Origin of the sequence: Christensenella tenuis (genome assembly GCF_014287795.1) — a bacterium.
Taxonomy (GTDB): domain Bacteria; phylum Bacillota; class Clostridia; order Christensenellales; family Christensenellaceae; genus Christensenella; species Christensenella tenuis.
In genome coordinates this window covers 1-57,671 of the sequence record NZ_JACOON010000004.1, presented here as the reverse complement: position 1 = coordinate 57,671, position 57,671 = coordinate 1, and the positions used below count along the sequence as shown (strand labels likewise).

Genomic DNA, 57,671 nt, shown 5'->3' with positions numbered 1-57,671 from the left:
CGGTGCGCTTTTGCCTGAAATGCACCGGGTGAAAGGAGGAGAGCAGAAATGAAAACGGTAAGCGTACCGCAAAGAAAAGAACCGGGCCGGATTGTGATTAATCAATTTAAAGGGGCAGATTTTTCGACTTACAGCGGCAATGTGAATATTCAAAGGTCGCCCGATATGCTGAACATGATATCCGATCAGAACGGGCAGCCTGTGAAACGGTTTGGGTACGAAAAGATTGCACAGTACGACGAACGGATCAATGGATTATTCGAACTTGCGACAGCAGAAAAACGATATCAATTTGTACATGCTGGTAAAAAATTTATTTTGCGTGGCAATACACGGGAAGAAGATACCGTACTTTCGGAAGAGATGAATGATGAACGGTCAACAGCATTCCAGATGAGCGTTCCAGTTCAGAAGAACGGGACAATCGAGATGGTTTCCAAGCTGTGGATATTGGACGGGAAAAGTTATTACTGGTGCGACGGAACGACGCTGGAAAAAACGTTAAACAGTGCGGACACTTATATTCCCACGACGGTCATTTCCCGTAATCCGGGAGCCAAAGACCAGGGAGGGGAAGCCTATGAGCCAGCGAATAGGTTAAACAAATGGAGAAAAAATTCGTTTTTGGTAACGCAAGAAAAAACAGAGGAAAAGACTTTTGTATTGGATTTTTCACCGCTGGACACGGACGCGGTGAAAGCGGAAATCCTCGATGCGAACGGAAATTGGGTTGTGAAAAAAGAAGGAACGGATTTCACAGTGGATCGGGCAACGGGGACGATTACCTTTAAGACCGCGCCGGGAAAATCGCCTGAAGAAGGGGCGGACAATGTGCGGATTACGGCGGCAAAAACCGTGAAGGGATATGCGGATCATATCGGGTTATGCACAGTGCAGACGTTGTTTGGACTATCCAGCTATGACCAGGCGTTTTTGACGGGAAATAAAGAGAATGTAAATTACCACTATTATTCGCAGCCATCCGATCCGACCTATTTTCCGGACATCAATTATGCGGTGATCGGACAGGACAACACGGCGATTATGGGCTACCGAAAATCGGGCGAATACCTCGTGATCATCAAGGAAAATAATTACCAGGACGCAACGGCGTTCCTGATGAGCGGCGAAATGAGGGAAGTAAACGAAGAGCAGAAAATTGTCTATTCGGTACGGCAGGGTATCGCGGGCGTTGGGGCAGTTAGTAAATATTGTTTTTGCGATTTGCGCGACGACCATTTGTTCCTTTCGTCGGACGGCGTATTTGCGATTACGACAAATGCGGTGACGGCGGAAAAATATGCGCAGACAAGAAGTGCGCTCATTGACCGTAAATTAAAGAGATATGACCTGAAAAACGCGGTTGGCATAGTGCACAACGGATATTTATATATTGCGGCTGACGGCGTTTGTTTTGTGGCCGATGCGGCGCAGAAGCATTATGACGGCAAGGGCGCGGAGCAATACCAGTACGAATGGTATTACTGGGACAGCATGCCTGTGCGCGTATGGGGAATGGAGAACGGAGAAGAAGAACTTTTGTTTGGCACAGCCGGCGGCGCGGTGATGCGTATGCTCCGTGAGAAGAAATCGGCAAGTTACATGGATGACGGCAAAGCAATCCGGGCCTATTGGACAACGCCAACGATTGACTTTTCCTATGGAGATTTATACAAAACGCTGCGGCACCTTTTCGTGAGGCTACAGCCCTATGCGCGTTCGTCGGTTAAGGCGTATATCCGTATTGACGGGACGTGGCAATTGCTGGATACGCGGAATGTGGATATCATGTCTTTTTTCGATATGGATTTCAAGCGCTTTTCTTTTAACACGAATGCGGATAACTTAACGGCCGCGATGACCGTAAAGGCGAAGAAGGTTATTACGACACAATTCCGCTTCGAGAATGGAGCCGAAAAAGAGGGGTTTGGCTTACAGGAAATGATTGCGCATTTCAATACCAAGAACAGGATTAAATGAACGGAGGAAATCAATATGGCATCACTAAACGAATATTATAATCAATTTTTAAATGACTTAGCTGCAAAATATCAAGGGCAGATCGACGTGGAGACAGAGAATTACAATGCGAGCAAAAATGACCTGAAAAATACATTTGATATGAATAAGGAATTGCTTGGAAAGTCTCGGGAACAGGCGATGCGCAGCGCATATATCAGCCAACAGAAAGCAATGCGGGATGTGCCTGCGGCGTTGGCCTCCCAGGGAATTAAAGGCGGCCTGACAGAAAGCACGTATGGGAATTTGCTGAAAACCTACCAGAACGCAAGGGGAAATGCAACGTCGAGCTATAATGAGCAGATTGGAAAACTTGGACAAGACTACCAGAGCAATTTGACAAACCTGAATAATTCCTATCGGACGAATATCAATAACATCAACGCGGCAAAAGAAACGGACGCATGGGGACGCGCAAATGACAGTTGGAGTGCATACCTACAGGAAGAAGCGGAGCGCCGTGCGGCGGAACAATGGGAGCTGGAAAAACAGGAACGTGAACGGGCGGCAAGCAGTGGAGGCGGTTCGGGCAGAAGCGGAAGAAGCATAAAGGGCAAAAAGAGCGAAGATAGCTTAGAGGAACTGCGAGAGCAAGACAAAAAATTAGCTAGCACTGGGGGATATTATGCATCGCAACCCCAAGTAGTAGATAAGAAAAGAATTCCAACAGGGCAAATCGCCTATATATGGTCGGATGGAAAAGTAACATATTCAGCAAAGCGATAAACAAAAGAAAGGACAAATAATATGTCACTAAACGATTACAAGATTACGGAACTGGATTACAAGGACAAAGATGTAGCCAGCCTGCCGGACGAGCCAAGTGAAGAGGGAATCAGCGCCGCCGACCTGAAGGCGGCATTTGACAGGCTGACAAAAGAAGTGGTTGTACCCAAATATAATGCATTTGTGGAGACATCGGCAGGCGCGGATGGTGCGGGAAACATCGGCGCGGCGGAAATAGAGAGCGGTGCGGGAACGACGGTCCAGAGCAATTTGGAATATTTGCTTGGGAAATTGAACGTGCATCTTGCGGCACCCATACACCTTGCCTATTCGAGTGAAATTCCGATGCCTGCCCAGCCGGAGGGTGGAATATGGGTGCAGGAAATGACAGAAACGCCGCAAAGCGGAGCGGCGGTTATTAAGAACGCGACTGTATCACAGGGAGAGATTTCCAACAGGGAAAACCTGTGGCTGGATACCTAAGGAGAAACAAATGGCAAAAGAAAAATTTGTAATGAAAAACTGGAACGGAACCTCGTGGGACACGCTATACCCGAGGACAGACGGTGAATCGGTCTATCTGGACGGATATGTGAAACCGCCGCAGAATGGAACGATTGTGCCGTCGGATACGGTAAATGCCGCGGTAGGAAAGCTGGAAAAGGGACTGGACGACAAGCAAAACATGCTTGGATATACGCCGGAGAATGCGGCGAACAAAGGGAAAGCAAACGGATATGCCGGGCTTGACGCCACGGGGAAAATCCCTTCAGGACTGCTGCCGCAAACGAATGGATTGAACTATAAAGGAACTATGGACGCCGCCGCAGGCTATCCGGGAAATCCGGCTGCAGGAGATTTCTACATTATAACCGCAGCCGGAACCATTTCGGAAATTGAATATAACACGGGAGACTGGGCCGTATACAACGGCGAAGCTGCGGGATGGGCGAAGATTGACAACACAGATGAAGTAGCGAGCGTAAATGCGATGACGGGCGCGGTGGAACTTACTGGCGCGAACCTGACCATGGCGGGTTACACAAAACCCGTTTCGGGCGGTGCAGTCGCCGCGGCGGACACGGTGAATGCCGCGGTAGGAAAACTGGAAAAAGGTCTTGAAGGCAAGCAGGCGGCGGGAAATTATGTCGTTTCCAACGGATCGGTGACGGCGGGAACTAAGACAAAAATTACATATGACGCCAAGGGATTGATTACCGGAGGAGAAGACGCGACAGCGGCTGATATCAAAATGACCGGATATGTGAAAGCCGCAACAGCAGCAGATGTAGCGGCAGCGGATACGGCACTGGAAGCCATTGGAAAAGTTGAAAAAAAGACGGACGGAAAGGTGGACGGAAATGCGGCGGTTCTGGGAGGAACCAAAACAAAAATTACGTATGACGCCAAAGGACTGGTAACGGCGGGGACAGACGCGACGGCAGGGGATTTTAAGATCGGGACCTACTCAAGGGGAACGGGTGATGTATCTTCGACAGACACAGTATCAGCGGCGATCGGCAAGCTGGAAACTAAATCGGATGCGAAAGCAAAAATTATAATTTCTTCGGCAGAACCCCCGGGGGCGGCAGTTGGGGATTTTTGGTACCAGACAGTATAGGAGGAGAATATGGCAAAAAAAGTAAGAATTAATGTAAAAACAACGGGCGGTTATGACATCCTGCATCCGGAAACAGAGGCAGGGCAGGTTGCTATGACGGGCTATGCCAAGCCGGTTTCGGGCGGCGCGGTTTCGGCATCGGACACAGTGAGCGCGGCGATTGGAAAACTGGAAAGAGGCCTTGACAGCGCGGGACATGGGGATATGAACAAAGTCACTTACGATACGGAAGACCGTGGATATGTGGACCGGGCCGTACTGGCAGATAACGCAGAGAAGCTGGGGGGAGAATCGCCGGAATATTACCGTGATGCGGAAACACTGGGCGGGCATTCCGCGAGCTATTTTGCTCAAGACAAATACGCCCGGTGGGAAGGCAGTAACGCGGCAAACCCAGCATCAGGGATAACGACAGATGACTCAAATATTATATGGAGGGATGGGGACACAATACACATCAACCTGGTTTTGCGCGGGACGCTTAATAACGGATGGGCACTTGCGACACTGCCCGCGGCCTGCCCAAAGCCTAATATAACGCGTAATTTTGCCGCGATATGCAGGAAGTCCTCAAATGCTGCGGCATACTACGCGGAGGCAGTAATCAATACGGCAGGAACAATATCCCTGAGAGCGGAATCGGGGGATGCAGGCGTCTATTCTGCGGCCATGATTTATGCCTCCTATCCGGTTAGATAAGGAGGAATGATGGTATGACACCACAGGGAATAGACTTCGCGCTGTCCGTGCTCCTTGCCGTTACCACGATGGTGATTGGGTTCCTGGGCGGGCGGCTGCGTGCAAAGGTGAAACAGGACACAAAGGAAAGCGAAGCCATGAAAAACGGGATGCGCTGCCTGCTGCGGGAGAGGATCATCGAGATATGCGACAGGTGCCTTGACCGCGGCTTTGTGCATATCTACAACCTCGAGTCGCTCGACGACCTGTTTGGGCAATACAGGGCCCTTGGCGGAAACGGTATGGCGGCGAAGTTAATTGACGATGTGAAGAAATTGCAGGTGAAATAGAGGCGGAAAGGAGGAGAATATGAAGATCAATTGGAAGGTACGGGCAAGAAGCACGCAGTTTTGGATGGGACTTGCGGGTGTAATCCTATCGCCTGTGTTTGCATATTATGGGCTTTCCTATACGGATATAACCACATGGGAGAGTATTGGCAAGTTTTTCGCTAACCCGTTCCTGATTGGCACGGCGGCGATGGCGGCGTTATCGTTTATCGGGGTATTGACGGATCCAACGACGAATGGGATTTCAGACAGTGAACAGGCAATGGAATATGCAAAGCCAAAAAAATCTTAAAAATGAATAGAAAAGGATCCGGCTATGCGGAAAAAATGGAAAAGAAAAAGAGCCGCGAAAAACGCCGGGAAATTTTCTTTTGGGGAGGGAAAAGATATGATGTTGAACGATATCGGGGAATATTTACAGGAAAAAGACGTAGGCACTCTGGGAACAGACTTGTTTATCGGATATTTTCCGGAGACTCCCGATCATTGTATCGTTCTCCTGGAGACCGAAGGAGAGGCTGAAAACTGTGCGGCCGGGACAGAAACACCTGGCCTGCAGGTTGCGGCCAGATTTACGGATGATTATGGTTTTGCGCGAGGCAAGCTGAAAGAAGCCCACGATGCGTTGAAAGTAATCGGAAACGAGGAGAGCGGCGGACTGGCGTCGGGGATTGTGCTGAATGGACGGCAATATTTTTATGTGCAGCCTGTATTCAGCGGAGTGATGCAATTGGAAGACGACAGTATGGGAAGAAAACGAATTGCAAAAAATTATTTAATTACCAAGGAGGAAGAATGAAATGACAGAGATGAGGAGACCTGTACCAAAAATCGGCGTAGACATGCTTTATGTGGCGAAAGTTGTGAAAGATGATGAGGAAGGCGTAGAATACGGAGCACCTGTACGGCTTCCTGGCCTTAACAACATTGGGTATGATCCGGCGACACTTTCAGGAACGTACAGCGCGGACGACGGCACTTATGCGAGCAATACGGCGGACGGCGCAACGACAGTGACTATTAAGGTTGCGGACTTGCTTTCCGAGCATTATGCGCTGCTGCTGGGGATTGACCAGACAGACAAAGGCGTTTTGGAGGAGGGCGTAAACGACAATCCGCCGGAGATGGCGGTTGGCTGGCGCTCCCAGAAATCCGACGGGACCTACCGCTTTGTATGGGTGCTGAAGGGCAAGTTTGCCAAGAGCGCGGAGACCTATGCGACAAAAGGCGGCGAAGGAATCACTTATAACGACAAAGAGCTCACCTTCTCGGCATTGAACCGTGTATCTGACGGGAAAAAACGCCGGCAGCTTGACAGCAATGATCCCAAACTGCCGGAGGGCGTAACGTTGGCAACGCTTTCCGATGCGGCGGAGGGTTGGTTCTCCGATCCGGATTTTGAGCCGGCAGAATCTGTACAGGGCTGACGAAATGACAACTAAATAAAGCAAAAGAAAATGCGCCCGTTTGAGTATTGCTTGAGCGGGCGTATCCATTTTGAAAACAATGCCGGATACGGCTGAACTATAGATTAAATAAACTATAAAAAGGAGATTTATTATGAAGGAAATCAGAATTAATGCAGACGGAAGAGAATATACCAAGAAAAATGTGTGCATCGGGGATTGGCTTGCACTGGTGGAATTTACGGAGAAATATAAAGAAAAGAATATTTTATTGGATAAAGAAGCCGGGCTTGCGGCAATGAACGTGCTGGCAGGATACCTCAAGATGCCGGAAAGCAAGCTGCGCGAGGGATGCGATCTTGCGGAAGTAATGAGGGCGTGGCGTGACCTCAATGCAAATGTGGTAGAGGCGTTTACCGGGGTGGAAGCGGGAAAAAACGCCGAAGGGCGGGGCAAACGAACCGCCAAATAATCAATGATATTTATTTTATGGCAAATACGATGTTTGAACGGTTCGGTTTGCCGGTGCACGAATTTATGAATCAGCGGCTGGACTGGTTCTTGCGGATGCGGAATGCGACGGAAGCAGAGAAGGTATGGTTTATTGACGAGGTGGGATGAAGGAGGGGTGATACTATACAGAAATTACCCCTCCGTTTGGAGAGGCAATATACGCTGGACAAAGAAGGGGTTAATATAAAAGAGGAAATGCTGGATGAACCCTTCATTAAACTTTCCGGATAGATCGTAATCAATTATGGAGGCACAATATAACCCTGTATGGAAAAAATGGATGGATTTAAAGAACGCCAGAAACGGTTCTTTGACGTCTGAAAGGGTCAAAAATGGCGCAAAGGCTATGGCGTTGAAGGAGGAGAAGCGGGATGATATAATGGCGGTAAGAAATACAAAGAGGGGGATTCGGCATGAAAAGGGTTCTGTGTTTGGTGGCTGCGGTATTGATAATGGCGGGAGTGTTTGCGGGGTGCGGAGACAGCGGCAGCAATGGAAGTGGAGTGTTACAGACTGATGAGTATGGAGTGTATGAAGACGGGAAGTGCATCGCCATGGCAGAGGAATTAGATACCCCATTCTTTTTTGAGAATGAAATGCAGTATGATTATAAAGGACGCGAACTTAGTACAAAGCGAGGCATAAAGATTGGAAGCACGGTGCGCGAGCTGGTAGACGCTTACAAAGAGTGTATATTTTGGCATCCGGCAAATGATGGAGGCGACTTCATTTCGGCATCTGAATATATTGATAGTTTGGCGGAATATAAGGAAGCGGAAGCCGACGCTCTTGTCTTTTTTACGTATGATGTCAACGGGAAGCTGTACAGCCACCAGGATTTCCGGGCTTTGGCAGATGAGAACGGGGGACGAGATGCAATGTACGAAAGTGGAGACTACATTGTTAAACATTATAAAATTGATTTTCTTATAGAAGACAATATAATCGAAAGTATTATGATAGGGTATAATCCGGATTCATTGGTGCCATGGAAGAAGTGAGAAAGTTTAGAAAAATAGATTTAAAGGGCTGTTTGTGAAAGCAAACGGCCTTTTTTGTGAAGATTTTTAGAAAGGAAAAATAGATAAATAGAAAATGTAACAGTAAAAGCGGATATTACCAATTTAAAAACAGCCATGAAAGAAGCTGAAAAAATTAGTAAACAGACCCAAAAAGTTATACAAAGCGGATGGGAGCAAGCCGCAGATAGAGTAGAAAAATCATTTTCGCAAATAGCCGATGAAAGCAACCGAATGAACGTCCCGTTGTCTGCGATTAACAGAAACTACCGGGAGGCGGTTCTTTGACGTCTGAAAGGGTTAAAAATGGCGCAAAGGCTATGGCGTTGAAAGGGGGAAAGCGGGATGATATAATGGCGGTAAGAAATACAAAGAGGGGGATTCGGCATGAAAAGGGTTCTGTATTCGGTGGCCGCGGTATTGATAATGGCGGGAGTGTTTACGGGGTGCGGAGACAGCGGCAGCAATGGAAGTGGAGTGTTACAGACTGATGAGTATGGAGTGTATGAAGACGGGAAGTGCATCGCCATGGCAGAGGAATTAGATACCCCATTCTTTTTTGAGATTGAAATGCAGTATGATTATAAAGGACGCGAACTTAGTACAAAGCGAGGCATAAAGATTGGAAGCACGGTACGTGAACTTGCGGATGCCTATAAGGATTGCGAGTTTCAGGTTGCGGTAGGAAGTGAGTTAGTCACGATGACCGCGGGTGAGTTCATAGAAAATTTGTCGGAGTATAAAGATACGGTTACGCTCATTACAACCTATGTTGATGAAGAAGGAAATTTATATACATGGACAAAGTGGAAAGAATGGTCGGAGCCGCAGGGGGGTATAGAAGAAATGTACCAAAACAAAAAACATAAAATTGGCAACTATACTATAAATTTTATATTGGAAAATGGTATTGTGGAAGAAATTCAAATCACCTATACTCCGGATATGCTGGAATTGATCTTTGGATAACGGCGTTAAAATAAGTACAAAAGGGCTGTTTGTGAAAGCAAACGGCCTTTTTTGTGAAGATTTTTAGAAAGGAAAAATAGATAAATAGAAAATGTAACAGTAAAAGCGGATATTACCAATTTAAAAACAGCCATGAAAGAAGCTGAAAAAATTAGTAAACAGACCCAAAAAGTTATACAAAGCGGATGGGAGCAAGCCGCAGATAGAGTAGCAAAATTATTAATTATACAGATATCGACCGTTGTTGTCAAGATTTTCATAGGAAATACTTGCCGTCGCAGTTGTATCTTTTTTGTGAATAGGGGCGACAGCACTTTTTACTATCGCCCCTTGTCTGCCCATTAGCGGGGACGAACGCACTTGTCAACGGCGGGCGTAGCCCGTTCATCTTGACCGTTGACTTGGGCGGTCGGCTCTGCTATTTCAAAATTTGTGCCAGCATGGCACGAAATATATCTCAAAGAATTCTGCTCAACTTGGGCAGAATTTTCAGCATCAACTCCCCGACAACTTGGCGTGAAGTTTGAAACGGACTTCCGACCAAGTTGGTCGGAAGTGAAAAAGTTAACTTCTGTCCAACGTGGACAGAAGTCCGAAATCCAACTTCGACACAACCTGTGTCGAAGTCAAAATCACTTCTATGCAATCTGCGTAGAAATTCGAAGAAACAATTTGTATATCATGGGTGTACACAGGTAAACAGTAAGCCCCTGCTGGAAATTATTAACCAGCAGGGACTTGTTATTTATTTTAGCTTTCTAAGCGGTGCACACAACACTTCATAAGCATATTTATATACTTCATTTGCTGACTCATCCGGAGATATATCACCATGTGCAAGGCAACAGCGTAGCATATACAGTATTATTACTATAGCTTCACTAATCTTTCCGGCGCTACTTACAAAGTTATATGCTCCGATTTGTTTTGTAGGCTGCCCTGATGCAAGAACGCTGGTAATGCGATATGGGGTCAGTTCTCTATAGCATTCCTCACATTTTGATTTTTGTGTAGACGTCAAATGCATAAAATCAGATTGCTCTCTAAGCACCTCTATATCATAACCTTCCTGCTCAAAGCTCAAAGCTGAATACTGAAGCGCCTGTTGATTTTACCGTAACTACGGTTTTTGTTTTCCCACGTCCTCTTGAGCATTCATAATGGTGTTGATAGTAATCTTTTCGCGTGAGTGTGTTTGCATTTTTGACCGCCACTTCTGCAAATGAAACCGACTGTCGAACACCTATGTATTCCTGTGTAGTAATTGCCGCATGAAGAAGTGCCCCATGCAATTTTGCAATATTTTCACGATATGCACTTCCATCTGCATCTTCTGCATTAATAAGATTCATCATATAAGTCTTAAATCTGTTTGTTTGTCCTGCGATATATTCAATACAATCCTTGTCGCTTCCAGAAGGGACCTCACCGCTAAAGTTATACCATGCATTGAAGGCAATCCAGGCTTTCATAAATGCAGAAAAATAGTCAACCTTTATGTCGATTGCATCTATCCAGTCTTTATATCCCGGCATTCTGGATCACCTCACTTTGCGTATATTACTTCTTTATCCATAATTTCCAACGCATTTTGCTCTAACTTGTAGGCTTCATAGCGTTTTTGGTTAGCCTCAAGCGCAAGGGTATTGATTTTCTGTTGAATCTCAGAATTTTTAAGCAAGGGCACGGGTAGATTATAGATATGCGTATCATCAATATGCGAGATAACAGATCCATAAGCACATCGTTCAATAAGTTTTGCGCCATAGTCTGACAACAAATAAATGTAAAGGTATCCTGCCATTTCTTCATTTGTTGGAGCGATGCGCAACACATCTTCACTTGCAACCCAATTTTCCCAATGCTTAGGAACAAGCACGGTCTTTCCTATTGTACCGCTTCTTGTAATTAGAATAAGGTTTTCTTTGAGTTCAAGTTCCTCTTTCATCCGTTTGTCGTGCTTAGAAATGGATAAATACTTTGTATTTGTGGGATCAAGCTCGAATAACTGTTTTCCACCAAAAAATACTCGTCCATATCCCTCATCAACATACACTCGCTTAAATCGACCGGGCAAAAAGACGCTCTTACTAATTCTCTTATCACCAACAATCGTTACTTCTGCCGCATACTTTTCTAAGTGCTTTACGATTGCATCAACAATCGGAACATGGTAAGATGCTTCCAAGCGATAGTCCATTTCGCTTAATTTCACATTAAATGTTTCTACCGGTGCATTCTTCTTAAAGCAATCAACTTCAAAGTCCTCAATTGCTGGTAGTCTCAGTTCTTCAATTAGCAATTTGGTTGCTTGATCAATTAAGGCATTCGACTCATCACGAAGATTATACGAGCGGGTAATCAAATTGCCAATTTTCAGCTTGAGTGCATCCGGGGCATCTGGAATTGGAACGGTCGCAAGATGTTCAGGCTCAATATGAGTAATTACCGCACCATAGCTATTTGTCAGTAAAATTTTATTTCCGACTCTACTTTTTAAGTATGCATATACATATCCTGCATCACCCGGCCTATTACAGTTTATGCGCAAAAGGTCATGGCTGAAGATCATGTTATCCATCGTATTCGAAACAAAAGATACTTTTCCGATTGTGCCAGAGCATGTCATAAGGACTTGTCCCTTGGTTACTCGTAATGCATCAATATTTGTGTCGGTTAGTGCGGAAATATATCCATCTGGAGAAGGCTTTATATCCATAATGCTGGACGGCTGATAGATTGGATAATCGGATTTTTCAACCCAAATTCGCTTGAATCGTGCTCCAGTATAAGATGTTGTCATTCCATCTGCACCACCAAGTGCAGTAAGCGGATATTTACCATTTGCAATGACCTCCCGAGCCTGCTTTGCTTCAACATCATACACGCTTGCTTCTAAGCGTTTTCCTCGCTCGATGACCTCTGAAAGTGATACAGTACACCATTTAATCGGTGCCTCGTCAATCACCACCTCTGAATCGGGATTTGCCGTAATTTGATACGCCAAATTATCATTTACCATGCTAATCCCTCCTTAGTTTTCCACTCTGCAAAGATGGCAGGTACATCCGGAGTTTGATCATCCTCGACCTTTTTCTTTTGCTCATGAGATACCGTGCGATCGCCTTCGCCGGTTTCACCAAGCACAAGGACGCTATTAGTGTCAGGAACAAGAATCTCATTTCCTTCTTTGTCACGTTTGAATGTAGGATTGTCACGCTTGTCGTGGCCAACCTTTTCTACCATGGCCATAAAGATGTTATAATCAGCCATCGTACCGCTTTTTTCCTCGGCATCTTTCTGTTCCTGCGTTTTCTTCTGCAAGAACAGTACGGAAGTTTGAGTGCCGTTTCTCGGCTGGAAAGTATCTACGTGAAGGTCTACGCTGGCGATAATTCTATGGTTTTTAATAAGCCACTCTCGGATGTAACCAAGACCTGGTGCGCCCAAAATATTATCAGGCAGAACAATACCCATACGCCCGCCTGGAACAAGCAGCTGAGTGCAACGCTCTACAAATAAAATTTCTGGAGGAACGGATGCCTGCAGACGCTCAGTCATTGCCCAAGTGTTGGTTTTCTTATCGTTTTCCCAAACATGCGCCAGTTCAAATTGTTCCAGGATAGCCTTGTCTTTGATCGGGATTTTGCTGCCAAAAGGCGGGTTGGTTACAATCACATTGAAGAACTCAATCGTTTTGTGATTACGGATAGCAGATTTATCGATGCCTAACGCTTCAGCCAAGTTAGAACGGAAATCATCTGTCCATTCATGTGGTGGCAACAGGGAGTTAGACTGCAAAATATTGCCGCTACCGTCATTGTTCATGACCATGTTCATCTTCGTTGCCTTGACGAGATCAGGATTGATATCAAAGCCAAAGTAATTGGATTTAGCCATTTCAGAAATCCGGTCTCTGAAAGTATTGATTGCCTCATTACTCCAGTTGGCTTTGGGCATTCCAAGTTCCTCTTCAAACTGTCTCTCAAGTTTTTCAATGACATGAGTCATAGCATTCACAAGGAAGCCGCCGGTGCCACAGGAGCTATCCAGAACCTTTTCATCAACACCAGGGTTGATCATTTCTACAACCATCTTCATGACATTTCTTGGGGTGAAGAACTCGCCTCTATCACCACGAAGGTTGGCTCCAACGATTTCCTCGTATGCCTTGCCCTTGATATCGATGTTTGTATTGAGCAGACTATACTTTTGAAGCTCACTGACGATATAGGCCAAGCTGCGAGGAGACAACTTGATTTCATCATTAGCATCAAAAATTAGCCTGTATTTTTTCTTATTCTTAACCTGATCGAAGATTTTAGAGATACGCTTTTTAACGGTGAGCTGACCGTCAGGATTGGAACGTTCTTCTGACGTTGCATAGAACTCAAGCGGCTTAGGAATGTTTCTCTCGTCCTCGATTTTGCAGAAAATAACCTTGAGCAATTCAAAAAACGCAGGTTGTTTTTGCAAGCCATCATTCACATAAATGTGGTTATGACAGGTTTTGAATGTGAACAGCAGATTATCGTCATAGGCATTTTTGAGTGTCGTACGCTTAGGCCGGTTAATATCTTCAAGATTGCCATCTGCAGAGGGAATATCATTATAATCCATAAACTCTATCTGGCCTTTTTCATTTTTGACCTTACGATAGACTTCTTTCTGACGGCCATTTGTCCACATTCCCCATTCGCAATTAAGGCAAGCGGACATGTATGCTTTTAACTGTTCCACACCTTCTTTAGCATTGCGTGCCTCGACAGCTTCTTTTTTACATTCAATAATAATTTTAATGTTTTCTTGCGTCTGCTCTGTGCAATCCTTATCAAAGATGACAATATCTGCACGAGGCTTTCTTGATCCCATCTGAAGAGTATACTCGATTCGTATCTGCTTAAGCAGATACTTATGCTCGTTCACGAGGCGCTTTTCAATGGTTTGACGCACATATTCCTCTGGGGTGTCGTTACGGAATTTTCCGTCAACATAGTCACAAATTTTTCCTTCTGGGATTACAATTACCTTTGTATCAGCCATTTTTAGCTCCTCCATTTTTGCTCTTAGATTTTTTCTGCTGCTCTTTTTCTCGCTTTAACAGATAATCCTCCGCAGCTTTATTGAAAAAATCTGCAAAGCTACTTCTATCGTATGCCAGTGCTGCTTTTAGGTCGGTATGCAGTTCTTCTGGCATTCTGAACTGCACTTGTTTAGTTCGGTCGCTCAAAACTGCACCTCCTTCTTGCAGCATAAATAATATCATTATATCTTGATATAATGATATCATATTTAGCTAAAAAAGCCAATAGAATCGAGGAAAATGTGAACAAAAAAATCCACTTCATACACTTTTGAAGCGGTATAAAGTAAATTTTCCTAACTTATCAACTGTTAAACGGTATATTTTCCATGACTTCCAACATCATTCTTGATCCGAGCTTAAAGCTGCTCTGAAACAGTAAGTAATCGGTGATGGACTGATATTCTCGCACACAGTCTGAGTATTTATCAAACAGTTCTTTTTGCTCGTCTGTTATGGTGGCTTTGAGCTTCTCTTCATTCCTGCATATCAGCTCCAACAGCTTCTTGTATTCTTTGCAAGCAGATGTATCATACTCAGTTGGCTCGATATTGCCATACCAAAATTCTTCAAGGATTCTCATACCACATCCTCCTCGTAGATTATTTCAGCAAGGACAATCTCCTCAGCACGATTACGGATGCAATTCATAGCACCTACCCAAGCCATTGGGTCAGCCGCTTTCATGTCCTCTATCACGCCCTCGGCTACTTTCATTTACTCGATGAAAAACTCCATACGTTCCTGTGCCTGCTCATTCAAATCAGCCAAATATGTCCAAAGCTCTCCACTCAAACATAAAGCATTGAACCGGACAGGGTGATGCTCTCTCAAATACTCCCTGTGCATCCGTCCAAAGCGACCAATAGGCCTGTTATCTTCCGGCAAACGAATATCGGGGATGTAATAATCACCACAACGAATATAGTTCAATCCTTGCATCATATGTGCCTCCAAATCGTAAATTTTATAGCATTTTCGAAATAAAAATAAGCTATACCTGGTCATAAACCAAGTATAGCTTACTTTCGTTTTAGCCAACCCCGTCTGACAGATGCCGTAAATGGTTAATTTTTAGGTTTAACCTTTTTACGAACACCCGTCTAAAGAGCGCGGTTTTCTTTTTATGACCGGGTGGAAATTTCGCTCGACGGAAAACTTTTCAGCAGCTATATCGCAGCTGTGCGGATAAAAAAGAACAGTGGGCTTACGGAATACGAATGCGGAGAACTGCGCACCACGTATCCGTTTAAAAAACAAATTTAGAAAAGGAGAAAAAAGAAGATGATCAGACCAATTACATTTGACGAACAGATTGCAAGAGCCAAGGACGATGGAGGCGTTTACCGGAACATTTATCCACACGACGGGATTCTCTGGGGATGTGCGGTAACGACGACGAGCACACAAATAGAGATTGCATCGGGATTGTTTACCCTATGCGGCCGTATGATCTGGGTAGACGGGAAGACGGATTTCCCGTTGCAGGAACCGATCCAGAACGGATATGCGCAGCTTAAAGCGAAAATTGACCTCAATAACGCGAACACACAGGAGGAATGCGCGCAATTTGCAACAGAAGTTGTGTATTCCACGACAACATCTTTCCCGGAACTGCTACAGGAGGATATCAACAATACTGGAAAAAAGTATGAGCAGGAGCTGGCGGTTGTAAAAATTGAAAATGGAAACATTACAGGAATTACACGAAAACTTGCGGACGCCGGAATCGATGCGGAAAAACTGGGCGGACAATTGCCGGAATATTATGCAGGCCTGATAACGGCTGCACAGGCTAAAGCTGATGCGGCAATGCCGAAAAGTGGAGGAACGTTTACGGGGGCAGTGACTGCTCCTGCCCTTATATCGAAGGGACAGGTGAATGCCGTAATTGTAAATGTCAGCGACATAAACGGCTTGCAATTTACAAACAATGGAGACGGCTGGAGTCAAATATTATCTTATAAGACATTGGCCTTGCGTAACCGCGGCGCAACGGGAACAAAGATAAATATAGATGCAGCGAACTGTGCTGCGCCGTCCTCCATTCGATATAAAGAGAATATACAAGATGTAACCGAAGAAGATGCGGTAAAACCGTTGCATTTGCGCCCGATTATCCATGATTGGAAAACGGGAAGCGGCTATGAGGACCGGGGTAATGCAAAATCATTTATTGCAGAAGAAGCGGCGGAGATAGATGAACGCTATATTTACAGGACAGCTCACATTACCCTGCCGGAAATAAGCCATATGGACGAAGAAACGGGAAAATATATTATAGATCGTCCAGCCGAATATGAAATGCGTATTGAAGGGTTGAATCAAAATGCAATTTTATGCGATACTGTAGCGCTTTGCCAGAGACAGCAGAAACAGATTGATGCACTGGAAGGACGAATTCTGGAACTGGAGAAAGCCGCTGCAATTTTAAACAAATAAGGGTTTTGCAGAAACAAAAGAAATAGTCAAAGATAAAAATGCGGGAACCAGCAAAAAAATGATCCCATATGGAAAGCTGCGCCAGTATTGGCATAGTTTTTTTATAACAGGACAGGTCAAAAGTTTTTTGACCTGTCCTGTTATTTTTTGTCCAATTTATATTTTTCATGAAAAAGGGTTGACAAATAAAAACAGAGCGGCTATGATAGCCATAAGGAAAATGTATACGCATACAATAGGTGTGGAAGATTGAATCAAAGAGATATCGCTAAATTAGCGGGTGTATCTTCTGCCACGGTTTCAAGGGTCATTAACAAAGACAAAAAAGTCTCTCCGAAAACAGCGAAAAAGGTATTGCAGGTTATCAAGGAAAATGGTTATGTACAAAATGCCATGGCGCGCAATTTGCGTATGGCAAATACCAAAACCATAGGCTATCTGGTACCCGATATTAAGAATCCTTTCTTCATCGCAATGCTTTCCGGGTTTCAGGAAATGTGCTTTAAGCAGGGTTATGACATTATCTTTGAAAATACGGCGGATGATCCGGAAAAAGAGAAGAAGGCGCTCGATACTCTGCTGCGTTACCGTGTAGCAGGATTATTAGCGGTATTTGTCGATTCGGACAACGAATATATCGATGTATTCGGGAACATGGGTATTCCGGTCGTTATGATCGACAGGAAGTCGAAAGCTGTACAGAAAAACGATTACCTGATGATCGATAATATAGGCGGGGTCGGCCAGATCGTAGATTATCTTGTATCTCTCGGACACACGGATATTGCGATGATTTATGGCCCGCAGGAGTTGACACCCGGTGAGGAACGCCTGGAAGGGTTCCACAGGGCGATGAAAAAAAATGGAATTCCAATCAAAGAAGAGTATCTGATGCCTGGGCTTTTTACGGAAGAAGGCGGATACCATGCAGTACAAAAACTTTTACAATTAAAGAACCGGCCAACGGCGATGATCGGCGGGAACAACCTGACAACAATGGGCGCTTATAAAGCGCTTGTCGATTATAAGATCAATATCCCGGATGAAGTATCGCTTGCGGGCTTTGATGATTTCCCCTTCGCGGCACATTTGCAGCCGCCGGTTACGGTTATCAAAAGGCCAAACACAAACATGGGCCGGGTTGCTGCCGAGCTTTTGCTGGAACGCATCAGCAAGGGCGAAGAAGGCAAAGACATTCAACCAAGGAGTATCGTGATGCCAACGCAGTTGTGTATCAGGAAGTCCTGCACCCAAATGAAAAGCTTGAAAACAAAATAAGAAATTTTTATTTACCAAAAAATGTATTCGTATACATTCAAAAATGTATACGAATACATACGAATGATAACGAAAAATAAGTTTTGCGAAGGCGGAACGCTTTTGCAAAGAAAAGGCCATATCCCCCAATCTATATGGCCAAAATATATCTATATAAAATGGAGGAAAAAAAGATGAAAAAAATGTTGGCAATCCTGGTAGTTGCAGTTATGCTGCTGAGCGTAGCGCTCGTTGGCTGCGGACAAGAAGGCGGAACGGCATCTGAATCTCCTGCGGCGGAATCATCTGCCGCAACGGAAGCATCTACGGCCCCGGCTGACGGTACTTCCGCGGCTCCTGCCGACGAAGGCGGCGTAAAGGACGTTGCGGTTCTGATCAAAGCAACAGACTCTGATTTCTGGCAATATGTGCTGGTAGGCGCAACAAACTATGCGGCTGAAAACCCAGACAAAGTAAAGGTTACGACGGACGGACCTCCGAATGAATCGGATATTGACCAGCAGGTTTCCATCTTGGAACAGATTATTTCCAGGGAACCTGACGCAATCGTGATCGCTTCCACGAGTTCCGACGCTACGGTTCCGGCGATTGAAGACGCCGTTGCCAAAGGAATCCCGGTGATTACGGTAGACAACAAAGTGAATACGGATAAAGTAGCGACACTCCTTGCAACAGACAACCTGAAGGGCGGCGCGACGGCGGCTGATACGCTCGTTGAAAAGCTTAAGGCAGAAGGCAAAGAGCTGAAGGGCAAAGTTGGCGTCATCAGCAATATGGCGGGCGTCCAGGTCCTGACAGACAGAGACCAGGGTTTCATCGACAGGATGAAAGAAATTGCTCCTGATATTGAACTGATTGAAACCGTATACGTGGACGGCGATATGACAAAGGCAATGGATGCTGCTGCCGACCAGATCTCGGCAAACGACGATCTTCTTGGCTTCTTTGCCGACAACAATACGGTCGGTTCCGGGGCGGCGCGTGCCATCACGGAAGCAGGCAAAGAAAATGATCTCGTACTGGTTGCATTCGACTCCGATCCGGAGGAAATCAAAGGCCTTGGCACTGGCGCGGTTGACGCGCTGATCCTGCAGGATCCCTACGGCATGGGCTACAAGGGCGTTGAAGATGCCCTGAAAGCAATCGCCGGAGAGACGCTCGAATCCTATGTGGATACCGGTGTTACGGTTGTAACGAAGGACAACATGGACGATGAAGAGATCAAAGGGCTGCTTGATCCGATGACAAAGAAAATAGGCTAAGTACAACTCTCTGATAACTCGGCATTCCGGGGGAGGGGATTCCCTCCCCCCGGCTGAATGCCGCAAAATGAATGAAAGGGATGGATTAGTCTATGGAAAACGTACTGGTAAAAATGGAAAAAATCACGAAAATTTTTCCGGGCGTGAAAGCTCTCGAAGACGTTGATTTTGATGTGAGGGCAGGCGAGGTCCATGCGCTGATGGGGGAAAACGGCGCGGGAAAATCTACGCTGATCAAGGCGCTCATGGGCGTCCACGAACCTTCATCGGGGAAAATTTTCGTAGAGGGACAGGAAGTACAGATTAAAAATCCGCAGCAGGCGAAGAAACTGGGCCTTGGGGCCGTTTATCAGGATATCACGCTTGCACCGCACCTTTCCGTAGCAGAAAATTTTTTCTTGGGGGAACTTCCCAAAAAGGCGGGCTTGGTGGATTGGAAAAAAATCAATTCCGAAACATCAAAAACGCTGACGGAACTGGATATTAAGGTGGATCCTAAAAGGCGGATTAAAGACCTTCCAATTGCCCAGCAGGAAATGGTCACGATTGCAAAAATTGTACATGAAAAAGCCAAAATAATCGTGTTTGACGAACCGACGGCGCTTCTTGCAAACGAGGAAGTGGAAGTCCTGTTTACGCTCATTGGTAAGCTTCGCGACCACGGGTGCGGCATTATTTACATCTCCCACCGGATTGAAGAAATTTTCGAACTCGGTGACAGGGTAACCGTTTTGAAAGACGGGATGCTGGTTGAAACGGTAAACGTTGCGGATACCAATAAGGATGACCTTGTACGCATGATGGTTGGCCGCGATGTGGGCGATATGTATTCCATTGAGCATTTCGAACCCGGTGAAACGGTACTCGAAGTAAAGGGGCTTACCCGCAAAGGCGCATATGAGGATATCAGCCTTGAAGTGCGGCGCGGCGAGATCCTCGGCATGTTCGGGCTGGTCGGCTCAGGACGTACGGAAATCATGCGCGGCGTATTTGGCGCAGACCCGTTTGACGCGGGCGAAATAAAGGTGCTGGGAAAGAAGGTCCATAACAAATCGCCGAAGCAGGGAATCGACAGCGGCGTCGCGCTGCTGCCGGAAGACAGAAAGACACAAGGGCTGTCAATGGGGCTTTCCGTTGAAGTCAATACCAATCTGGCCTCCTATTCAAAAATATCGAAAGCCGGAGTGATCAACGTTAACAGAGAGAAAGAACGGGCCGAGTATTACAGAGAGCAAATCCGCATCAAAACGCCGTCCATCAAGCAGAAGGTGCAGAACCTTTCGGGCGGCAACCAGCAGAAAGTCGTTATTGCAAAATGGCTGTGCGCAGACAGCGAATTATTTATCTTTGACGAATGCACGGTGGGCGTCGATGTTGGCGCAAAGGTAGAAATCTACCGTTTGTTTGAACAACTTCTTAAGCAGGGAAAAGCGATTGTGCTGATCTCGTCCTACCTCCCCGAAGTCATGGGGCTTGCAGACCGGCTGATGGTCATCTCGGAAGGGAAACAGATGGCGACGATTGACCGTGACGAGTTCATGGTGGATGGCAGACTGGACGAAGAGCGCATTCTGCGCCTTGCATCCGGCATGGTATAAGAAAAAGGAGTAGGGATTATGAATAAAGAAACAGCGATCAATCCTATTGAAAAGAAAAAACGCGCATTGCCGGGGGAAATGATGATCCTTATCATTCTCATTGCGATGTTTATCGTCCTGTCAATCGCGTCGAATAAATTTATGACATGGGACAACATGACAAACCTGATGAAGCAGACCTCTATCAACGGCGTCGTTGCAATCGGTATGACATTTGTTATTATCTCAAGCGGCATTGACCTTTCAGTTGGCGCAATCGTCGGTTTTTCCGGCATCCTTGCCTCCATGCTGATGGTAGGCGGATGGGGAATTGCACCGTCGGTGCTGGTAGCGATTGCAGCCAGCGCGGGCGTTGGCGTTGCCAATGGCGTACTTGTGCATGACGGCAAGGTTCCGCCGTTTATTGCGACGCTTGGCACAATGACCATTGTACGCGGCGTAATTATGCTGATTACCGACGCGCGAATGATTTCCGGCATGCCGGATGATTTCATTAATTTCGCTACTTCGACAATCCTGGGGATCCCGGCGCTGGCAATCATCTGGATCGTTGCCATTATTATTGCAATACTGATCCTGAAGTTTACAGTATTTGGCAGGAATGTATATTCGATCGGCAGCAATGAAGAGGCAACGCGCCTTTCAGGTGTCAACATCCGCCTCAATATCTATGGAATCTATCTTGTGAGCGCACTGTGTTCGGCGGTTGCGGGTATCATGCTTGCTTCCCGTGTTGGGAATGGCCTGCCGAAAGGCGGCGACGGATATGAACTCGATGCAATCGCGGCTTCTGTTGTCGGCGGCGCGAGCCTGTCCGGCGGCGAGGGCAGCATCGTGGGTACAGTAATCGGCGCCCTGATCATGCAGACGCTAAGAAACGGCGGCAACTTGCTGGGCGTAAACTCGTTTATCCTGGAAATTTGCATCGGATCCCTGATTATTGTTGCGGTACTCATCGACAAAGCGAAGAAGAAGTAGTATAAATATAGACGAAGCAGTAATATATAATGTAAGAAAAAGAATGAGGGTATCGATATGCCAAAGTATTTAATCGCGCATGACCTGGGAACATCCGGCAATAAAGCAACGCTGTTTACCGCGGACGGGGAATATGTGAAAAGTAAGGTCGCCAGTTATGACACGAAATTTTTCAATGCAAACTGGGCGGAACAAAACCCGGATGATTGGTGGGAAGCGGTCTGCCTGTCCACGAGGGAATTGATGCAGGGAATCGACGCCGGAAGCGTTGCAGCGGTTTCATTTTCCGGGCAAATGATGGGATGCCTCTGCATAGACAAAAACGGAATGCCCCTGCGGGACCACATTATATGGGCAGACATGCGTGCCGTGGCGGAAGAGGAATTCGTACGCGCGCATATCGATACCCCAAAATTCTATCGTATTACAGGCCATCGGCCAAGCGCATCCTATACGCTTGCAAAACTGCTGTGGATTAAGAACAACGAACCGGATATATACAAAAAGATATACAAAGTGCTCAATGCAAAAGATTATATTGTCTATAAGATGACAGGACGTTTCTTCACGGATTACTCGGATGCGACGGGAACGAATGCGTTTGACCTCAATACGTTCCTATGGTCTGAGGAAATACTGGACGGCGTTGGCGTTGACGGCGATTTGCTTCCGGAAGCGGTTCCTTCCACACATGTTGCAGGGGAATTGCAGCGGCAGGCCGCGGAGGAATGCGGGCTTATTCCCGGGATTCCCGTTGTAATCGGCGCGGGAGACGGGACAGCGGCCACGGTGGGCGCGGGTTCGGTTGCGGAGGGCGTGACTTATAATTGCCTTGGTTCCTCTTCGTGGATTGCAACCACTACAAGAAAACCGGTGTTTGACGAACAGATGCGCACATTCAACTGGGCGCATGCGGTACCCGGAATGGTGGTTCCGTGCGGGACAATGCAGGCGGCGGGGAACTCCTACGCCTGGATGAAAAAGGAACTGTGCGGCGGGGAGCTCCTGCGTGCAAAGCAGGAGGGCGTGAGCGCATACGATCTTATCAACGGGGAGATTGCAGCTTCACCGGCAGGCGCGAACGGACTTTATTACTTGCCTTACCTGATCGGTGAACGGTCCCCGAGGTGGAACCCAAATGCCAAGGGCGCTTTTATAGGCCTTACGATGGAACATACGCATGCGGATATGCTCAGGAGTGTAGTGGAGGGAATCGGCATGAACCTTAAGCTGATTCTCGATATTATGCGTGCGCATATTCACATCGAGACTATCATTGCGCTCGGCGGCCTGGCTAAATCTGATGTGTGCCTGCAAATTTTTGCCGACATTTTTGGAATTGATGTCAAACCGCTCAATCACCTTGAAGAAGCCTCGTCTATTGGCGCGGCGGTATGCGCGGGTGTTGGCGTCGGCGCGTTGCGGGATTTCAGCGAGGTAGAAAAATTCGTATATCCGGTCGGCATGTTTGAACCGGACAGGAAGAATTGTAAACGGTATGAAAAAATGATCGGAATTTTCAATCATTCCTATGATGCGCTTTGCGGAGTATACGGCGAAATCGCCGCAATGGCCAATCAGTGAAGCTGGAATAAAGGGTAGAGATTATGAAAAAGAAGATTGTGATGTTTGGAAGCTACGTCGCTGACCTGACAGGCACGGCGGACCATCTTCCCCGCGCGGGGGAAACTGTGTTTGGGGAACGGTTCAAGATCGGACCGGGCGGAAAAGGCAGCAATCAGGCGGTGGCCGCACACCGGGCCGGAGCGGATATCGTCCTGGCGACAAAGCTGGGAAAAGACGTTTTCGGCGACCTGGCGCGTGATTTTTACGCACAGGAGCGAATCGCGGCGGAGTACGTCCTGACGGACGACGAAAAAGGGACGGGAATTGCCCTCATTTGCGTGGATGAGGTATCTAAACAAAATCAGATTTTAGTTGTTCCCGGTGCATGCATGAATTTTACGGATGCGGATATTGAAACGCTGCGGCCCGCAATTGAGGCGGCAGATATCCTTCTTGTGCAGTTCGAAGTCAATATGGACGCGCTGGAGAAAGCGGTGGATATTGCACGGGCAGCAGGCGTTACCATTGTGCTCAATCCAGCGCCGGCACGAAAGGTATCGCGTGAATTTATTTGCAAGGCGGATGTAGTGACGCCGAATGAAGTAGAAGCGGCGGCGCTTACGGGCATTCCCGTAGAAAATGCTTCGGATGCCCAAAAGGCGGCGGATATATTCCATAGCTGGGGAATTCCCAAGGTTGTAATTACACTGGGCAAGCAAGGCGTATTTGCCAGCGCGGCGGACGAACACCGCATGGTTCCCGCCCGCATTGTGGAAGCGGTGGACACCACTGGCGCCGGGGATGCGTTCAACGGCGGATTTGTAACGGCGCTTTCCGAAGGAAAGGATCTTTTTGAAGCGGTGGAATTCGGTAACGCGCTGGCGTCACTCGCAGTGCAGAAATTTGGAACGGCCCCATCTATGCCGATGCGCGGGGAAATCGATAAAATATTATGAAAGAGGAAATAAATTATGAGAAAACCACTGGCCTCCTATATTGACCACACAATTTTAAAACCGGATGCAACGGAAGAACAGGTGCGGAAGCTTTGTGCGGAAGCGCTCAAATATCATTTTGCCAGCGTTTGTGTGAACCCTACAAACGTCCCGCTTTGTGCGGAGCTTTTGAAAGGCTCCGATGTGATGGTTTGCTGCGTGGTGGGGTTCCCGCTGGGGGCTGCTGTTCCGGAGGTAAAGGCATATGAAACGGAGCGCGCTGTAGAGCTGGGCGCGCAGGAAGTGGATATGGTCATCAATATCGGACGGGCAAAAGACCACCAATGGGACGCCGTAAAAAAGGATATTGCGGCAGTTGTAGAAGCGGCAAAGGGCAGGGCGCATGTCAAAGTTATTATTGAGGCCTGCCTGTTGACGGATGAGGAAAAAGCCAGAGCCTGCGAAATGGCAAAAGAGGCAGGTGCTGATTTTGTAAAAACGTCGACCGGGTTTTCCACGGGCGGCGCTACCCCGGAAGACGTTGCGCTGATGCGCAAAACGGTCGGGCCGGATATGGGGGTGAAAGCCGCGGGTGGAATCCGGGATTATGAAGCGGCCATGAAGGTAATCGATGCCGGCGCGGACCGTATCGGAACAAGCAATGGGATTGCAATCGTGGAAGGAGAAAAAGGATGATTAAAAGGGATGCGCAGATTGGCAGGGAGCCCGAATATAATCCATGCGGCGGGGAAGGGACGTTTACCCTTACGAATCTTGTAAAAGACCAGGAGCTTTCCACGATCACCAAGATGGTAATTGTAGACGCGCCGGTGGCTTCCTGCGCAAAATATCACCAACACAGGGGAGACAATGAATTATACTATATCATGAGCGGAAAAGCCGAATATACGGACAACGACGGCTCCACGGTAATTTTGGAACCGGGAGACGTATCGATTACGTATGACGGCGAGTGGCATGGCATAAAACAGTATGGGAACGATCCGCTGAAGTTCCTTGCATTGATTATCAGGTAAACAGGGAAAGGGTTTTGTTTCCTCCTACAAATAACAAAACGTGCTGTGAAGGCGGCGGGGAATTTTTTCCCCGCCGCCTTCTTTATGTTTTCAACCGGCGGTCAAGAAAAGCACGCGCCGCTTTATTGCGTTCCACCCTGTTTCGCCTGACATTTTGCTGGCCAGCGGCAAGGCGGGGTGGGAATGGACGCGGGTGAAATCATCAGGAAAAAGAGGTGGGAACTCGGCTGGATGCAGGCGGAACTTGCGCAGAGAATGAATGTTCCCTGTAAGGCAGCCCCAAAGTGGGGAAACGGGCGCCCACGCCGGATGCGTTTATAGGCGGCAAAAGCGGGGATAAAAAGGCGAAGCCGCTTATGTTGCGCCGCGCGCTTCAAAAGGTATATAATATACGGGTATGACCTGAGGGGGGAAAGGAAGTGTTGGCCGGATGCTTGAGGTATTATTAAAAGCGCTGGGGCTTATTTGCATCATTGTACTTGGCTATACGCTGAAAAAAATTGGTTTTTTCAAACCCAAGGATTATATACTGATCTCAAAAATCGCTCTTAATATTACGCTGCCCGGCGCAGTCATCACCAGCTTTTCCAAATTCAGCCCTGATTTTTCCCTCCTGTGGGTGGTGGCGATCGGCCTTGCGTGCAATCTGATTATGGCGGGCGTCGGCTATCTGGTCGCACGGAAACGGGATAATTGCACAAAAGCCTTTTATATGATTAATTTTACAGGATATAATATCGGCTGCTTTGCCCTTCCTTTTATACAAAATTTCCTTGGCGCATATGGCGTGGTTGTCACATGCATGTTTGATGTGGGAAATTCCATTATGTGTACGGGCGGCTCGTATGCATTGGCGCAGGGTGTGGTCGGTACGGAAAAAGGGGGGCTTAAACGGGCGCTGAAGGCGCTTGCTACGTCCGTGCCGCTGCTTGTGTATATCCTGATGTTTGCTATCGTCATGGCGGGGCTGAAGCTCCCGGAGTTTGTCGTCAATGTTGCTTCCACAGTCGGAGGGGCGAACGCTTTTGTCGCAATGCTGATGATAGGAATGATGTTTGAGCTTACCTTGGATAAGCAATATCTGAAAGATGCGGTCAAGACGCTTGCTTGGCGCTATGGAATGGCGGCGGTGTTTGCCTGCCTGCTTTATTTTTGCACACCCTTTCCTCTCGAGGTTAGGCAGGTTCTTGCGATTTTGGTGTGTGGGCCGATCGCATCCATGGCGCCTGTGTTTACAGAACGCTGCAAGGGAAACGTGGCTCTTGCGGGCATGATCAACTCTTTTGCGATTGTCATCAGCACCGTATTGATGACGGTGTTGATTATGGCGATGCATATCACGGGATAGATTGCGCTTTTTCGAGGGTAATGGTATAATTTTTTGATAAATCATTGATGGAGGAAAGGCATGAAAAAAATAAAAACAATACTGATTTTGTCCCTTGCCGCGGCAATGCTTTTTATGGCAGGCTGCGTATCGAGTACGGCGCAGAGCATTAAGGTCGGGGAAGACGAGATTCCCTCCCTATATTCAATTATCGGTGAAAAGAAGATCACAGGAACAGAAACAAATACGGAAAATGATATAAAGAGTACGACCGTAACCTATGAACCGGGAAGTATTACGGAACGGGAAGCGGTGGATTATATGCTCGAGTTAATTGCAAGCCATGGATTCTCAATCCAGCAAGATGCAATTGAGCAGGAAAATGGCAAATATTACCAGTTAACGAAAGATTCAGAGACGGATGGCAAGTATATTGTCGTTTCCCTCTATGTGGAAGAAGAGGGCAGCACCGTCATCAAATATATGGTGGGCGGCGTAGATATCCTGTAACAGAAAAGAAAAGACTGGCTCCAAAAGCCAATCTTTTCTTTTCTGTTTTCGATAGAGGATCAGCCTTCTTGAAACAATCTGTCTCTGCCGTTTGATCCGCTGTCACCAAAATCGAGGGAGTCCCTATCTTGGTTTTTATCCTGCCGGGGCCCGGAATCCTCCTGGCCTTCCCCTGTGTCCGGTGCGGTTCCGCCGTCCTGCTGGTCATCGGAAAAATCCAAACCGTCTTTGCTGCGGGATTCATCCTGGCTGCCGCTTTCTTCGCCGCGGTCATTTGCATCAGCCTGGGGCTGCCGTCCGTCCCAATCGTGCCCGCGGGAGATACCGGAGCGGTCCAGCACCTTGGCCGAGATATCCCGTCCGGTCTGGACAACGGCATTTGCGGTGATTCCACCCGCAAAACCAATTGCAAAAATTGCAACTGCAGAAATAATGACCGTGGAAACCTTTTTGCCGCTCCATACCTTTTTGTCCGGCTGCTGTGGGCTGCCGGAACTGCATTCCGGCTGTTGGCTTTCTTGCGCCGGGGCTGCAGAGCCCTGTACGGGCTCGTTACTTTTGAAATTTTCGTCCATCAAAACAAATCTCCCTTTACAGTATAGTTACCGCGCTTCTGCGCGTTTTCTTACGTTTCAGTTTATGGCCGTTTTATGATCAAACCATAACAAAACCGTAAAAAAAGTGTGTCCGGCGGATTAAAATTCCGCGGAGAAACTTCGGCACTTGTGGTACCGGCTGCAATGCCAACATAGCGCAGAACCGTTTTCCGCAAGATGCGGCAGGCCTTGCGGGCATGCCCGAAGTATGGATTTTGAACTGCCGGAAACAGCCTTTAGGAAAGCCGTTGCCATTCGTCGAAAATCTGGATGGAAAAGCCGCATATCATAAGGCTTTTGGGTTATAAGGAAGTATTATCTTCCAATTAGGCGGTATAGCCCCATTCAAGGGCTATACCGTCTTTTCCTGTTTATTGGCTTCTTTCCGTTCTGCCGCTATCTTTTCTATCAATTTTTTCTACTCTGCTTTGTATTCTACGGATAGCTTCAAAAACCGTTCATGATCTCGTTTCCTTTCCCGTCCTCTCGTAGTTTCTTGAAGTTGGAACTGAATAGCAAGCATAGGAATGGGGTATTCTTTCCGTAAAATTGCTCTCTTTTGTCTACCGATAATGGGAATTTTTTGTTTATTGGGAAGTGCCCCAAACCCGCTGATTTTCCTCTCACTATCTACAACATCATGCGGGACAATTGCACCGAAGATTTGAAAAGGATTTTCAAAAAAGTTTGAGTTTTTCCATTTTACTCCCTATTATGGAAAAGGCTTCAAAATACCAAATAACATCTGTATTTTTCAAGATGTATAATGGTAGCTAAACGGGCGAAATAGTAGATTTGTTCACAGCAGTATGGTAATATATTTGCTATAAAGTTTGAATTAAGATTTATATCATGTTTTAATAAAGAGAGAGGAAATCTGTTATGTCATATCAGACAGCATTAACAATCGCCGATGTCATACAAGAAATAGACAGCAAAAAATATTTATTGCCCTCTATCCAATAAGAATTTGTATGGGGAACAGACCAAATTGAAATGTTATTTGATAGTCTTATGCGTGGCTATCCCATCAATTCATTTTTATTTTGGAAAGTACCAAAAGATAAAACAAATGAGTTCAAGTTCTATGAATTTTTAAGAGAATATCATCAAAAGGATGGACGGCATAATTCCAAAGCAGATACAAAAGGCTCAGGAGATATTATGGCGGTACTTGACGGACAACAAAGATTAACTTCTTTATATATTGCTTTAAAAGGTACATACGCATATAAAATTTCTTATAAAAGGCGTGACAATCCTGCTGCTTATCCAAAAAGAAAATTGTATCTAAATCTACTTTGTCCTGCTGATGATGTTGATTTGAAATATGATTTTCAATTTCTCACAGATGCGGAAGCAGAAGAAAATGATGAGCGTTGTTTTTGGTTTCCTGTTGGAGATATTTTGGATATGAAAGAACCATATGAGGTTATGGAATATTTGACAGACCATGATTTGAATATTGTTCAAAAACCAGAAGATAAGGAAAAGGTAAAGTTTGCCAACCGTACACTTACTAAATTGTTCAATGTAATTCATGTAACTCATACTATTAGTTATTACTTAGAAAATAGTGTCGAATTAGATAAAGTCCTTAATATTTTCATTCGTGTAAATAGCGGAGGTACTACTTTAAGCTATTCGGATTTATTACTATCGTTTGCAACTGCGCAGTGGGAAAAGCGTGATGCAAGAGAAGAAATCAATCAATTTGTTGATGAAATCAATGACATCGGAAATGGCTTTAATATATCAAAAGACCTTGTTTTGAAAGCGTGTTTAGTACTATGTGATTTTTCTGATATATCGTTCAAAGTTGATAACTTTAATAAAACAAATATGTTAGTCATTGAAGATAGATGGGAAAATATTACAAATGCAATCAGGGCAGCGGTTCACTTAATCGCCTCTTTTGGATTTAGTATGGAAAATCTTACATCAAATAATGTGATTATTCCTATTGCCTATTATTTGCAGACAATTGGTATTCCTACCAATTATTCCGTATCAAAAACCTATGCAGTTGACAGGATTTTGGTGAAAAAATGGCTTGTAGCCACTTTGCTGAAAAGGGTATTTAGTTTTGCACCTGATGGTGCTTTGAAACCAATAAGAGAGATTATTAAATCCAATCCGAATAGTTTTCCGTTGGATAAAATTGCTCAACACTTTCGTGGCGGAAATCGCAATCTTGTATTTAATAATGATGAAATTGATGATTTGCTTTATACTAAGTATGGGCAAGGTAATTTGTTGGTTATTATGTCAATACTATATCCGTGGGCAGACCTAAAGAATAATTTTCATATAGACCATATCTACCCTAAAAGTTTGTTTACAAAAGTAAAACTGAAAACCTTTGGAGTGAGCGCTGATGATATCGACAAGTACATTGAGAATGTAAATTATATCGGTAATCTTCAGTTGTTAGAGAGTATTCCTAACAGTGAAAAGAAAAATAAACCTTTTGAGGAATGGTTGAAGGAAACATATAAAGATAGTGCGTCGCTTTCAAACTATAAGCAAAAACAGTTAATTCCTGATATACAACCTACATTTGAAAATTTTCTTGCTTTTCTTGAAGCAAGAGAAGTGTTAATCAAAGAACAAATTGCTAAGGAATTAGAATTTTAACATTAAATACTAAAATAGCATAGGCAGTCGTCATTGTCAACGGTGAAATGAAAGGCACATACTGTGCCGCCGTATGACAAAGCGCCTGCACCACTCATAAGGTAGTCAAGAGGACATAAGCAGTAAACCGCTTATGCTCTTGATAAACTATGGGAATGATGTTACACTGCAGTGATTGAAAAAGCTTTGATTTAAGCGGCTTACAGACACGAAAACACCAAGAGTGAGGGATTTCTCCCATTTCCCTCGAAAATGGCATTCTACTGTGTAACAATGCGGAGATAGAAAAACAGAGAGCCAACCACTTTTGAAAGTGATTAACTCTCTGTTTCTGTTTGCAAATCTGTCTGTCAGCGCTAGTGATAATTTTGTTGTAAATACTTCCTTATCACTGTTAAGCTAAGGATATACGGTCTTTCTGCCGGCAGAAGACGAATTAAGGATTCCGGCTCCTGTTTGTCAGAAAATCTTAAGAATATTTCTTTGATAATGCGGGATAAATGTGTTATAAATAAAGGGAATACAAGAAGGGAGTATATGAATTATGATTTGTGAAAAATGTCATCAGGAGTATGACGGCAATATGGCCGCTTGCCCCTATTGCGGGAACGCTTCCCAACAACAGGCGCAGCAGGCACAGCAGCCGGAACAGCCGCAATATCAGCCTCCACAGCAACCGGAACAGCCGCAACAGCAGCCTCCGCAATATCAGCCTCCGCAGCAGCAGGCACAGCAATCTTATCAACAACAGCCCCAGCAGCCCTATCAACAGCAAGGGCAGCCGCAGTATCAGCCTCCGCAGCAGGCTTACCAGCCGCAATACGGGCAGCAGCCGCAAGGGCCGAAGGGAATGTCCATCGCGGCTATGGTCTGTGGAATCATTGGCCTTATTCTTTGCTGGGTTCCATTTGTTGGCCTTGTGATCAATGCACTGGCAATTATTTTCTACATTTTGTCGAGGAAAGAGGCGCCGAATGGAATGGCGACAGCGGGCCTTGTGTGTGGAATTATCGGTCTTGTAGTTGCCCTTATAATGACCATACTGGTTGGCGTTGTTTGGAGTGCGGTGACAAATCCCTGGTATTGGTATTGATAGCGAAAGGAAATGAATGGAATGCAGGCAGTGCCGCCGGTAATATGATGGAACAATGAATATATGTCCCTATTGCGGCACGAAAAATGATGTGAGCAGATGCAATAGCCTTACCAGGTGCAATATCAACAGCCGCAGTACCAGCAGATACCGGATAACACGGCCCAAGGATTTTGGTGCCGGTGCGATGGTCTGCGGCATCCTTGGTATCGTAATGTGCATGGCTCCGTTCGGGCCGTCGTTTCCGGTGCCGTTGAAGTCGTGCTTGGGAACATGACCGGGAAAAAGTTGCCGGCAGGCCAGATGGGCACGGCGCCCGCTGGCTTTATATGCGGCATTGCTGCAACCGCTCTTGCAGTAGTTTTCTGTATTATGTTTGCAGCCCTGCTTATAGGCTTGGCGTCTGCCGGTCCTGACTTTCTGGATCTGATGGGCTACTATTGTTAATACTGATTCCGCAAGGAACCGGCTTTGGACCTTGGGAAGAATGAAATGCAGCGGGGATTTCGGCATCGCAGAAAGTTGATATAAGTACGGTGGCGCTTTCTTACGAATTTGAACCCCGCAAAGAAAAGATATCGCTGAGAAAATCAAAAGATGAGACGGCCAGACCCTGTTTCCCAAAGGAGTCTGGCCGTTTTTTCATGCAGCCTCATCCCTGTAATCTCAATAGCGCACTGTGTTCAGGGTGCCCTACTGGATAGAATTTTATGAAACTTCGAATCAATTCAACTATGTTTCGATAATTCGCCGGCTGATTTTGTTTGGATTTAGCCTATTCCTGCCGGAAGTTTTGTTTTCTCTTTTTAATGAAGATGTAGGCTCTTTGTTTTCAGGTTCACAGCGGAGCGCTTATTGTATATGGCTCTTGTTGAGCATGGTTTTTATCCGATTTTGGCATGCGGAAAATATTTTGCGGGAATTGTAAATTAGGGCTTGCATTTAAAAAAACTTTAATGTATACTTCTTGTATACAAACGAAATTCTTTAATGGATCAGGCGGTCAAACATCTTAAGCCAGTATCGCAAACACAAGGAGCAAATAAAATGAAAGAATCAATCAAGAAGTATATGAAAGTCGGGCTTATCCATTTTATGGCATTCCCGGAATGCATGAAAGGGGAAGGCCCCGTTCTGGAGACGATGAAAAAAATAGCGGTGGACGATTATTTTGATGCGATAGAAGTCACCTGGATCAAGAATCCGCAGGTTCGGAAACAGGCGGCGGAAATGCTTGGACATGCGGGGCTTACTGTTGCGTATGGCGGTCAGCCGCGGCTTTTGACCACGGGATATAACATTAACTCCCTTGATGAAGAAATGCGCCTTACCGCACTTGCAAGCCTTAAGGAGGGGATTGACGAAGCCTATGAAATCGGCGCGCAGGGGTTTGCCTTTTTGGCAGGAAAATATGAAGAGGCAACAAAGGAAGAATCCTACCGGGCGCTGCTGAAATCGGCGGGTGAGTTGTGCGCATATGCAAAGGAAAAAGGAAACCTGCGGGTGGAAACGGAAGTGTTTGATTATGATGTGGATAAAAGGTCCATCATCGGCCCGGCCGCTATGGCAAAGCGTTTTGCGGAAGACATGCGTGCGCAGTATGATAATTTTGGCTTGGTTGTGGACCTGAGCCATATTCCTCAACTGCACGAGACGATCGAGGAATCCCTTTATCCGGTAAAAGACTATATTACGCACGCCCATATCGGGAGCTGCGTAATCGGCGATCCTTCTATGGATGCCTACGGCGATGCGCATCCGCGTTTCAATTTTCCAAATTCCGTCAACGGGGCGGATGAAGTAGCGGCTTTCCTCAGGGCGTTGATGGAGCTTGGATATTTTGAAAAATTTGACCGTCCGCTGATGAGTTTTGAAGTAAAGCCATGGGCGGGGGAAGACCCGGAGGTCGTGATTGCGAATGGCAAGCGTGTGCTGAACGAGGCATGGGCAAAGCTTTGAACGAAAAAAGGGAGGAATGGCAATGAAGATCGTTGTGCTGGATGGATATACGGAAAATCCGGGAGATATTTCATGGGAACCGATTTCTTCGCAAGGGGAGCTTACGGTGTATGACCGCACCTCTTACGATCCCGGAAATGTTGCGCCCATCATTGAGCGCGCCGGGGATGCAGAAATTATTTTTACCAATAAAACGCCTATTACGCGGGAAGTGCTGGATGCGCTGCCAAAGTTAAAATACATTGGCGTACTGGCAACGGGCTTTAACGTTGTGGATGTAGCGTACGCAAAGGAAAAGGACGTTCTCGTCAGCAATATCCCCACCTATGGAACGGCGGCTGTAGCACAGTTTGCGACCGCGTTGCTGCTTGAAGTATGCCACCATATCGGCGCGCACAGCGAAGCGGTAAAAGAAGGGAAATGGCAGGATAATGCAGATTGGTGCTTTTGGAACTATCCGTTGGTCGAACTTGCGGGAAAGACGCTTGGGATCATTGGATTCGGCCGGATTGGGCAAAGCTTTGCCCGGGTGGCGCAGGCGCTTGGAATGAATGTTCTTGTCAACGATGTATACGAGCTGGATGAGCTGAAAAGCGATACGCTGCATTATACCGCCCTGGATGAACTGTTGGAAAAATCGGATGTGATTTCACTGCATTGTCCGCTTACGCCGGAAAATACGGGAATGATCAACCAGGAGAATATTGCGAAGATGAAAAAGGGCGTTATTATCATCAATACATCGCGCGGACCATTGGTCAATGAAGCGGATCTTGCGGCGGCGCTCGATGCGGGCCGGGTGGGCTGGGCGGCTGTAGACGTCGTATCTACCGAGCCAATCCGGGCGGAGAATCCCCTGCTGCGGGCAAAAAATGTTATTATTACGCCTCATATCGCATGGGCGCCAAAGGAATCGCGGGAACGGCTGATGGAGATTGCGGCGGAAAACCTGCGGCAGTATCTGGCCGGGAACCCGGTCAACATTGTGAACCAATAAAAGAAGGATGGCCTTCAAATGGGAATTCTTTCAAAATTCGACCTTACAGGTAAAAATGCGCTCGTAACGGGCGGGGCCCGGGGACTTTCCTTCGGAATAGCAAAAGCGCTGCACGAGGCGGGCGCAACCGTGGCGTTGGTAGACCTTCTGGATACCGTAAACGAAGCGGCGCGTGAAATCGAAGGGTTCGGCATTCAGGGAGATATGGGCGACGCGGACGACATCGGCCGCGCGTTTGAGGAAGCCCTTGCAAAGCTGAATGGCCGCCTTGATATCCTTGTAAACGGAGCGGGCGTTCAATACCGCTGCGCGTCCGTGGATTTTCCAAAGGACGCGTGGGACAAAGTAATCGGAATCGATCTTTCCGCGGTGTTCTTTATGTGTCAACAGGCGGGAAAGGTTATGCTGGAACAGAAATATGGGAAGATTATCAATATCGCTTCCATGAATTCATTCTTCGGAGGGACTATCGTGCCCGCATATGCGGCAAGCAAAGGCGGCGTTGCGCAGCTCACCAAGGCTTTATCCAACGAGTGGGCGGGCGAAGGAATTAATGTGAACGCCATCGCGCCGGGCTATATGATTTCCGAAATGTCCAAAACGATGCGTGAAGTCCCCGGGCAGATCGATGAACTCACCAAACGGATTCCGGCAGGACGCTGGGGCACGCCGGAGGATCTTCAGGGTCTCGCGGTATTCCTTGCTTCGGATGCCTCGGAATATCTCTCGGGAACAGTCATTCCCGTGGACGGCGGCTTTATGTGCCGCTGACGGAGCGTTGATATGAAAATCGTTATCGCCATGGATTCTTTTAAAGGGACGCTCAGTTCCCTTGCAGCGGGTGAGGCGGTAAAAGAAGGGTTCCTCACAGTCTTTCCGGATACGGCGGCGGATGTCGTGTGCGTTGCGGACGGCGGCGAGGGGATGACAGACGCCATGATGCGGAACATGGGTGGAAAGATCTTCAGTGAAACGGTTTCAGGACCATTGGGAGAGCCCGTGCAGGCGCACTGGGGTATGGCCGGAGATGTCGCGGTCATTGAAATGGCTGCTGCAGCCGGGCTTCCACTCCTGGAAGGGAAACTGCGCGCGCCCTGCCGCTCCACCACATACGGCGTAGGCGAGTTAATCAAATGCGCGCTTTCCGCAGGCGCGGGAACAATTATCGTGGGCCTTGGCGGGAGTGCCACCAACGACGGCGGTGCAGGTATGGCGCAGGCGCTGGGAATTCGTTTCAGGGATCGGAATGGGAACGAACTGGAACCCGGGGGCCTCGCGCTCCGGGATCTGGAAGAAATCGATAAAAAAGGTATGGATCCGCGCCTTGCAAATTGCACAGTGATTGCTGCCTGTGATGTAACCAACCCGCTCTGCGGGCCGAATGGAGCAACCTATGTTTATGGCCCGCAAAAAGGAGTGAATGAAGGAACGGCAGAAAAATTGGATGGCGCGCTGCGGCATTTTTCGGAAGTAGTCCGCCTGAAAACAGGAAAAGATTTTGCAAAATTGCCGGGCGCAGGTGCGGCAGGCGGCCTTGGGTTTGGGTTGATGGCCCTGCTAAACGCCCGGGTACAGCCAGGCATTGAAACGGTGCTTGCCTCGGCAGGGATGGAAAAGCGTGTCCAAACAGCAGACTTGGTCGTCACGGGCGAAGGAACCATGGATGGGCAGACTGTCAACGGCAAAACACCGGTGGGAGTTGCCGCTTACGCGAAGCTTTGCCGGGTTCCGGTGCTTGCGGTTGCGGGGCAGTTGAAACCGGGATATGAAAAAGTGTATAGCGCGGGTATCGATGCAGCCATTTCCTGTGTGAGCGAAATCAAGCCATGGGAAGAAGTAAAAACGGATGCGCGCGGGGCTCTCGTCCGTGCTGCGCAAAATGCGGCGCGTTTCCTGCGGACAGGGCAAATGATAAGTGTGCCCGCTGCGGTTTTCAAAAGGTAAAATTTATGATATTGTAAAGGTAAACATCTGAAACGGAGTGGAAGGAATATGAACCTGAAAGAAAAGGCGTATGACGTCATCAAAGAAAGAATCCTGAATGGGGTTTACCCGCCCGGACAGATGTTGAACGAAAAAGAGATCATTGAAGAACTCAGTATCAGCCGTACGCCCTTTCGCGAGGCGATCAACGCCCTGTGCAAGGAAAGCCTGATTAATATTTTTCCGCGCCGGGGAATGTTTGTCGCGGAAATTACAGTCAAGGATGTCGCGGATATTTACAGCATCCGTAAAGTATTGGAACCGTTTGCGGTACGGCTTGCTTTTGAAAATATTCCCAAAGAGGTGCTGCTCGACCTCAAGGAAAAAATGCAGGACTTTAACGAAAAAAGCTATGACCAGATTGTCCGTGAAGACGAAGACCTGCACAGTATTTTGCTGCGGTATGCGGATAACGCCTATCTCAGCAGAATGATGGAAAATCTGTACGAACACAACAAAAGGGTGCGTGTGCTTTCTACGCGCAGTGCCGAGGACGTAAAAATTACGATCCAGCAGCACCAAATTATCTTGGAAGCCATGCTCGACGGCGATGTCGATAAAGCGGCGCAGGAGATGGAAAAACATATCGAAAGCTCGCGCGAACGTGCATTCCGGCATATTTTTACCAATAATTCAGTCATCATAAGATAGATATCAATCAGTTTTTTGGCATGTGAGCCGCTTTTTACGCCCTCGTATGTATACAATAGATATACAAATATAATATAAAATCAGGATTGGGAAAATAGCGGAAAACAAAGGGGGAAGAGGCGCATACCGGCGGCATGGCCTCCAGCGCTCAAAATCCAGCTCTTGAAAAAACAGGGGAAAACGAAATGGCAAGCAGGGAAATCGAACAGATGAAAGAAGAATATTTGGCGCTTTTAAGCAGCGGCGAAAATAAACGCCGCCGGAGTATGTGGAAAGATGTCGCCCGCAGTGGCCGCGACCAGTTCCGCCCTACTCCAAAGAACGACGGCAGTTGGAAGGATGGCTGCGTTCCCATCACGGCGGATATCCAAAACCCGACGTGGGCCAAAATAATTGGGTTTGATATTCAGGAATACTATTTCAATGCGGAAGTATATCTTGAAAATTACCTGAAAATTATGATCTACCGTTTCAAAAATTTTGATGACGATACATTCCTCACCGCGGATATCCCCATGTGGGGCACGTGCGCGCTGGAAGGCAGTCTTTTCGGGGTTGGCTATTATACCTTTGGCGATAAAGACCCCTGGCTCGACCACACGCCCGTTATCCGCACGATGGAGGATTTGAAAAAGGCGCCGCAGGTCGACTTCTTCCAAAGCGGCATAATGCCGAAATTAATTGAGACCTATGAACGGGTGCGGGCGCTGGCCGGGGAAGAATTTACCGTGCTTTTTCCGGAATGGATTCGCAGCCCGTTCGGTATCGCGGTATATATCAGGGGGTTTGAAGACCTGCTTGTGGATATGCTTGTGGATGAAGGGTTTTATCACGCGCTCATGCGCTATATTGTGGATGCGCGCAAGGATTGGTTTCGCGGCCTCGAAAAGTATTTGGGGCATGCGGTGTTAAAAGCAAACCTATATAACGATGAAGTCAGTTGTCCGACACTGTCCGCAGAGCTCTACCGGGATAAGGTGTTTCCGTACGAACAGGAACTGTGCGATTTCCACGGAGGACTTCATTATTGGCACAGCTGCGGCGATGTGGGCGGCCTTGCGCCGGAAATTGCAAAGCTAAGCAGCCTTGACCTGTTCAACGTCGGGCCGTGGACGTCTTCTTTGCTCGCGGGCAGGGCTTTCCGCGGGAAAACGCCGCTTGAAATCTGCATGAATCCACAAAAAGACATTCTTGAAGGCACGAGAGAATCCATGACAAAACGCATTGAAGGCATCCTGCGGGATTGCCGCGAAGCGGATGCAAGCGGAATAGGAATGAAAATCAGCGCGCTTAACGCGTACGACAGCCTGGATGACGCGCTCAATAACATCAAGTTGTGGACAAAGGTGGCGAGGGAAGCAACGGGATACCAGCCGGAATAATTCCGGGACGTCATATTCAATAGAAAACAGAGGTGTGCATCATGAAAGCAGTGGTAAAGACAAACAGGGAAAAAGGATTTGAACTTCGAGATGTCCCGAGGCCAAAACCGGGCCTGCGCGACGTAGTGATTCGCGTAAAAGCGGCGGCGATCTGCGGGAGCGATCTTAATTTTTATGTATGGGATAAAGGCTTTTGTGAAGGGCTCGTCGGTTCCTTTCCGTTCATTCCCGGGCATGAATGTGCGGGTGAAGTCGTAGAAATCGGCGAGGCGGTCACGCATGTAAAACTTGGCGACCATGTGGCGTTCGACAGCCATATTCCATGCGGGCACTGTAAAATGTGCCAGCTTGGAAAACCGCATTTGTGTCAGGATATGGGGCTGTTCGGGCATAACATAGACGGCTGCTTTGCGGAGTATGCGATGGCCAGGGAGACCGGCGTCCGCGTTTTGCCGGAAGGCATGACCTGGGAGCAGGGAGCGATGCTGGAACCCCTCGGCGTAGTGGTACGCCCGGTGTTTGAATCCGAAGTCGGGATGTCGACCGTGTGCGTCACGGGATGCGGACCCATCGGGCAGTTTGCTATCGCACTGGCCTCCGCGCTTGGCGCATACCGGATTTACGCGGTGGATATTAATCCGATGCGTCTTGAGCTTGCACGGAAGAACGGCGCGACGGACGTAATCAACTCAAAAGACTATGCGGACTTTTCAGAGATTATCCTGAAAGAGACGGGCGGAATCGATGCCGTTATTGAAGCTTCGGGCAATGAACACGTCATAAATGAAGGTCTGCATACACTCCTGCGCGGGGCGCGGATGTTCATGGTGGGCAATCCTCACGGCGATATCACGATCAAAGACCCGAAACGTTATATCACTCTTGGGGAAACGACAATCAAGGGCAACTGGGGCAGAAGTATGTTCTGGACCTGGGATAAGGCGGAAAAAGCGCTTCTTTCCGGCAAGGTGAATCTCGAACATATCATTACGCACAGGTTCCCGCTCGAGAAGTTTGAGGAAGCGTTTGAAATTGCCCTTTCGGGCAAGGGATGCAAAGTATTGCTGATACCATAAACAAATCCAGAGCGAAAAGAGGAAGAAAAAATGGAGTATACGGAAAAAGACATGTTTGGCATTGAAGGAGAAGTCGCCGTCCTTACGGGTGCGGCAGGCGGTATCGGACAGGAAATTGCCGCGGCCATGGCTGCGCTCGGCGCAAAGGTTGCGCTTGCGGACCTGAACCGGGAAAAACTGGAAGAATCAGTTGGGCAGATTACAAAAAACGGCGGCGAAGCAATGGGCATCGTGACCGATGTGACCAACAAAAAGAGCGTGGAAGAAATGGCGAAAGCCGTTTATGACAAACACGGAAAAATCGATATTCTCGTCAACTGCGCGGGCATTGCGCATTTGCAGGACGCCGTGGATTTTGAAGAGGACATCTGGGATAAGGTAATGGCGGTGAACGTGAAGGGCACCCTTCTGCCCTGCCAGGTTGTCGGCCGGTATATGCTCGAAAAGGAAAAGGGCAGGATTGTAAACATTTCTTCCGTGCGTGGAATGCAGGGCCGCGCACGCGACCTTGCCTACGCTCCCAGTAAAGGCGCGGTCGATCAGCTTACGCGGTCGCTGGCAATTGAATGGGCAAAAAAGAACATCAACGTAAACGCGGTTGCGCCCATTTTTACCCTGACGGATATTAACCGCGAAATGCTCCAGCAAAAGGAAACGATGGACTGGGTTATGAGCAGGATGCCCAAGGGCAGGCTGAGCATGCCGAGCTACCTCACAGGGCCGGTCATCTTCCTGTGCGGAAAGTCATCGGAGTTTATCACGGGGCAGGTCGTTTATGTGGACGGCGGTTGGACGTGCGCGTAACGGAGCCGTCCGCCCCGCAGACAGCTAAAACTTGATTCAATTGGAACCGGAGGAAAAAATAATGTCAATGTATGAAAATTGGATTGCGCTCAGGAATGAATTGATCTTCGAAGCCACGCCGTGTAATTTTGAACGCCGGTGCGAGGCGGTTCTCGCCCGCTATGGCGCGCGTTTCGCACAGGCCTCGGCGGCGGAAAAAGAAGAAATTGCGCAGCTTCTGGCGGACGCGGCGGCGGATTTAATGTCCTATCTGCCAAACTGGACGCTGCGGGCGAAAACACAGAAAGACCCTGTCAGCGGCGAAACACTGAAAAGGCAGGCCGATGCGTTCCTCGCAGCGGTGCGGAGCTGCGGATACGAAGATAAGGCTGCGGCGGCGGAACGCGAAATCGCGTCCTTTGCAAACAGTAAGCTGATCCGCCTGACCGAGCTTGCGGCGGAAGGCGTCATCCATAACTATTGGGGAAACGACAACGGGATTGGAATCATGGAAGCCATGCGGCGGGGCGCGGCGCTGGTGACGACAAATCCGCCGATTGTAAATATGGCCCGGGAAGCGTGTCCCGATGTATTCGACAAGGTGCGCGACGCGATTAAAGAGCGGCATCCAAACGATCCGGCACAGCGGAAAATTTCTTACCTGACCATGGACGTAGTGCTCAACAATGCGCGTGCCCTGCGGCCCATCTACCGGCTTTCAGGCGCGAAACTCGGCTATGTAAACTATCAGGTAAGCCCCAAAAATTATAAAGATGCCGGCAAAATGGTGGAAGAGGTGGAATTTGCCTATGAAACGATGGGCAAAGCGCTGGGTGGAAAACCCAACGTCGTGTTCAAAGTACCGGGCACTTTTGCAGCGCTTGACGCAGTGAAAAGGCTCACGGCGGAAGGCATCGGCGTCAATATCACGGTGAACTTCAGTGTGCCGCAGTGTATTGCGTTTGCGCAGACCATTGAAAGCGGCAGGGCGGATCTCTCCTATATGACGGTTATGGCGGGCCGCCTCGACGGGCCGGTTGGGGAGGAACTTGAAAAAGCGGGCGTTCCGGATGCGGGAGAACTTGCCCGGCTGGCGAGCCGCCTGGTAACACAGCGGGTCTACCGGGACGTAATCCTGAAAAACGGCTATAGGCACGTGGAAATATTGGTCGCCTCCCTGCGCGGGGCATGGAATTTCGACGCTTCTATTACAGATCATGGGGAATCGAAAATTGTGATTTCCTCTTTCCCGGATAAGGCGGAAGAATACGACGGAGAACCCCTGCAGGTAAGCCCGATGGTAGACGTCCCGGTTGCGGAGGAAAAACTGGCGCAGCTCCGTAAAAGCGGTATCTTTGTGAAAGCATATGAACCGGACGCCATGGAACCGGAAGAATTTGATGATTATATCCCGGTGCAGCTGACGCTTGGTTCGTTTATCGACGTGTACGGCAAGCTGGAAGAGTATGTAAAGTAGGTGACGGCTATGAAAGATCTTGTCGGAAAAACGGCGTGGGTCACGGGTGCGGCCCAGGGAATCGGCGCGGCGGTGACGCGCATCTTTGCACAGCATGGGGCAAAGGTGGTGGGCGCAGACCTGAATCTTCAGGCCATGCAGGACACGGCAGGCCGGATGAAGGCGGAAGGGCTTGATGTGGAAGCGCTCCGGCTCGACGTGGCAGATCCGCAGTCCGTGACGGAAGTCGCAGCGGAAATCGAAAAGCGCTTCGGGGGCGTGGATATCCTTGTGAACAACGCGGGCATCAACAACAACACCCCAATTCCGGAAATGACGGTGGAACAGTGGGACCGGCTGATGAACATTGACCTGCGGGGCGCCCATCTCTGCTCCCAGGCAGCGACCATCCAGATGATGAAGAAAAAATGGGGGCGTATTATCAACATTGGCTCCATGGCAGGCCAGATCGGCGGCCTTAAGGTCAGCCCGGATTATTCCGCAGCCAAGGCAGGGGCAATCTGTCTTGCAAAGTCCTATGCACGGTTTGGCGCGCAATACGGCATCACGGCCAATGCTGTATGCCCGGGATTTATCGAAACGGAAATGACGCGGGGGCGCGATGATCCATCTTCCGTGCTGATTGGGCGGCTCGGTACGCCCGAAGATATCGCGGGCGCGGTCTATTTCCTCGCAAGCGGCCTCGGGTCCTACCTTACGGGCGCGACGATCGATGTAAACGGCGGCCTTCTGATGCGGTAACGAAACTTCACGGAGACGTTGAAAACTATAAAAAGGGACCGATAGAAAACAACAATTCATGACATAAGCACGTCCGCAAAAACGTGCCTGTGCAACTGCCAACTTCCGCTGCGGCGGGCCTGCGTACAAAGCGCCCGCCGCGGTGGGATAGCCTAAAACCATTCAAAGAGAAAACGAAATAAAAGAGGAGGAACAAGCATGCCCAAGGTTAAGTTTACGATTTTGAGCCATGGAATTATCGAAGGCGACCTCGCGCAAAATGTGGCGCTTCCACGGCCGGGGACACGGTCGGATAAGCATCCCGAGGCAATATGGGGGCAGTTTCCCTGCTATTCCGTATTGGTACACCATGATGACCTCGGATGGCTGCTGTATGATACGGGATTTTGCCCGGCAGATAACGAAGGCAGGCTCCCGGAAAGTTTCCTTGAGATTTTTCCGCTGATTGCCACAGAGGAGGATTATCTTGAAAACCGCCTCAAAAGCGTAGGACTCACAAAAGACGATATTGATATGGTTGTGGTTTCGCATACGCATTGGGACCATATCGGCGGCGTAGAATTGTTCGCGGATACCAAAGCGGGGCAGGAGGTAATCGCGCCGGGAAAAGATTATGCGGTTGGCATCACAAATACGCATTGTACGCCGAACCCTGTCGCCGGAGGTTATTTCAAATGGAATTATGAGTTCCCGGGGCTTACCTACCGTTTTATCGATAAGGACTACAAGATCAACGATGAAATCGAACTAATCTCCCTCACAGGCCATACGCCATCGGTTCTCGGACTAATGCTGCACACGGAATCCGGGACGTATATCTTCCCGTCAGATGCCTGCGGAATGCGCCTGAATTACGGCCCGCCATCCCGGCCGCCGGGTTTTCTCTACGATTCCATCGGGTTTGGGGAAACAGTAGAAAAACTGCGCGATTTGCAGAGAAAATATGATGCGAAGATTTTTTTCTCGCACGACATGGAACAGTTTAAAACCTTCCGGCTTGCGCCGGAGTTTTACGAATAAGGAGCCATATTATGAGATCGGACGAACGGGTCAAATGCACATTTTCCCATCGGGAGCCGGACACGGTGCCGATATTGGAATTTGTATACAGCAGGAAATTTTTCAAGGAAGTCGTAGGGTCGGTACCCGAGGCCTATACGGCGGATTATATCATGAAATGCGCGCAGAAAGTGGGTTATGACGCCGTCGTGATTCCCTTTGGCGGCTACAGCAGCTTTGAGTATAACAAAGCGGACCGTTACCGGGATGAATGGGGTACAACTTACCAGAAAGAAGAGAACGCGTGGCCGTCCGATGCACCGGTGGATTTTCCGGTCAAAACACCGGAGGACTGGAAGAATTATACAATGCCCGATCCGGCGGTTTTATCCCGCACGGACGGGATCAAAACGGCAGTCAGGATGAACCGGGATTCCCATAAGTTTATCATCGGGAATGTGCGCGGACCGTTCAGCGGGAGCTGGCTTTTAACCGGATTTACGGAAATGTGCATCGGAATGTATACCGAGCCGGAAATGATCCGCGATATCTTGAAAAAGGTGACGGATTTTTCCATCGCGGGCGGCCTGCGGATGCTTGAAGAAGGGGCGGACGCGCTCTTATTCGCAGATGATTACGGCAGCAATACGGCGCCGTTTATATCGCCCGAATTGTTCGCGGAGTTTGTGCTGCCGGAAGTCAGGCGTATGGTAGAGACCTTCCGCAAACACGGTGCGCAAACCATTATGCACAGCGACGGCAGGATTGCCGATTTTCTGCCGAAGCTTGTGGAGGAAGGCGGAATTGCCGGCTATCATCCGATGGAACGCGCTGCCGGCATGGATATTTTTGAAATCAAAAAGGAATACGGGGATAAAATAATGCTCATAGGCAACGTCAACAACAAAACGACGCTTGTCACGGGCAGTACGCAGGACGTGGAAGAGGAAGTACGGGAGTGCATCCGCGCCGCGGCAAAAGGCGGCGGCTACATTCTTGCCTCGGATCACAGCGTACACGACGACGTACCCAACGAAAACGTATTTGCGCTCTATGAAGCGGGGCGCAAATATGGAAAGTATCCCATCGGCATTTGAATCTTTTTTGCCCGGGGAATCCCGGAGCACTGAATAAAAAATGGAGGAAAAGAAATGAGAAAAGCAATCCTAATGAAGTATGTAGCCCTGATGCTGGCCGCGGTTCTCGCGCTTACCCTGATTGGATGCAGCGCAGCGCCGGCGGAAGAAAGCACTGCCGCCTCGGCGGAGCCGACGCAGGCCGCTTCCGAGGAGCCTGCGGAAAGCGCTTCGGCGGAAGCTGCCTCAACTCCCTCAACGGAAAGCGCCGTCGGAACGGGAGACGAAGTGGATTACATGGAAGGGTTTGACCTGACCAAAGACGGTTTTGTCATCGGATTCAGCAATTCCTATAACGGCAATACCTACCGGCAGACAGAAGAGGCCCTGTTCAAAGAATTGGCGGACAAACTGAAAGCGGAAGGCGTGCTCTCCGATTATATCATCGTGGAATCCAACCAGGATAACGCCACCCAGGTTTCCCAGATCCAGAGCCTCGTTTTAAAAGGCGTGGATGCGATCATCGTTGACCCGGGTTCCGCAACGGCTTTAAACGGCGCGATCGAAGATGCGGAAGCGGCGGGCGTTCCGGTAATCATCGCAAACGGCGGCCCGGTTACGACAGACAAATGCTACCAGATTAATTTTGACTACACGGCGGCAATTACGCCGGCGGCGGAATATGTGGTAGACCGTCTTAACGGCAAGGGCGACGTACTGATCTCCCGCGGCATTGCGGGCGTACCGTCCGACGATGGTTTCTATGCAGGCATGATGCAGGTGTTTGAACAGTACCCGGATATCAACATTGTCGGCGAGGTATACAGCGAATGGACAACTTCCGTCGCGCAGCAGCAGATCGCTTCCATCCTGCCGAGCCTCGATAACGTAGACGCGGTCATTGGCGAAGGCGGCGACGGTTATGGCGCAGTGCAGGCGTTTGAGGCGGCCAACCGGGAAGTTCCGCTTGTCATCGGCGGCAACCGCGGTAATTTCCTCAGTTGGTGGGCAAATGAATATGAAGAAAATGGTTATGAGACTTATTCATGGACCACAAACCCGGGAATCACGGCGGCGGGCCTGTTCGTCGCAGTCGATATCCTAAGAGGAAAAGACGTCCCGCGGGAAATGAACGTAGGCAGCATCGAGATCACGCAGCAGGATATGGTCGATAATATCGATTATTACAAATCCATGGACGCAGACGCGATCGCAAACCAGATGTACACCTACCAGTGGGTACAGGATACGCTGTACACCCAGTGAGAAACGCATCATTCGGGGAAAATACGGCGGGGCCGGACGCAAATCCGGCTCCGCACAACCCCCTTTGCGGGGGAGGGCAAATGCTGCCGGCATGACGCCGGGGGCTTGCCCGGAAAAAAGATAAAGGGTATGAAGAGATGAATAAAAATCAAACTGTAGAAAAAACACCTTATCTTGAATTGCGGGACATCACCAAAACGTTCGGACACACGCACGCCTTGAACGGCATGAACCTGAAGATTTTTCCGGGTGAAATCATTGGCGTAGTCGGGCCGAACGGCGCGGGAAAATCTACATTGATGAAGGTCATCACAGGGGTTTACCCGCCGACATCCGGGGAGGTCGTCTTTGGCGGTGCGGAAAAAGTGGGGAGCGACTACAGCGCGTCAAATGCAAAAAAGCATGGAATCGCGTGCGCGTACCAGGAACTTTCCCTGTGTACCAACCTGAACGCCTACGAAAATTTTATGATCAACCACATGGATCACAAGCCGTTTGGGCAGCGTGGCTGGCGTAAAAAGGCGGCGAAGCAAACGAAGGCCTATCTCGACACGGTGTTTCCCAACAATCACATTAACGTAAAAGCGCCGATCAGCAGCCTGTCACTGCCCCAGCGGCAGATGATAGAGATTGCAAAGGCAATGTCCAATCAGAATCTGCAGGTATTGATCCTGGACGAACCTACATCGTCCCTGAACGGAGAAAGAATACAGCAGCTGCACAACTATATGAGGAAGCTGTGCGAAAAACAAGTTGCAATTATATACATTTCACATAAACTGGATGAAATTGACCTCATCTGCGACCGTGTAAGCGTTATGAAGGGCGGCGCATGCGTGCTTGAAACAACCATTGACGCAATTTCGCCGCAGGAGCTGGTGGAAGTCATGGGAGGGAAGGTTACGGTTTCCCAGCGGGAAGCGGCTGATTTCAGCGGGAACCCGGATGTGCTCACCATAGAGAACCTTACTACAGACGTCCTTCATGGAATCCATATGAACATCAAAAAAGGGGAAATCATTGGAATTTCCGGGCTTGCCGGCTCCGGGCAAAAAGAGCTGATCCTTGAAATATTTGGGGCGGCGAACGGGAAAAAGAACCCGGCGATCCGCGTGGACACCAAAGCCTCCTATGTCAGCGGGGACCGCAATACGGAAGGAATTTTCCCGCTGTGGAACATTGCGGACAATATGGTCGTATCCAGCCTCGAACAGGTGACGACAAACGGCTTTATCGACAACAAAAAAAGCGGGTCGCTTGCACAGCGCTGGTACGACAAGCTGAAATTTATTGCGAACGGAACAAAAGACGAAATCACAAGCCTTTCGGGCGGGAACCAGCAAAAAGCCCTCATAGCAAGGGGAATTGCGGCGAACGCAGGCATTATCCTCCTGAACGATCCGACGTGCGGGGTAGATGTGGAAACCAAACAGGAAATTTACCGGCTGATGGAGGAAGCGCGCCGCGCCGGGAAAACCATTATCCTGCACAGCACCGAAGACCTTGAAATGGAACAGTGCGACCGGATTTACATCATGCGGCAGGGCAGCATCGTCGCCGAGCTTACCGGGCGCGAAATTTCGGTGAAGAATATTGTTACGGCTTCCTTTGAAAATACACAGGAACCATCCGGTGCAGACAGCCGGAAAGAGGAGTCCAAAAAAGAGGCCAGGCAAATGAGCCTGCCCGGGAAACTGCTGCGCAACCGTGCCGCGCTTCCAATCATTACGCTCCTTGCCATTTTCATCATCAACGCATCGCTCAATCCGAATATCGTATCCTATACGGGTATTAATATGCTGTTCAGTTCGGCGGTACCGCTTGTATTCATCGCGCTTTCCCAGATGTTCCTTGTGATTTCGGGCGGTATTGATATGGGGAACGGTATGGCGGTGGGGCTGACCAACGTAATTGTCGCATTCACGGTCATGAACAATCCGGGCCTCGGGGCCGGTGCGCTGATCCTGTTCGTGGTTGCATACGGCGCCATGGGCGCGCTTATCTATTCCACGCGTATTCCGGCGATCGTTGTAACACTGGGCGCGTCGTATATCTGGCTCGGCATCGGCCTGATTGTTTCGCCCACGCCGGGCGGCGGATGCCCGGAATGGCTGACGGCATTTTTTAAATTCCAGTTTCCGGGAATTCCGATGCCTCTCGTTATCGCCGCGCTCGCGGGGTTTGGCACATGGTGGATTGTAAAGCGTTCCAAATACGGCATGATTATCAACGGAAACGGCAACAACCCCGTTGCGGTTGCGCGGGCGGGATGGTCGCGCATGACGGCGGTTGTCGTCACCTACATGATTGCGGGGGCGCTCCTTGTGTGTGCGGGCATGTCCGTAACCGTCATTTCGATCGGCGGCGACGTTAATGCCACAGCCACATATCAAATGCTGAGTATCGCAACGATCATTCTCGGCGGCTGCGAATTTACGGGAGGGATTTCCTCGCCGGTGGGCGTCACGTGCGGCGCGCTTGCAATTTCAAGCATTTCCGTATTGCTCACTTTCCTGAGCGTCGATTCGAACCTGCAAAGCGCGGTCACTGGATTGATTCTCATCGGCGCGCTTGCAATTAAACTCGTAAGCCGCAGGAAGGAGGCCTGACATGATGATGAAAGATATCGGTATGCGCAGCGCGGAAGGAAAAAATATCGACCGCAAAAAATGGCTGGGGAAAAACATCTGGGTGTGGCCGCTCATAGGGGCGGTTGCATTGTGGATTCTCATCGGCGCGATTTCGGGCGGCCTGAGTCTCGACGTACTCGTCACAAATTTCACACTGGCCAGTTACCTGATTATATTGAGCCTTGGGCAGACGGCCGTTATGACCAGCGGAGAAGGCGGAATCGATCTCTCGATCCAGTATACGGTCGCGCTGGGCGCATATTTTGCGTCTATGTCAATGATGCAGATGGGTGCTTTCCCGGGTTTTATCCTGACAATAGCGGTGTGCGCATGCGTCGGGCTGCTGAACGGTTTGGTGAATATCTATATCAAGGTGCCGCCGATGATCACAACGCTTGCCATGGGTTACATCGTTTATTCAATTGTGCTTGTGATGTCGGCCAGCATACCCGGTACGCCTGCGCCGGAAATTTCATGGTTTGCGCAGAAAGCGCGGATCGGCGGAATATCGCCGATTATCTTGGTGGCGCTGGGGATTGCGGCGCTTGTGGCGGTGCTGCTCTATAAAACCAAATACGGCAAACGGCTGCATGCGGTTGGCCAAAACCGCAAAGCTGCGCAGCTTGCGGGAATCAGCGTTCCTAAAACCGTTATCCTGACGTTTATTTTAAGTTCGGTACTTGCCGGCCTGACGGGTATTTTCCTTGGGGGCTACTTCGGCGGGGCGTTCCAGGATATGGGTATTTCCTATATGCTCACGTCCATTGCGGCAACGGTGATCGGCGGAACGAGCGTCGCAGGGGGAAAATCGAGCGTGCTCGGCACGATTATGGGCGCGCTGATGCTCACCATGCTTGTGGCGTTCCTGAACGTTTCCAAGCTGCAGGCGTCGATGCAAAACCTGATACAAGGTATCCTGCTGATTGGCATCTTGGTGGCTTCTGTGCCCAAAAAACAGGTAAATATCTGAACCAATACGCTGCCGCGCGGGATGTGCAGATTTCCCGCGCGGCCCATGGACACAGCGGGCGCGGAAATCCTGAGGGTTCTTCCGTGCCTGTCTTTCAAATGGAGGTTATTATGCTTTTGCCAGAGCGAAAAAAAGAACTTGACGCCCTGTGCCGCAAACTCCGCGCGGAACTGATCCGGCTGCTTTATAAAACGCAGTCCGGACATCCCGGAGGCTCGCTTTCCGTATGTGAAATATTGACGGTGCTGTATTTCGAAAAAGCGAATACCGGCAGGGGAGAAGAACGGGACCGGATTCTTCTTTCCAAAGGGCATGCCGCGCCAATGCTGTACCTTATCCTCGCGGAAAAAGGCTTCTTCCCAAAAGAGGAATTAGAAACGCTGCGCCATATCGATACAAGGCTCCAAGGACATCCGTGCATGAACCATACGCCGGGGGTGGAACTCACGTCCGGCCCCCTTGGCATGGGGCTTTCGGCGGGGCTTGGCATGGCCCTCGGCCTGAAACTCGACCAAAATCCGGCGACGGTTTATGTGGTGCTGGGCGATGGCGAACTCAACGAGGGAACGGTGTGGGAAGCCTGCATGAGCGCAGCGAAATTTAATGCTGGGAACCTGATTGCTATTGTGGACAGGAACCATGTACAGCTTGACGGGGCCGAAGAGGAAATTATGCCCATGCCGCACCTCGAAGCGCGTTTCCGTGCGTTTGGACTTGACGTATTTTCGTGCGACGGGCATGATATCGCCGCGCTGTGCAGCGCAATTGACGCGGCACAGGCAGCCCCCGGCCCGTCCGTCATCCTTGCGGAAACGGTGAAAGGGAAGGGAGTGTCTTTCATGGAAGGAAAAAATATCTGGCACGGCAGGCCGATCGACCGGGAAAGCTTTACGGCCGCCTTGCGTGAACTGGAGGGATAAGCATGGAAAAAACATTGCGGGCAGCCTATGGGGAAGCGCTCGCGAAATACGGCGGCGATGAACGTATGGTGGTCCTTGACGCGGATGTATCCGGCTCTACCCTCACGGGGATGTTCGGGAAGGCTTATCCGCAGCGCTTTTTTAACGTGGGAATTGCGGAAGCGAATATGACGGCCATGGCGGCGGGATTTGCCGCGCAGGGCAAAATACCGTTTGTAAACTGCTTTTCAGTTTTTCTTTCTTCCGTGGGCCTCCTGGCGGCGCGCACATATGGTTCCTATTCCGGCCTTAATATGAAACTTGCAGGCGCGTACGGCGGACTTTCGGACTCCTTCGACGGCCCCACGCACCATTCGGTAGAGGATCTTGCGGTCATGCGTGCGCTTCCGGGCTTTGAAGTAATCGTACCCTGCGATCCGGTGCAGGTAGACTGGGCCGTGCGGTATGCACTGCAAAAAAAAGGACCGTTGTATCTTCGGCTTTCGCGTGACGCGATGCATCCGGTGTATGGTAAAGCCGCAGATTTTGAGCCCGGAAAAGGAAAGATTGTACGCGAGGGAGCGGACGCAACTGTAATTGCCTGCGGCATGATGGTAGGGGAAGCGCTCCTTGCGGCGCAGGAATTGGAACAAGAGGGAATCCGCCTGCGGGTCGTGGACCTGTTTTTTGTCAAACCTGTAGATAATGCCCTCATACTCCGCTGTGCAGAAGAAACGGGCGCAATCGTCACAGCGGAAGAACACAGCGTAATAGGGGGCCTTGGAGGAGCGGTCTCTGAAACGCTTTCGGCTGCGGGGATTGGCGTACCTCATGAATTTGCCGGGCTTTCGGATACGCACGCGGAATGCGGGCCGTATGCGGCTTTGATGCGAAAATATGGCATTGATGCAGCGGCGGTTGCGGGCGCTGTACGCAGGGCAGTTCGCCGGAAACGATAAAAAAATACCGCACCCCGGCCCCGGAACCGGCGTGCGGTATTTTTTATGAATCCTGCTGCCGGAAAGCCCCGGAGGTATCGAGGAATTTGATCTGGCCTTTGCCATCCGCAAGCTTAGTCGAAACCTTCCCGGCCCCTGCGGCAGCCGCTCCTTCGTCCAGTATGGGCTTTGCCATCCGCACCCGCTTGGAAGACATAACGGGCGGCGCTCCTGCCGCCTGGAGAATGGCCGCTCAATGAATCGAAGACATAAACATAATATTCCTTTTTTCCATTCAAGCTTTGGTGATAAATACGGAAATCATATTGATCCGCCTGGTCTGCGGGAATGTTCAGTAAACTTGCCAGGCCGCGGCGGATTGCAGTGCCGAAATTCGGGCCCGCGGAGTCCGGTTCTTTAAAAGACGGCCGGGCGGCAAAATAGCCGGAGAAAGCTCTGTCCATCAGATCCTGTATCCGCTTGTTTACAACCTCAATGGCCGATTTGCCGTCGCCGCCTTTATGGATGCAGCCGGAAAGCGTTCAGCCATTTCCATCTTTTTTAACAGTGGCCGTTCCGCCCGCAGGGCAGGCGGCATCGGGCGGCATGCTGCCTGACGCAAGGTATTGCACGGCATCCGCTTCCTCAAGTCCGCGCAGGGCGCTGCCTGAAAGCAAAAGGCATTTTGCAGAAGGCGGCACGCCTGCTGCTGTGCCGCGGGAAGATAGCCAAGCATAGCAGGGATCAAAAGAGCTGCAAGAACCGTAAGGACAGCGATTATGATGGCCGGCTCGATCAACGTAAATCCCCGCATGTTTTTCCGCCTGTGTATCACCGGCGTTCCCCCTGAATTTAATACCTGATAAAAAAACTATTGATTTAATGCAACACCTTTGCCATCCTTCTCGATCTATAATAGCGTTTGGGCTCCATTAAAAGTGTAAAATTGTGAAATAATTGCAAATTTTTTTCACACAAGGAAGTGCGGGTGTAGTATAATAAAATAGATTATATGCATAATTATTGGAGGTACGCCTGTGAGCGAGAAAATTTCACCGGCGGTTATTCGCCGTTTGCCAAAATATTACCGGTACCTGGAAGACCTTGAAGGCAAAGGAATCGATAAAATTTCGTCTTCTCAAATGAGTCTTGAAATGGGGCTCAATGCATCACAGATTCGCCGTGACCTCAACTGCTTTGGCGGCTTCGGCCAGCAGGGCTACGGATACAGCGTAAGAAAGCTCAAAAAGGAGATTGCCCGTATTTTGGGGCTCGACCAGCGCTATAATGTGATTATCATTGGCGCGGGACGGATTGGGCAGGCATTGATGGGATATAAAAACTTTATGCTCGAGGGGTTTAATGTCGTAGATATTTTTGATAACGACCCTGCGAAGGTTGGTGCGGAAGTCTTGGGGCGCGAGGTACAGAATATTTCAACGCTTGCTTCCTACCTCAAAGATAAGAACATCGATATTGCCATCATTTGCACTCCGAAAGAATATGCGCAGCAGTCTGCGGACCTTCTGGTGAGCTTTGGCATCAAGGCAATCTGGAATTTTGCGCCGACAGACGTTGCCGTGCGGCGCGGAGTCGCGGTAGAGAACGTACATCTTTCAGACAGCCTTTACGTGCTTTCTTATAAATTGAAAGAAAAGATCAAGGGGGCGGGGATATGAAAACAATTGAACTGCAAACGTATAAAAAAGAAGCGTTTGTGAATATTACGCGCAGTGTGCGCGAAGAAGTGGCAAGAAGCGGGCTGCGTGACGGAATCGTACTCGTCCATTCCCCGCATACGACAGCAGGGATCACAATCACGGAAAACGCCGATCCGGATGTCTGTGCGGATATGATCCGCGCCCTCGATGCGTTGACGCCGAAGATTTCCTACCATCATGCGGAAGGGAACTCGCCCGCGCATTTGAAGACAATCCTCGTAGGAAATAATGTCAGCGTGCCGGTAAAGGACGGGGACCTTTGCCTCGGAATCTGGCAGGGAATTTATTTCTGCGAGTTTGACGGGCCGAGGAACCGCCAGTATACCATTACGGTGAGTTCGAAATAGAATCGATTGAGACTATGAAAGGGTAGCTTATGTCCAGGGAATTAGGAAATAACGGAGAAGAAAACAGGAAGCGCAGTGCGCGCAAAATTGGGGAGGACCCCGCGCAGAACGCGCCTGAAACGGAAAACGGCGCCATCCATGAGGATGCGGCAGGGGAAAGCGCAGCCGTGCCGGAGGAAGCGCCGGCTGTATACGCCGTGCCGGATGGAGCAGGGGAAGAGCCTGCGGAAAGCGCGGAACCTGAAGAAGAACAGGAATTAAACTGCGAGACGTGCAGCGAACCCGGGGACCAGCGGACGTTTGGAAAAAACAAGCTGGAAGAACCGCTTTTGATGGAGCGGGAGCGCAAACCGTGGAGCACCAAAAAGAAAGCCATCCTGATTGTAGTGATTGCGGCGGTTGCCGCCGCTGCAGTGCTCGCGTATTTCTTTCTGGGACAGAGCCGCGGACTGGCGGGCGACGGCCTCCAGCAGATTCTGGATAACGGCACGTTTTACGAAGGCGTATCGGTGGAAGGCGTAGACCTTTCGGGCAAAACGGTGGATGAGGCGCGCCCGGAAATCGAGGCGAAGGTTGACGAAGCCCTGAAAGACCTTTCGATTGACTATAAAGTAAACGAAGACACCTATACGCTCACCAGCTCTCAGCTTGGCGCGAAAGCAGATGTGGACGAAGCGCTCAGAATGGCGATGCTTTACGGCCGCGAGGGCACTTTCGCACAGCGCAGCCAGGCAATCGAGGTTGCGAAAACACAGGGCGTGGAAATCGAAATGCCGTTTACATATGACCAGGCGGCGATTCTGGCGTCCATCCAGGCAAACGACGAAAAGATCAACATTCCCGCACAGAACGCTTCCGTTGTAATGAATAAGCAGACCGATGAAGATAAGCTCTTCACGGATATAGAGATTGAGTATAAGGATTCGGTGACGGGACTTGAGGTCAATGACCAGGAACTTGCAGACGCGGTGTATGCGCAGCTCGAACAGAATAACTTTGAACCGGTAACGGCAAACACGCAGGTTACCCAGCCCGAACTTTCGCTCGAGCAGATTAAGGAACAGTACGCCGTAATCGGCGATTTTGAAACGAAGTATACATCTTCCGCGTATGGACGGAAATACAATATCTGGAAGATGGCGGATATTATCAACGGTATAGAAATTATGCCGGGAGAGACGTGGTCTATCAACGACGAAGCAGGTCCGCGTACTTATTCGCGCGGCTGGAAAGGAGCGCCCGGAATTTCGGACGGCGAATATAAGGAAGAAGCGGGCGGCGGCATCTGCCAGACCAGTTCCACGCTTTACGGTGCGGTGATCCGCGCGGAAGTGGAAGTGGTAGACCGTTCGCATCACTCGTGGCCGCTTGACTATGTGCCCGGGGGCCTTGACGCCACGATTTCTACCGGAAGCCCGGATTTTAAAATCAAAAACAATTATGATATCCCGATCTATATTATCTCTAAATGCGACGGGCAGGCGGGAACGATACGGATGCAGATTTACGGGCCGAAATTCGAAGACGGGCTTACGCGCGATTTTGATTCCGAACTAATCGGTACGTTTGGCGGGGGCAAGGTTAATTATATAGACGATCCAAGCCTGCCGGCCGGAACGGAACAGGTGATTATCAAGGAACACATCGGCAAGAAATATCAGGTGTATAAATATTATAAGGACGCAGATGGAAATATTGTCAAGACGGAGAAATTCAGCGTAGAAACGTACGACAATAAACCGGCGAAGATCCGGCGCGGAACAGGCGCGGCAACGCCGGAGACCCCGACAACGCCGGAAACTCCGACAACGCCGGAAACTCCGACAACGCCGGAAACCCCGACGACACCGGAAACTCCGACAACGCCGGAGACCCCGGCAACGCCGGAGACCCCGGCAACGCCGGAAACCCCGGCGACCGATCCCGCGGGGGGCGGCGGGGGCACATAAAAACAGCATCCGAAAAGCTGCTTCGTTTCGAAGTGGCTTTTTTTATCATGAATCCCGGGAACGGCCCTGCCAAGCGGCAAAAACCAGTCCGCGCAGCGCATGTTTTGCAACCGGGCGGCAGGCAGGCCGTATTTGCAAGAAAGCGCTGTATATTTATTATGGTACATTTTATTGTGCCACAATTTGTTAAAATGCTGTAAATAATCAGAAGACTGGTTTACAATACCGGGGGGATGCGTTATATTAATATTACTATAAAATTAGAACTACAAAGCAGTTTGGAGAATTGGCGGATGAGGTACAAGAGGCCTGCGCGGGGACGCAGGGTCGTGAATAAAAAGAAGGTCGCAATCTTCGGTGCGGTTGTTGCCGCGGCGGTTGTTGCGATTGTTTTTTGTGCGTATATGTTTTCGGATGTAAAGCTGACGGCGGAGGATGAACAAGAGCTTTTCAGCACGGGAACTTTTGTGGAGGGCGTATCTGTGGAGGGGATCCAGCTTGGCGGCCTCACTTATGCGGAAGGCGAAGCCAAAGTGAAACCCGTTGCGGAAAGCCTGCAGAACGATAATAAGATTGAATTTACCGTACAGGGCGAGCAGTATTCCTATCCCCTTGCGGACGTGGGCGTCTCCGTAGAGTATGAAGACCAGCTTAAGGCTGCGATGCTGTACGGACGGGAAGGAAAACGCTGGGACCTCATGTTTGGCGAACCGGAAGCCAAGGATTTTCCGCTCGATTACCAGTTTGATGAGACAAAACTTGATTCCCGTATCGATACGGACAGCGCCTCCTGGGGCGAGGAAGCGGTGGATGCCTCCTATGCAGTCGATAAGGCTTCGGATGAAGACGATATGACGACGGGCGGAACCATCGTGAAGCAAGACCCCAAAGACGGGTGGACGGTGAATGTAGATGAGATCAAAGCCACGGTCAAAAGCCAGATCGAGGCCAAAAGCTTTGAACCTTTCGACGCGCAGGTCGAAATTCTGAAGGGAAGTACGGAAGCGCCGACAGGCGAATTGGTGCTGATGGGGTCGGCCACGACGACAATCAGCTCAAGTTCTTCAACGGGCAGGAAATATAATATCTGGAAAATGAGCGATATCCTCAATGGCGCTGTTTTTAAACCGGGCGAGGTATTTTCAATCAACGACACGGCAGGAGACCGGACGGTGGAGAACGGCTGGGCGCTGGCGCCGGGCATCGAGAACGGAACCTATACAGACCAGGCTGGGGGCGGCATCTGCCAGGTGTCGTCTACCATGTATAACGCGGCATTGAAAGCGGAAATGACGATCAAGGCGCGCGTGCCGCACACCATTATGGCCAAATATGTACCGGCTGGCATGGACGCCACGATTTCCACAGGCGGTCCGGATTTTAAAGTAGAAAATCCGTACGATTCCGATATGGTAATGATTATTAAGTGCAATATCCCCGATTCCAAAATTACGGTGGAAATCTGGGGACCGGTGGACCGGGATTATTACCTGAAGTTCGAGAGCGTCCTCGAGGGAGAGGAAGCCCTGCCGGACGTTCAGTATAAAACGAATTCGTCCCTCGATAAATACGCGGTAGAGCGTACAAAGGTAGGCCAGTCGGGTGAGCAGTATACGATTTATGCACAGAAATACGATAAAGAAACCGATGAGCCGGTTGGTGAAAAATACAAAGTAACGACTTCGACGTACAGCGCAATTGCGCCGGTGGTAGAGCTTGGCAGCGGGATTCCGGTCCCGGCGGCGGGTACGTCCATAGAGGATGTGAAAGCGCAGGCAGCGGAGCTCAAGGCGGCGGAAGAAGCGGCAAATAATCCGCCGCAGCCGTCAGAGGACCCGAACGCACAACCCAGCCCGTCTGCGGAGCCCACGCCGGCGCCGGAAGAATCGACCGATCCGGTGACGGATCCGGAAACTGCACCGGAAGGGGAGTAAAGCCCGCGCAGAGCGGGTAAATTGCTTGACAAAAGCCTGCGAAAACTTTAAAATAGTGTAGTATAGCGTATTAGGTCGGCTGAAATCTAATTTGAGGTGAAAACTTCATTCAACAAAAAGATTTTTTCGGGAGGAGAAAAAAGCAATGGCAAAGGGTAAGTTTGAAAGAACGAAACCGCATGTAAACATCGGAACGATCGGACACGTAGACCATGGTAAAACGACGCTGACAGCGGCGATCACGATGGTA

At 49.0% G+C, this 57,671-nt stretch carries 57 protein-coding genes and 2 pseudogenes; 49 read left to right on the top strand and 10 right to left on the bottom strand.

Translation table 11 applies throughout. The annotated features are described in order from the left end of the window. Nucleotides 1–48 precede the first annotated feature (48 nt). From H8S18_RS07890 to H8S18_RS07835, 13 genes are all read left to right on the top strand, one after another. Nucleotides 49–1,980, top strand: a complete 1,932-nt coding sequence (locus H8S18_RS07890; protein WP_186857768.1) for a hypothetical protein — start codon at nucleotides 49–51, stop codon at nucleotides 1,978–1,980. Nucleotides 1,981–1,995: 15 nt separating this feature from the next. Continuing rightward, complete coding sequence (locus H8S18_RS07885) at nucleotides 1,996–2,745, top strand: hypothetical protein (protein ID WP_186857767.1); 750 nt, start codon at nucleotides 1,996–1,998, stop codon at nucleotides 2,743–2,745. A 21-nt stretch (nucleotides 2,746–2,766) separates the two neighbouring features. Further along, nucleotides 2,767–3,228: a hypothetical protein gene (locus tag H8S18_RS07880; protein ID WP_186857766.1), complete on the top strand. Its 462-nt coding sequence runs from the start codon at nucleotides 2,767–2,769 to the stop codon at nucleotides 3,226–3,228. A gap of 10 nt (nucleotides 3,229–3,238) precedes the next feature. After that, complete coding sequence (locus H8S18_RS07875; RefSeq protein ID WP_186857765.1) at nucleotides 3,239–4,366, top strand: hypothetical protein; 1,128 nt, start codon at nucleotides 3,239–3,241, stop codon at nucleotides 4,364–4,366. 9 nt (nucleotides 4,367–4,375) lie between these two features. Further along, a complete protein-coding gene (locus tag H8S18_RS07870) occupies nucleotides 4,376–5,065 on the top strand; it encodes a hypothetical protein (RefSeq protein ID WP_186857764.1) in 690 nt (229 codons plus the stop codon). A gap of 14 nt (nucleotides 5,066–5,079) precedes the next feature. Continuing rightward, nucleotides 5,080–5,394, top strand: a complete 315-nt coding sequence (locus tag H8S18_RS07865) for a hypothetical protein (protein WP_186857763.1) — start codon at nucleotides 5,080–5,082, stop codon at nucleotides 5,392–5,394. A gap of 19 nt (nucleotides 5,395–5,413) precedes the next feature. Further along, nucleotides 5,414–5,686 carry a phage holin gene (locus H8S18_RS07860; RefSeq protein WP_186857762.1) on the top strand — a complete coding sequence of 91 codons (273 nt, stop codon included), beginning with the start codon at nucleotides 5,414–5,416 and terminating at the stop codon, nucleotides 5,684–5,686. 96 nt (nucleotides 5,687–5,782) lie between these two features. Then, nucleotides 5,783–6,193 (top strand): minor capsid protein, encoded by a 411-nt coding sequence (locus H8S18_RS07855; RefSeq protein ID WP_186857761.1) that lies wholly within the window; start codon nucleotides 5,783–5,785, stop codon nucleotides 6,191–6,193. Between the two features lies 1 nt (nucleotide 6,194). After that, nucleotides 6,195–6,821, top strand: a complete 627-nt coding sequence (locus tag H8S18_RS07850; protein WP_186857760.1) for a major tail protein — start codon at nucleotides 6,195–6,197, stop codon at nucleotides 6,819–6,821. A gap of 133 nt (nucleotides 6,822–6,954) precedes the next feature. Further along, on the top strand, nucleotides 6,955–7,272 hold the full coding sequence (locus H8S18_RS07845) for a hypothetical protein (RefSeq protein ID WP_186857759.1): 318 nt from the start codon (nucleotides 6,955–6,957) through the stop codon (nucleotides 7,270–7,272). Between the two features lie 17 nt (nucleotides 7,273–7,289). Next, the gene (locus H8S18_RS14830) at nucleotides 7,290–7,421 is read left to right on the top strand and encodes a hypothetical protein (protein WP_279288446.1); all 132 of its coding nucleotides are present in this window, start codon (nucleotides 7,290–7,292) and stop codon (nucleotides 7,419–7,421) included. 305 nt (nucleotides 7,422–7,726) lie between these two features. Beyond that, nucleotides 7,727–8,314, top strand: a complete 588-nt coding sequence (locus H8S18_RS07840) for a hypothetical protein (protein WP_186857758.1) — start codon at nucleotides 7,727–7,729, stop codon at nucleotides 8,312–8,314. A gap of 405 nt (nucleotides 8,315–8,719) precedes the next feature. Further along, nucleotides 8,720–9,301, top strand: a complete 582-nt coding sequence (locus H8S18_RS07835) for a hypothetical protein (protein ID WP_186857757.1) — start codon at nucleotides 8,720–8,722, stop codon at nucleotides 9,299–9,301. A gap of 745 nt (nucleotides 9,302–10,046) precedes the next feature. Here H8S18_RS07835 and H8S18_RS14510 read toward each other — a convergent pair. The 7 genes and pseudogenes from H8S18_RS14510 to H8S18_RS07805 form a co-directional block, all read right to left on the bottom strand. Continuing rightward, nucleotides 10,047–10,385, bottom strand: coding sequence for a hypothetical protein (locus H8S18_RS14510; protein WP_207721709.1), 339 nt, complete (start codon nucleotides 10,383–10,385; stop codon nucleotides 10,047–10,049). Further along, on the bottom strand, nucleotides 10,375–10,836 hold the full coding sequence (locus H8S18_RS07830; protein ID WP_186857756.1) for a hypothetical protein: 462 nt from the start codon (nucleotides 10,834–10,836) through the stop codon (nucleotides 10,375–10,377). The genes H8S18_RS14510 and H8S18_RS07830 overlap by 11 nt, the downstream gene beginning before the upstream one ends. Before the next feature lie 11 nt (nucleotides 10,837–10,847). Continuing rightward, a complete protein-coding gene (locus H8S18_RS07825; RefSeq protein WP_186857755.1) occupies nucleotides 10,848–12,323 on the bottom strand; it encodes a restriction endonuclease subunit S in 1,476 nt (491 codons plus the stop codon). After that, entirely contained in the window at nucleotides 12,317–14,344 is a 2,028-nt protein-coding gene (locus H8S18_RS07820; RefSeq protein ID WP_186857754.1) for an N-6 DNA methylase, read from the bottom strand. Before H8S18_RS07820 ends, H8S18_RS07825 begins: the two co-directional genes overlap by 7 nt. Beyond that, a complete protein-coding gene (locus H8S18_RS07815) occupies nucleotides 14,337–14,531 on the bottom strand; it encodes a hypothetical protein (protein ID WP_186857753.1) in 195 nt (64 codons plus the stop codon). Before H8S18_RS07815 ends, H8S18_RS07820 begins: the two co-directional genes overlap by 8 nt. Nucleotides 14,532–14,688: 157 nt before the next feature. Beyond that, nucleotides 14,689–14,967 carry a DUF6809 family protein gene (locus H8S18_RS07810; protein ID WP_186857752.1) on the bottom strand — a complete coding sequence of 93 codons (279 nt, stop codon included), beginning with the start codon at nucleotides 14,965–14,967 and terminating at the stop codon, nucleotides 14,689–14,691. Then, nucleotides 14,964–15,329: pseudogene (locus tag H8S18_RS07805) on the bottom strand (TnpV protein). Before H8S18_RS07805 ends, H8S18_RS07810 begins: the two are co-directional and overlap by 4 nt. A gap of 339 nt (nucleotides 15,330–15,668) precedes the next feature. Here H8S18_RS07805 and H8S18_RS07800 point away from each other — a divergent pair. From H8S18_RS07800 to H8S18_RS07750, 11 genes are all read left to right on the top strand, one after another. Continuing rightward, nucleotides 15,669–16,826 (top strand): tail fiber domain-containing protein, encoded by a 1,158-nt coding sequence (locus H8S18_RS07800; RefSeq protein WP_186857751.1) that lies wholly within the window; start codon nucleotides 15,669–15,671, stop codon nucleotides 16,824–16,826. A gap of 249 nt (nucleotides 16,827–17,075) precedes the next feature. Further along, nucleotides 17,076–18,104, top strand: a complete 1,029-nt coding sequence (locus H8S18_RS07795; RefSeq protein WP_186857750.1) for a LacI family DNA-binding transcriptional regulator — start codon at nucleotides 17,076–17,078, stop codon at nucleotides 18,102–18,104. Between the two features lie 173 nt (nucleotides 18,105–18,277). Then, nucleotides 18,278–19,366, top strand: coding sequence for an ABC transporter substrate-binding protein (locus tag H8S18_RS07790; RefSeq protein WP_186857749.1), 1,089 nt, complete (start codon nucleotides 18,278–18,280; stop codon nucleotides 19,364–19,366). Nucleotides 19,367–19,458: 92 nt separating this feature from the next. Next, on the top strand, nucleotides 19,459–20,964 hold the full coding sequence (locus H8S18_RS07785; RefSeq protein WP_186857748.1) for a sugar ABC transporter ATP-binding protein: 1,506 nt from the start codon (nucleotides 19,459–19,461) through the stop codon (nucleotides 20,962–20,964). Nucleotides 20,965–20,982: 18 nt separating this feature from the next. Further along, entirely contained in the window at nucleotides 20,983–21,942 is a 960-nt protein-coding gene (locus H8S18_RS07780; protein ID WP_186857747.1) for an ABC transporter permease, read from the top strand. A 57-nt stretch (nucleotides 21,943–21,999) separates the two neighbouring features. Beyond that, nucleotides 22,000–23,526, top strand: coding sequence for a xylulokinase (locus tag H8S18_RS07775; protein WP_186857746.1), 1,527 nt, complete (start codon nucleotides 22,000–22,002; stop codon nucleotides 23,524–23,526). Nucleotides 23,527–23,549: 23 nt separating this feature from the next. Then, complete coding sequence (rbsK, locus tag H8S18_RS07770; protein ID WP_186857745.1) at nucleotides 23,550–24,464, top strand: ribokinase; 915 nt, start codon at nucleotides 23,550–23,552, stop codon at nucleotides 24,462–24,464. Between the two features lie 15 nt (nucleotides 24,465–24,479). Further along, entirely contained in the window at nucleotides 24,480–25,139 is a 660-nt protein-coding gene (gene deoC, locus H8S18_RS07765) for a deoxyribose-phosphate aldolase (protein ID WP_207721707.1), read from the top strand. Then, nucleotides 25,136–25,480, top strand: coding sequence for a cupin domain-containing protein (locus H8S18_RS07760; RefSeq protein ID WP_186857744.1), 345 nt, complete (start codon nucleotides 25,136–25,138; stop codon nucleotides 25,478–25,480). Before deoC ends, H8S18_RS07760 begins: the two co-directional genes overlap by 4 nt. A 430-nt stretch (nucleotides 25,481–25,910) precedes the next feature. Next, complete coding sequence (locus tag H8S18_RS07755) at nucleotides 25,911–26,828, top strand: AEC family transporter (RefSeq protein WP_186857743.1); 918 nt, start codon at nucleotides 25,911–25,913, stop codon at nucleotides 26,826–26,828. A 60-nt stretch (nucleotides 26,829–26,888) separates the two neighbouring features. Continuing rightward, entirely contained in the window at nucleotides 26,889–27,317 is a 429-nt protein-coding gene (locus tag H8S18_RS07750; RefSeq protein ID WP_186857742.1) for a hypothetical protein, read from the top strand. Nucleotides 27,318–27,376: 59 nt separating this feature from the next. Here H8S18_RS07750 and H8S18_RS07745 read toward each other — a convergent pair whose 3' ends face one another. After that, nucleotides 27,377–27,895: a hypothetical protein gene (locus H8S18_RS07745; protein ID WP_186857741.1), complete on the bottom strand. Its 519-nt coding sequence runs from the start codon at nucleotides 27,893–27,895 to the stop codon at nucleotides 27,377–27,379. A 996-nt stretch (nucleotides 27,896–28,891) separates the two neighbouring features. Between H8S18_RS07745 and H8S18_RS14825 the strand changes: the two are divergent. From H8S18_RS14825 to H8S18_RS07650, 20 genes and pseudogenes are all read left to right on the top strand, one after another. Beyond that, nucleotides 28,892–29,566: pseudogene (locus H8S18_RS14825) on the top strand (GmrSD restriction endonuclease domain-containing protein); the annotation flags it as partial. A gap of 189 nt (nucleotides 29,567–29,755) precedes the next feature. Then, entirely contained in the window at nucleotides 29,756–30,550 is a 795-nt protein-coding gene (locus H8S18_RS14955; protein ID WP_330598759.1) for an HNH endonuclease family protein, read from the top strand. Nucleotides 30,551–31,094: 544 nt separating this feature from the next. Then, nucleotides 31,095–31,643, top strand: a complete 549-nt coding sequence (locus H8S18_RS07735) for a DUF4190 domain-containing protein (protein WP_186857740.1) — start codon at nucleotides 31,095–31,097, stop codon at nucleotides 31,641–31,643. A 1,047-nt stretch (nucleotides 31,644–32,690) separates the two neighbouring features. Further along, entirely contained in the window at nucleotides 32,691–33,602 is a 912-nt protein-coding gene (locus H8S18_RS07730; protein WP_186857739.1) for a sugar phosphate isomerase/epimerase family protein, read from the top strand. A gap of 22 nt (nucleotides 33,603–33,624) precedes the next feature. After that, nucleotides 33,625–34,599 carry a D-2-hydroxyacid dehydrogenase gene (locus H8S18_RS07725; protein ID WP_186857738.1) on the top strand — a complete coding sequence of 325 codons (975 nt, stop codon included), beginning with the start codon at nucleotides 33,625–33,627 and terminating at the stop codon, nucleotides 34,597–34,599. 18 nt (nucleotides 34,600–34,617) lie between these two features. Further along, nucleotides 34,618–35,370, top strand: coding sequence for an SDR family oxidoreductase (locus tag H8S18_RS07720; protein ID WP_186857737.1), 753 nt, complete (start codon nucleotides 34,618–34,620; stop codon nucleotides 35,368–35,370). Nucleotides 35,371–35,382: 12 nt separating this feature from the next. Next, a complete protein-coding gene (locus tag H8S18_RS07715) occupies nucleotides 35,383–36,543 on the top strand; it encodes a glycerate kinase family protein (protein WP_186857736.1) in 1,161 nt (386 codons plus the stop codon). Nucleotides 36,544–36,591: 48 nt separating this feature from the next. Further along, nucleotides 36,592–37,233 carry a GntR family transcriptional regulator gene (locus tag H8S18_RS07710; protein ID WP_186857735.1) on the top strand — a complete coding sequence of 214 codons (642 nt, stop codon included), beginning with the start codon at nucleotides 36,592–36,594 and terminating at the stop codon, nucleotides 37,231–37,233. A 185-nt stretch (nucleotides 37,234–37,418) separates the two neighbouring features. Then, a complete protein-coding gene (locus H8S18_RS07705) occupies nucleotides 37,419–38,615 on the top strand; it encodes a uroporphyrinogen decarboxylase family protein (protein ID WP_186857734.1) in 1,197 nt (398 codons plus the stop codon). Between the two features lie 41 nt (nucleotides 38,616–38,656). After that, entirely contained in the window at nucleotides 38,657–39,691 is a 1,035-nt protein-coding gene (locus H8S18_RS07700; RefSeq protein ID WP_186857733.1) for a zinc-binding dehydrogenase, read from the top strand. A gap of 30 nt (nucleotides 39,692–39,721) precedes the next feature. Then, nucleotides 39,722–40,495 carry an SDR family NAD(P)-dependent oxidoreductase gene (locus H8S18_RS07695; protein WP_186857732.1) on the top strand — a complete coding sequence of 258 codons (774 nt, stop codon included), beginning with the start codon at nucleotides 39,722–39,724 and terminating at the stop codon, nucleotides 40,493–40,495. A 61-nt stretch (nucleotides 40,496–40,556) separates the two neighbouring features. Next, nucleotides 40,557–41,951 carry a transaldolase family protein gene (locus H8S18_RS07690; RefSeq protein ID WP_186857731.1) on the top strand — a complete coding sequence of 465 codons (1,395 nt, stop codon included), beginning with the start codon at nucleotides 40,557–40,559 and terminating at the stop codon, nucleotides 41,949–41,951. Between the two features lie 9 nt (nucleotides 41,952–41,960). Further along, nucleotides 41,961–42,692 (top strand): SDR family NAD(P)-dependent oxidoreductase, encoded by a 732-nt coding sequence (locus H8S18_RS07685; RefSeq protein ID WP_186857730.1) that lies wholly within the window; start codon nucleotides 41,961–41,963, stop codon nucleotides 42,690–42,692. A 198-nt stretch (nucleotides 42,693–42,890) separates the two neighbouring features. Beyond that, nucleotides 42,891–43,712, top strand: a complete 822-nt coding sequence (locus H8S18_RS07680; RefSeq protein WP_186857729.1) for an N-acyl homoserine lactonase family protein — start codon at nucleotides 42,891–42,893, stop codon at nucleotides 43,710–43,712. Nucleotides 43,713–43,723: 11 nt separating this feature from the next. Continuing rightward, the gene (locus H8S18_RS07675) at nucleotides 43,724–44,788 is read left to right on the top strand and encodes a uroporphyrinogen decarboxylase family protein (protein ID WP_186857728.1); all 1,065 of its coding nucleotides are present in this window, start codon (nucleotides 43,724–43,726) and stop codon (nucleotides 44,786–44,788) included. Between the two features lie 54 nt (nucleotides 44,789–44,842). Then, complete coding sequence (locus H8S18_RS07670) at nucleotides 44,843–46,033, top strand: substrate-binding domain-containing protein (protein WP_186857727.1); 1,191 nt, start codon at nucleotides 44,843–44,845, stop codon at nucleotides 46,031–46,033. A gap of 137 nt (nucleotides 46,034–46,170) precedes the next feature. Then, nucleotides 46,171–48,642: an ATP-binding cassette domain-containing protein gene (locus H8S18_RS07665; RefSeq protein ID WP_186857726.1), complete on the top strand. Its 2,472-nt coding sequence runs from the start codon at nucleotides 46,171–46,173 to the stop codon at nucleotides 48,640–48,642. A gap of 1 nt (nucleotide 48,643) precedes the next feature. After that, the gene (locus tag H8S18_RS07660; protein WP_186857725.1) at nucleotides 48,644–49,633 is read left to right on the top strand and encodes an ABC transporter permease; all 990 of its coding nucleotides are present in this window, start codon (nucleotides 48,644–48,646) and stop codon (nucleotides 49,631–49,633) included. A 110-nt stretch (nucleotides 49,634–49,743) separates the two neighbouring features. Then, nucleotides 49,744–50,553: a transketolase gene (locus H8S18_RS07655; protein WP_186857724.1), complete on the top strand. Its 810-nt coding sequence runs from the start codon at nucleotides 49,744–49,746 to the stop codon at nucleotides 50,551–50,553. A 2-nt stretch (nucleotides 50,554–50,555) separates the two neighbouring features. After that, nucleotides 50,556–51,491 carry a transketolase family protein gene (locus tag H8S18_RS07650; RefSeq protein WP_186857723.1) on the top strand — a complete coding sequence of 312 codons (936 nt, stop codon included), beginning with the start codon at nucleotides 50,556–50,558 and terminating at the stop codon, nucleotides 51,489–51,491. Nucleotides 51,492–51,534: 43 nt separating this feature from the next. On the opposite strand, the gene H8S18_RS07645 is transcribed toward H8S18_RS07650, so the two are convergent. Then, nucleotides 51,535–51,687 carry a hypothetical protein gene (locus H8S18_RS07645; protein ID WP_186857722.1) on the bottom strand — a complete coding sequence of 51 codons (153 nt, stop codon included), beginning with the start codon at nucleotides 51,685–51,687 and terminating at the stop codon, nucleotides 51,535–51,537. Between the two features lie 267 nt (nucleotides 51,688–51,954). Next, nucleotides 51,955–52,284, bottom strand: a complete 330-nt coding sequence (locus H8S18_RS07640; protein ID WP_186857721.1) for a hypothetical protein — start codon at nucleotides 52,282–52,284, stop codon at nucleotides 51,955–51,957. Nucleotides 52,285–52,507: 223 nt separating this feature from the next. On the opposite strand from H8S18_RS07640, the gene H8S18_RS07635 reads away from it, so the two are divergent. The 5 genes from H8S18_RS07635 to H8S18_RS07615 form a co-directional block, all read left to right on the top strand. After that, nucleotides 52,508–53,149 carry a redox-sensing transcriptional repressor Rex gene (locus H8S18_RS07635; protein ID WP_186857720.1) on the top strand — a complete coding sequence of 214 codons (642 nt, stop codon included), beginning with the start codon at nucleotides 52,508–52,510 and terminating at the stop codon, nucleotides 53,147–53,149. Continuing rightward, nucleotides 53,146–53,538: a secondary thiamine-phosphate synthase enzyme YjbQ gene (locus H8S18_RS07630; protein ID WP_186857719.1), complete on the top strand. Its 393-nt coding sequence runs from the start codon at nucleotides 53,146–53,148 to the stop codon at nucleotides 53,536–53,538. Before H8S18_RS07635 ends, H8S18_RS07630 begins: the two co-directional genes overlap by 4 nt. 29 nt (nucleotides 53,539–53,567) lie before the next feature. After that, nucleotides 53,568–55,487 carry a VanW family protein gene (locus H8S18_RS07625; protein ID WP_186857718.1) on the top strand — a complete coding sequence of 640 codons (1,920 nt, stop codon included), beginning with the start codon at nucleotides 53,568–53,570 and terminating at the stop codon, nucleotides 55,485–55,487. Between the two features lie 293 nt (nucleotides 55,488–55,780). Continuing rightward, nucleotides 55,781–57,421, top strand: a complete 1,641-nt coding sequence (locus H8S18_RS07620) for a VanW family protein (RefSeq protein ID WP_186857717.1) — start codon at nucleotides 55,781–55,783, stop codon at nucleotides 57,419–57,421. Nucleotides 57,422–57,566: 145 nt separating this feature from the next. Further along, nucleotides 57,567–57,671, top strand: a 105-nt coding sequence (locus tag H8S18_RS07615; protein ID WP_207721724.1) for a GTP-binding protein, incomplete at its 3' end; no start/stop codon positions are given.

Coding starts and splice junctions, on each gene's coding strand:
- H8S18_RS07790 (WP_186857749.1), top strand. CDS start 18,278: ATGAAAAAAATGTTGGCAATCCTGGTAGTTGCAGTTATGCTGCTGAGC.
- H8S18_RS07660 (WP_186857725.1), top strand. CDS start 48,644: ATGATGATGAAAGATATCGGTATGCGCAGCGCGGAAGGAAAAAATATC.
- H8S18_RS07645 (WP_186857722.1), bottom strand. CDS start 51,687: ATGTCTTCCAAGCGGGTGCGGATGGCAAAGCCCATACTGGACGAAGGA.
- H8S18_RS07830 (WP_186857756.1), bottom strand. CDS start 10,836: ATGCCGGGATATAAAGACTGGATAGATGCAATCGACATAAAGGTTGAC.
- H8S18_RS07780 (WP_186857747.1), top strand. CDS start 20,983: ATGAATAAAGAAACAGCGATCAATCCTATTGAAAAGAAAAAACGCGCA.
- H8S18_RS07735 (WP_186857740.1), top strand. CDS start 31,095: ATGATTTGTGAAAAATGTCATCAGGAGTATGACGGCAATATGGCCGCT.
- H8S18_RS07725 (WP_186857738.1), top strand. CDS start 33,625: ATGAAGATCGTTGTGCTGGATGGATATACGGAAAATCCGGGAGATATT.
- H8S18_RS07760 (WP_186857744.1), top strand. CDS start 25,136: ATGATTAAAAGGGATGCGCAGATTGGCAGGGAGCCCGAATATAATCCA.
- H8S18_RS07865 (WP_186857763.1), top strand. CDS start 5,080: ATGACACCACAGGGAATAGACTTCGCGCTGTCCGTGCTCCTTGCCGTT.
- H8S18_RS07845 (WP_186857759.1), top strand. CDS start 6,955: ATGAAGGAAATCAGAATTAATGCAGACGGAAGAGAATATACCAAGAAA.
- H8S18_RS07855 (WP_186857761.1), top strand. CDS start 5,783: ATGATGTTGAACGATATCGGGGAATATTTACAGGAAAAAGACGTAGGC.
- H8S18_RS07680 (WP_186857729.1), top strand. CDS start 42,891: ATGCCCAAGGTTAAGTTTACGATTTTGAGCCATGGAATTATCGAAGGC.
- H8S18_RS07870 (WP_186857764.1), top strand. CDS start 4,376: ATGGCAAAAAAAGTAAGAATTAATGTAAAAACAACGGGCGGTTATGAC.
- H8S18_RS07800 (WP_186857751.1), top strand. CDS start 15,669: ATGATCAGACCAATTACATTTGACGAACAGATTGCAAGAGCCAAGGAC.
- H8S18_RS07690 (WP_186857731.1), top strand. CDS start 40,557: ATGTCAATGTATGAAAATTGGATTGCGCTCAGGAATGAATTGATCTTC.
- H8S18_RS07875 (WP_186857765.1), top strand. CDS start 3,239: ATGGCAAAAGAAAAATTTGTAATGAAAAACTGGAACGGAACCTCGTGG.
- H8S18_RS07785 (WP_186857748.1), top strand. CDS start 19,459: ATGGAAAACGTACTGGTAAAAATGGAAAAAATCACGAAAATTTTTCCG.
- H8S18_RS07850 (WP_186857760.1), top strand. CDS start 6,195: ATGACAGAGATGAGGAGACCTGTACCAAAAATCGGCGTAGACATGCTT.
- H8S18_RS07685 (WP_186857730.1), top strand. CDS start 41,961: ATGAAAGATCTTGTCGGAAAAACGGCGTGGGTCACGGGTGCGGCCCAG.
- H8S18_RS14955 (WP_330598759.1), top strand. CDS start 29,756: ATGTTAGTCATTGAAGATAGATGGGAAAATATTACAAATGCAATCAGG.
- H8S18_RS07880 (WP_186857766.1), top strand. CDS start 2,767: ATGTCACTAAACGATTACAAGATTACGGAACTGGATTACAAGGACAAA.
- H8S18_RS07730 (WP_186857739.1), top strand. CDS start 32,691: ATGAAAGAATCAATCAAGAAGTATATGAAAGTCGGGCTTATCCATTTT.
- H8S18_RS07860 (WP_186857762.1), top strand. CDS start 5,414: ATGAAGATCAATTGGAAGGTACGGGCAAGAAGCACGCAGTTTTGGATG.
- H8S18_RS07675 (WP_186857728.1), top strand. CDS start 43,724: ATGAGATCGGACGAACGGGTCAAATGCACATTTTCCCATCGGGAGCCG.
- H8S18_RS07695 (WP_186857732.1), top strand. CDS start 39,722: ATGGAGTATACGGAAAAAGACATGTTTGGCATTGAAGGAGAAGTCGCC.
- H8S18_RS07620 (WP_186857717.1), top strand. CDS start 55,781: ATGAGGTACAAGAGGCCTGCGCGGGGACGCAGGGTCGTGAATAAAAAG.
- H8S18_RS07775 (WP_186857746.1), top strand. CDS start 22,000: ATGCCAAAGTATTTAATCGCGCATGACCTGGGAACATCCGGCAATAAA.
- H8S18_RS07625 (WP_186857718.1), top strand. CDS start 53,568: ATGTCCAGGGAATTAGGAAATAACGGAGAAGAAAACAGGAAGCGCAGT.
- H8S18_RS07700 (WP_186857733.1), top strand. CDS start 38,657: ATGAAAGCAGTGGTAAAGACAAACAGGGAAAAAGGATTTGAACTTCGA.
- H8S18_RS07840 (WP_186857758.1), top strand. CDS start 7,727: ATGAAAAGGGTTCTGTGTTTGGTGGCTGCGGTATTGATAATGGCGGGA.
- H8S18_RS07655 (WP_186857724.1), top strand. CDS start 49,744: ATGCTTTTGCCAGAGCGAAAAAAAGAACTTGACGCCCTGTGCCGCAAA.
- H8S18_RS07705 (WP_186857734.1), top strand. CDS start 37,419: ATGGCAAGCAGGGAAATCGAACAGATGAAAGAAGAATATTTGGCGCTT.
- H8S18_RS07885 (WP_186857767.1), top strand. CDS start 1,996: ATGGCATCACTAAACGAATATTATAATCAATTTTTAAATGACTTAGCT.
- H8S18_RS14830 (WP_279288446.1), top strand. CDS start 7,290: ATGGCAAATACGATGTTTGAACGGTTCGGTTTGCCGGTGCACGAATTT.
- H8S18_RS07820 (WP_186857754.1), bottom strand. CDS start 14,344: ATGGCTGATACAAAGGTAATTGTAATCCCAGAAGGAAAAATTTGTGAC.
- H8S18_RS07835 (WP_186857757.1), top strand. CDS start 8,720: ATGAAAAGGGTTCTGTATTCGGTGGCCGCGGTATTGATAATGGCGGGA.
- H8S18_RS07750 (WP_186857742.1), top strand. CDS start 26,889: ATGAAAAAAATAAAAACAATACTGATTTTGTCCCTTGCCGCGGCAATG.
- H8S18_RS07890 (WP_186857768.1), top strand. CDS start 49: ATGAAAACGGTAAGCGTACCGCAAAGAAAAGAACCGGGCCGGATTGTG.
- H8S18_RS07810 (WP_186857752.1), bottom strand. CDS start 14,967: ATGAGAATCCTTGAAGAATTTTGGTATGGCAATATCGAGCCAACTGAG.
- H8S18_RS07650 (WP_186857723.1), top strand. CDS start 50,556: ATGGAAAAAACATTGCGGGCAGCCTATGGGGAAGCGCTCGCGAAATAC.
- deoC (WP_207721707.1), top strand. CDS start 24,480: ATGAGAAAACCACTGGCCTCCTATATTGACCACACAATTTTAAAACCG.
- H8S18_RS07670 (WP_186857727.1), top strand. CDS start 44,843: ATGAGAAAAGCAATCCTAATGAAGTATGTAGCCCTGATGCTGGCCGCG.
- H8S18_RS07720 (WP_186857737.1), top strand. CDS start 34,618: ATGGGAATTCTTTCAAAATTCGACCTTACAGGTAAAAATGCGCTCGTA.
- H8S18_RS07640 (WP_186857721.1), bottom strand. CDS start 52,284: ATGCGGGGATTTACGTTGATCGAGCCGGCCATCATAATCGCTGTCCTT.
- H8S18_RS07825 (WP_186857755.1), bottom strand. CDS start 12,323: ATGGTAAATGATAATTTGGCGTATCAAATTACGGCAAATCCCGATTCA.
- H8S18_RS07755 (WP_186857743.1), top strand. CDS start 25,911: ATGCTTGAGGTATTATTAAAAGCGCTGGGGCTTATTTGCATCATTGTA.
- H8S18_RS07665 (WP_186857726.1), top strand. CDS start 46,171: ATGAATAAAAATCAAACTGTAGAAAAAACACCTTATCTTGAATTGCGG.
- H8S18_RS07710 (WP_186857735.1), top strand. CDS start 36,592: ATGAACCTGAAAGAAAAGGCGTATGACGTCATCAAAGAAAGAATCCTG.
- rbsK (WP_186857745.1), top strand. CDS start 23,550: ATGAAAAAGAAGATTGTGATGTTTGGAAGCTACGTCGCTGACCTGACA.
- H8S18_RS07715 (WP_186857736.1), top strand. CDS start 35,383: ATGAAAATCGTTATCGCCATGGATTCTTTTAAAGGGACGCTCAGTTCC.
- H8S18_RS07630 (WP_186857719.1), top strand. CDS start 53,146: ATGAAAACAATTGAACTGCAAACGTATAAAAAAGAAGCGTTTGTGAAT.